Below are 56,378 nucleotides of genomic sequence, written 5' to 3' on the forward strand. Positions count from 1 at the left end.
AGCACGAGGTCGTTCCCCGCCTCGCTGATCCCGAACGCGAAGACCTCGCCGGCCGCCGCGCCCTCCTGCACGAACCTCAGCGCGTCGATCCCGCGGTCGGCGAGCACCTTCGCGACGCCCGTCCACACCAGGTGCATGTTGATCGCGAGGGCCGTCGCCGGGGCCGCGCCCGCGAGGCGCTGCTGGAGGACGGATGCCTCGGCCAGCCCCAGCCCGGATCCGCCGAGCTCTTCCGGCACGAGGATCGCGAGGTACCCGGCGGCTTTGAGCTCGGCCAGATCGTCGTCGGGGAAGGTGTTCTCGCGATCGTGCACGGCAGCCCGCGCGCGGAAACGCTCCAGTAACTCGTCGTTCAGGATCTCGCTCGGTTCGAAGGACGCCACCACGCCATTCTTACGCGATGATGTGCGCATGGCGACGCTCTCGGAGATGCTCCAGGCGCTCATCCCGCCGACGCAGCGGCAGACCGCGGCCGAAGTGACCGAGGCGCTCGACCTCGGCTCCGGCGATCGCGCCGGCAAACGCAGCGGGTTCCTCATCATGCTGACCCTCGCCGGCATCATCGCGATCGCCGGCGTGCTGACCGACTCCACCGCGACGGTCATCGGCGCGATGATCATCGCGCCGCTCGGCACACCGATCCTCGCGATCGGGCTCGGCATCGTCACCGGGCACCTCAGCCTGGTCGTGCGGTCGATCATGTGGGTGCTGCTCGGGCTCGTCATCGTGATCGTGCTGGGCCTGGCGTTCTCGCTGTTCGTCGCGACGCCGGAGAGCCTCGAGACCAACTCGCAGGTGCTCGGGCGCACCTCGCCCAGCTTCATGGACCTCGTGGCGGCGCTCGCCACCGGCTTCGCGGGCGGCTTCGCGATGTGCCGGAAGGATCTGAGCGCCATCCTTCCCGGTGTGGCGATCGCGATCTCGCTCGTGCCGCCGCTGGGTGTCGTGGGCGTCTGTGCGGGGCAGGGCCTCTGGGCCGACGCGCTCGGCGCGCTGTGGCTGTTCCTCTCCAACGTCGTCGCCCTCGTGATCGCGGGCAGCATCGTCTTCACCCTGGCCGGATACGCGCGCGATCCGGGATCGTCGCCGGTCGCGAACCGGCGCCGCGCCTACGTCATCGTCACGGTGCTCGCCGTGGTCATCGCAATACCGCTCGCGGTGAACTCCGCCGTGTCGGTGGCACTGGCGCGATGGTCGGTCGCGATCCAGGACGCGGCGACGGAGTGGCTCAGCGCCGACGACGGCGCTCGGGTGTACGGCCTGGACTGGTCGGGCGCGACCGCCACCATCGCGATCACGACCGACGACGGTCAGACCCCGCCGGTCGACGACCTGCGCGAAGAGCTCGCGAGCGTGCTGCCGTCCTTCGTAGGCGTTGTGCTCGACGTCGGCCAGGGCGTCGAGATCACGGTGCAGTAGGCCTGCCCACCCGGGATTCAGCCGAGGGCGGCGAAGAGCGCCTCGATCGTCGACTCCGGCTGATCGCGGTGCGGGGAGTGCCCGGCGTCGGCGACGACCGACACCGTGAAGTTCGGGTTGGGCGCCACGGCGGCCTCCGCCGGCTTGCCACGGAAGATCGAGTACACGCCCGGGTCGGACGCGATCACGTGGGTCGGCACCGCGATGCGAAGCGCAGCTTCCGTCACGTCCCACTCCGCGTTCTGAGCGCTCGTCTCCTCCACCGCCCATCGGCTCGCCTGCTGCGCCGACAGCGCCTTCAGCTCGATGTCGTGCGGGTGCCAGTGCGGGTGCTCCGCCCGCACGGCCGCCTGCGACGGATCGTCGAACGAGCGGGTCTGGCTGTCGCGCACGATGTCGCGGTCGTGGTCGGTGAGCAGGAGCGCGGGGTCGACGAGGACGAGACGGCGCGTCCACGACGGGTCGGCTGCGGTGGCGAGAACGGATGCTGCGCCCCCGAGCGAGTGGCCGATCACGAGGTCCCACGGGCGGGCGTCGACCGGACGGGTCTCCGCGACGTCCGCGGCATAGGCCGCCAGCGTGTAGTCGAGCGTGCGCGGGGCCGTGCCGTGCCCGCGGAGGTCCACAGCATCCGTCCGCCATCCGGCGTCCGCGAGAGCCGAGCCGTAGCGCCACATCAGGGCGCCGTTGGACCCGAGGCCGTGGATGAGGAGGGCGCGACGATCGGCCGAGGCCGAGCCCCACGACAGGCGGGGGAGGGTGACGGGGGCGGGCATGCGCTCAGCCTACGGGCGCGGCGAAACCCCTCCTCGCCGCGCGGCAGGATGGCGGCGGAGGTTGGCGTGATCGCTGCGGCGTGGCGGCGCGACACGGGGAGGAACGAGCAGGGCCAGAATGGTGGTGTGATCTCGACGGAGCTGGCCCTGGCCTTGCGCGAAGCGGGCCTGGTGTGGCACCCGCACTCGGGCGACCGCTTCCAGCTCGACGAGCCGGAGTTCGAGGCCGACGTCTTCACCGTCAGCGAGATGACCATCGAGCCGCGCGAGTACCCGACCGGGCGCATCCTGGCCTTCAACGGCACGACCGAATGGGCGCTGGATTCCGTCGCCCTCGAGGACGCGCTGTGGCTGCCGTACGAGCACCAGCTGCGCGAGATGCTGCGCGGTGCCTTCCGGTCGCTGCGGCGGATGCCCGACAACCACGAGGTCGAGATCGTGCTCGGCGGCGAGCGGCGGGTGTTCGAGCACCCCGAGCCCGCCGACGCCTACGCGCTCGCCCTGCTGGAGATGCTCCGCCGGCTCGCGTGACCCGGACGCCTACACGCCGATCGTGAGGGCGGCGGTGTAGCCCGCGGTCACCGAGCCCGACATGGTGGCGAGCTGGTGGACGGCGCCGTCGTCCCGGAACACGTTGTCGCTCTGCAGCGACACCTGGGATGCGTTGCGCACGCTCTGCTCGTACCCGCTCGTCGCGTAGACCGCGTCGTTGGTCTCGGGCGGCAGCGCGATCTGGCTCGTCTTCACGATCGGGCCGTTCGAGACGGCGGTCGCGATGTCGTCGTACACCTCGAAGTGGATGTGCGGCCAGCGCCCCGAGTAGCACGCCGGGTAGATCGACGTGAAGGTGACCGTGCCGTTCGAGTCGGTCTCCTGCACCCCGCGCAGGTAGTTCTCGTTCTCGACCCCACGGCTGTACAGCGAATAGTCGCCGCCGCGGTCGCAGTGCCAGAGGTACACCCCACGGCCCGCCAGCGCCGCGCCGGTCGCGGCATCTCTGACCGTCAGCGCGATCGTGAGCGGCACGCCCTCGGCGACCGTCGTCGACGACCCGAAGCTCGAGCGGATGTCGGCCCGCACGATGCCGGAGTCGTCGAGCACGTCGACGCCGTTCGACCCGTCCGCCGGGTAGGGTCCGGCGGTCTCGTCGGGAACCTCATCGAGGGGGACGGATGCCTCGGCCTCGGTGGTCGCCGACGGCGCCGCGCTCGGCGAGCTCGAGCCGGTCGACGACGGTGTGGCCGAGGCATCCGCGTCGTCCGTGGCGCCGCACGCGGCGAGCAGGCTGGTGAGCGCGACGCCGCCGAAGATGCCGAGCGCGCGTCGCCGGTCGACGAGGGTGCGGATGTCGTAGACCAGGCCGCGGTGGTCCTCGTCGATCGGGTTGCCGTCGTCATCGAGCCACTCGCGATCGCGCCGGGCGGTGGAGTCGTCGGGGTTCATGCCTTCGAGTAGAGCGCGCGCGGCTATGCGACGTCTATGACACGGCTATGCGTGTCGGATCGGCTCAGCCGATCGTCGTGACCGGCTCGGTGTCGGGGATCGGGCTCGCACCGCGCACGCGCAAGTCGGGAAGACCCCGAGCGAACACGATCGCGACGAGGAGTCCGAGTGCGCAGAACGCCGCGGCGGACGTGAATGCGGCCGTCACGCCGCCCGGGCCGTCGATGAGGAGGCCGGCGACGGCCGAGCCCGCCGCGGCGCCGATGAGCTGACCCGTGCCGACCCATCCGAACGCCTCGGCCGTGTCGCTGAACTTGACGCTCGCGGTGGTCACGGCCGACAGCACGGCCAGTGCCGGCGCGATGCCGATGCCGGCGAGGAACAGCGTGGCGCCGATCCACCACACGTTGACCCACAGTGCGGTGAGCGCGAGCCCGATGGCCACGACCGTCAGGCGGCGTGCCATGGCCCAGCGGCCCATGGGCAGGTGCCCGAAGGTGAGCCCGCCGGCGAGACTGCCGATCGAGAAGACGGCGAGCACGAGTCCCGCTTCGAGTCCGCCGTGGTCGAAGGTCGCCACGACGCTCGCCTCGACGGCCGCGAACGAGCCGATGAGGAGGAAGCCGATGACGGTCGCCAGCAGGATCGGCGGGCGGGTCAGCACCGTGCCGAAGGAGCGCTTGCTGCGCGGGATGCGCACGCGCCCGACCTCGGGGGAGAGGATGAACCAGGCGCCGCCGGCCACCAGGATCACCACGACCAGCATGAGACCCACGACGGTGCCGGCCTGCGTCGCCACGAAGGTGATGAGCACGGGCGCGAGGATCCAGATGAACTCCTGCAGCGAGGCGTCGAGGGAGTAGAGCGCCGTCAGCTGCGTGGAGTTGACCATCTTGGCGTAGATCGTGCGCACCGCCGCGACGATCGGCGGTGTCGCAGCGCCCGCGATGAAACCGAGGACGATGTACACCGGCACCGGAACGACGAGGAGTGCGATCGCGGTGAGGGATGCCGCGGCCACGACGGTGGTGAGGGTCAGCACGCGGCGCATGCCCCAGCGGCCCATCCAGCGGCTCGTGACCGGACCGGCGAGCGCCTGGCCGATCGACACCGCCGCGAGCACGATGCCGGCGGCGCCGTACGAGCCGGTGATCCCCTCGATGTGCAGGAGGATCACGAGGCTGATCATCCCGTTCGGGAAGCGCGCGGTCAGCTGTGCCGCGATGATGCGGGCCACCCCGGGGGTGCGCAGAAGTTCCCGGTAGCCGGCCACCCGACAACGTTACGGCACGCCCGACGATGTGCCCGTACGGCCGTGTCGGCGGTCTCGACACAGACCTGCGCGCGACACGCCCGCGACACGCCGGGAGCGCTGTCCACAGGCGAATCCGATGTCGGAGGCGCTGGCTAGCGTGCAGCCTGTGGACGGATGCGGCCGTGGCGTTCGAAAGCCCCGTGATCCTGGCCTTTTCCAGACCCTGGCGGCTGTGGATGAATCCGTGGACAACCTGTGTTGTACATGGGGAGAACGGTGGAAAATCACACCGATGTAACTACTAGCCCTTGTGGTGCTATCGAATGTCGGTACCCATATGTAGTATTGGACTCCCGGTGGGGGGACTGCCGGGAAAGAGCACCGGATGCCACCGGGGGAAGCACTGAGGAGACGGAATCGACATGGCGATCACGGTTTACACGAAGCCCGCGTGCGTGCAGTGCACGGCGACGTATCGAGCACTCGACTCCAAGGGGATCGAGTACGAAATCCACGACCTCTCGGAGGACCCCACGGCCCTCGAGCAGGTCAAGGCACTGGGCTACCTCCAGGCGCCGGTCGTCATCACCGATGAGGACCACTGGTCGGGCTTCCGTCCCGACAAGATCGACGAGCTCGCCTCGCGTCTGGCCTGACATGTCGGCGGTCGTGACGCAGCGCGTCGCGACGGACGCGCCACTGCTGGTCTACTTCTCGAGCGTGTCGGGCAACACCGCACGCTTCATCGAGAAACTCGGCGCTCGAGCGGTCCGGATCCCACTTCACTCCACGGATCCGGCGCTCGTGGTCGACGAGCCGTACGTCCTCGTGACACCCACCTATGGCGGAGGCCAGGGCAGGGGAGTCGAGAAGGGCGCTGTTCCGAAGCAGGTCATCCGCTTCCTCAACGACGAGCGCAATCGGAGCCTCATCCGCGGAGTCATCTCCGCGGGGAACACCAACTTCGGCGAGCATTTCTGCGTCGCCGGCGACATCATCAGCCGCAAGTGTCACGTGCCGCACTTGTACCGGCTAGAGGTATTCGGCACGCCTGAAGATGTGGAACGCGTGAGCGCGGGATTGGAACGCTGGTGGGAACTCTGACGGAGACCGACTTCAAGACGCAGGCACGCTTCGAGGGCATGGATTACCACGCCCTCAACGCGATGCTCAACCTGTACGACGCGGACGGCAAGATCCAGTTCGACGCCGACAAGCGCGCTGCGCGGGAGTACTTCCTGCAGCACGTGAACCAGAACACGGTGTTCTTCCACTCCCTCAAAGAGCGGCTCGACTACCTGGTCGAGAAGGAGTACTACGAGCCCGCCGTGCTCGAGAGGTACTCGTTCGCGTTCATCCAGCAGCTCAACGACTTCGCGTACGGCAAGAAGTTCCGCTTCGAGACGTTCCTCGGCGCGTTCAAGTACTACACGAGCTACACGCTCAAGACCTTCGACGGCAAGCGCTACCTCGAGCGCTTCGAGGACCGCGTCGTCATGACCGCGCTCGCCCTCGCCGACGGTGACGAGCTGCTGGCCACCAACCTCGTCGACGAGATCCTCTCCGGACGCTTCCAGCCTGCGACGCCGACGTTCCTCAACGCCGGCAAGGCGCAGCGCGGCGAGCTCGTCTCGTGCTTCCTGCTGCGCATCGAAGACAACATGGAGTCGATCTCGCGCGGCATCAACTCGTCGCTGCAGCTGTCCAAGCGCGGCGGCGGCGTGGCGCTGCTGCTGTCGAACATCCGCGAGGCGGGTGCGCCGATCAAGCAGATCGAGAACCAGTCCTCGGGCATCATCCCCGTGATGAAGCTCCTCGAAGACTCCTTCTCGTACGCCAACCAGCTCGGCGCGCGTCAGGGTGCGGGTGCGGTGTACCTCAACGCCCACCACCCCGACATCATGAAGTTCCTCGACACCAAGCGCGAGAACGCCGACGAGAAGATCCGCATCAAGACGCTGTCGCTGGGCGTCGTCGTCCCCGACATCACGTTCGAGCTCGCCAAGAACGGCGAGGACATGTACCTGTTCTCCCCGTACGACGTCGAGCGCGTCTACGGCGTGCCGTTCGGCGACATCTCGGTGAGCGAGAAGTACCGCGAGATGGTCGACGACCCGCGCATCAAGAAGACGAAGATCAACGCGCGCGAGTTCTTCCAGACCCTCGCCGAGATCCAGTTCGAGTCGGGCTACCCGTACATCATGTTCGAGGACACGGTGAACAAGGCCAACCCGATCAAGGGCCGGATCAACATGTCCAACCTGTGCTCCGAGATCCTGCAGGTCAACACGCCCACGACGTACAACGAGGACCTGTCCTACGCCCAGATCGGCAAGGACATCTCGTGCAACCTGGGCTCGCTCAACATCGCCCTGGCGATGGACGGCGGCGACCTCGCGAAGACCGTGGACACCAGCATCCGTGCGCTCACGGCCGTCAGCCAGCAGAGCCACATCGCCTCGGTCCGCTCGATCGAGGACGGCAACGACCGGTCGCACGCGATCGGCCTCGGCCAGATGAACCTGCACGGCTACCTCGCCCGCGAGCACGTCTACTACGGGTCGGAAGAGGGTGTCGACTTCACGAACATCTACTTCTACTCGGTGCTGTTCCACGCGCTGACCGCGTCGAACAAGATCGCGATCGAGCGCGGCGAGACCTTCGACGGGTTCGAGGACTCGACGTACGCATCGGGCGAGTTCTTCGACAAGTACATCGAGCAGGAGTGGGTCCCCGCGACGGCCAAGGTCGCCGAGATGTTCGCCGGCCACCACATCCCCACGCAGGACGACTGGCGCGCGCTCAAGGCGTCGATCCAGCAGCACGGCATCTACAACCAGAACCTGCAGGCGGTGCCGCCGACCGGCTCGATCTCGTACATCAACAACTCAACGTCGTCGATCCACCCGATCGCGGCGAAGATCGAGATCCGCAAGGAAGGCAAGCTCGGCCGCGTCTACTACCCGGCGGCGTTCATGACGAACGACAACCTGGAGTACTACCAGGACGCGTACGAGATCGGCTACGAGAAGGTCATCGACACGTACGCCGCTGCCACGCAGCACGTCGACCAGGGTCTGTCGCTCACGCTGTTCTTCAAGGACACCGCGACCACGCGCGACATCAACAAGGCCCAGATCTACGCCTGGCGCAAGGGCATCAAGACGATCTACTACATCCGCCTCCGCCAGATGGCGCTGGAGGGGACCGACATGAGCGAGTGCGTCAGCTGCACGCTCTGACGGTCTGATCAGGATTCCGAGAGAAGAAGGACGATGAGCGAGAAGCTCCAGCTCCTGGACCATGTCCAGGCCATCAACTGGAACCGCATCCAGGACGACAAGGACCTCGAGGTGTGGAACCGCCTCGTGAACAACTTCTGGCTGCCCGAGAAGGTGCCGCTGTCCAACGACATCCAGTCGTGGAACACGCTCACCCCCGAGGAGCAGACCCTCACGATGCGCGTGTTCACGGGGCTCACGCTCCTCGACACGATCCAGGGGACGGTGGGCGCGGTGTCGCTCATCCCCGACGCCATTACTCCGCACGAGGAGGCCGTCTACACGAACATCGCGTTCATGGAGTCGGTGCACGCCAAATCGTACTCGTCGATCTTCTCGACGCTGTGCTCGACGAAGGAGATCGACGAGGCGTTCCGCTGGTCGGTCGAGAATGAGAACCTTCAGAAGAAGGCTCAGATCGTCATGGAGTACTACCGCGGTGACGAGCCCCTCAAGCGCAAGGTCGCCTCGACCCTGCTCGAGTCGTTCCTCTTCTACTCGGGGTTCTACCTGCCGATGCACTGGTCTTCGCGAGCGAAGCTCACCAACACGGCCGACCTGATCCGCCTCATCATCCGTGACGAGGCCGTGCACGGGTACTACATCGGCTACAAGTTCCAGCGGGGGCTCGAGACGGTCGACCAGGCCAAGCGCGACGAGATCAAGGACTACACGTTCTCGCTGCTCTACGAGCTCTACGACAACGAGGTGCAGTACACGCAGGACCTCTACGACGGCGTCGGCCTCACCGAGGACGTCAAGAAGTTCCTGCACTACAACGCCAACAAGGCCCTCATGAACCTGGGCTACGAGGCGATGTTCCCCTCGACGGTCACGAACGTGAACCCGGCGATCCTGTCGGCCCTGTCGCCGAACGCCGACGAGAACCACGACTTCTTCTCGGGGTCGGGATCGTCGTACGTGATCGGCAAGGCCGAGGCGACGGAAGACGAGGACTGGGACTTCTAGACCCGAACCATCGAAAGCCCGCGGTTTCCGCGGGCTTTCGATGGTTCGCCGCCTCCGTCCCTGCGCTACCGGACCTGATCGGTCGGCCGGATCAGGATGCTGTTCACCGAGACATGATCGGGCTGGCGGAGCGCGTACAGGACGGCCTCGGCGATGTCGGCGGCTTCGAGCGTGCGCATCGACCCCGCGATCTCGGACGCGGCCTGGCGCATCGTCGCATCGGTGATGTGGCTGGTCAGCTCGGTGGCGACGAACCCGGGCTCGATCAGCGTGACCCGCACGCCGCGCGTCGTCACCTCCTGCCGGAGCGACTCGGTGAACGCGCTCACTCCGAACTTCGTCGCCGCGTACACGCCGCTTCCGAGGGACGCGATGCGGCCGGACGTCGAAGAGACCTGAACGATGTGCCCCTTCGTCTCGATGAGATGAGGCAGTGCAGCGTGCACGGCGTACATCGATCCGAGCAGGTTCGTGTCGACCATGCGTTCCCATTCGCGGACGTCGGCCCCGAGGATCATGCCGCTCTGCATGAGGCCGGCGTTGTTGATCAGCGCGTCCAGGCGCCCGAACCTCTCGACGACCTCAGAGATCGCCCGTGCGACGGAGTCGTAGCTCGTCACATCGAGGGGGAGGCTCAGCACCTCTCCCGGGGCGGACTCCTCCAGCGATGTCAGGCGGTCGGTGCGGCGTGCTCCGACGGCCACCCGCAGTCCGGCCTCGGACAGCGCGAGCGCCGTGGCACGCCCGATCCCCGATGACGCGCCGGTGACGAGCGCCACCTTTCCCTGCAGGTCTGGATCTGTCTTCGGGGGGATGCTCGCCATGGTTCGCCTTTCGTGGTCCGTCGCCGGTGTCGTGGTGCGCCTGCAAACACTGACCGTGCAGCGTTCCGATGTGTGACGCCCGCATCCCAGGAACGCTGATCGCCGTGCGGGTGTCACAACTGCGTGCTCTGCCCGGTCCTTGTGTTCAAGCCGGTGAATGCCGGCAGATCCGACGAACCGATCACCACACACAGAGGGGCCTTCGACATGACCGAACACATCCTGCAGCCGGAAGCACGCGCGTTCGCAGAGGCGGCTGCGGTTCCGCCCACGCTCGTCGAACGCGGCGTCGACGGGGCGCGAAAGCTGCTCGACGACGTGCAGTCGGGACCCGTCGACCTTCCCGATGTCGAGGACGAGTGGATCACCGTGCCGGCAGCCGTCGGCGACGTCAGAGTCCGCATCGTCAAGCCGGTCGGCACGACGGGGTCGCTTCCCGTGGTGCTCTACGTCCACGGCGGCGGCTGGGTTCTGGGCAACGCGGGCACCCACGACCGCCTGGTGCGCGACCTGGCCACGGGCGCCCGCGCTGCGATCGTGTTCGTCGAGTACACGCGTTCGCCTGAGGCGCAGCATCCCGTCGCCATCGAACAGGCGTACGCGACCGCCCGGTGGATCATCGACAACGGTGCGGAGAAGGGACTGGATGCTGCGCGCCTGGCCGTCGCGGGAGATTCGGTCGGCGGCAACATGGCCGCGGTGCTCGCGATCCTCGCCCAGAAGCGCGGGGATGTTCGGTTCATCCACCAGTCGCTGTACTACCCGGTCACCGACGCGCGGCAGGACACCGCCAGCTATCGCGAGTTCGCGGAGGGCTTCCACCTGCGTGCCGACGCGATGGCGTGGTTCTGGGACAACTACCTCCCCGACGTGCACAAGCGCAGCGACGTGACGGCGTCACCGCTTCAGGCGCCCGTCGATGAGCTCAAGGGGCTGCCCGAGACGCTGCTGATCGTCGACGAGAACGACGTGCTGCGCGACGAGGGCGAAGCCTACGGTCGCAAGCTCATCGAAGCGGGTGTGCCGACGACGCTCGTGCGCTACGACGCCACCATCCACGACTTCATGATGCTCAACCCGCTGCGCCCGTCGGCCGCGACGACCGCAGCGATCGACCAGGCGGTCCACTCGCTCCGCAAGGCGTTCGCCATCGACTGACCCGCCTGAACCGACCACCTTCAAGGAGTCCTCATGATCGATGCGAACGTGCAGATCCGCCATATCCCCGCCGGTGTCCTCGATGTCGCGTACTACGACCTCGGGCCCGCCGGCGGCGAGCCCGTCGTGCTGCTGCACGGATTCCCGTACGACGTCCACAGCTATGCGGAGGTGGCTCCGCTGCTCGTCGAGGCGGGCTTCCGCGTCCTCGTGCCCTACCTTCGCGGACACGGTCCGACGCGCTTCCTGAGCGCGGACACACCCCGAAGCGGACAGCAAGGGGCGCTCGGAGCCGACGTGCTCGCGTTCCTCGACGCTCTCGGACTCCACGAGCCGATCCTCGCGGGGTACGACTGGGGTGGACGGGCCGCCGCCGTGGTGGCCGCCCTGCACCCAGATCGGATCGGCGGGCTCGTCTCGGTCAACGGCTATCTCATCCAGGACATCGCCTCCGCCGGCGCACCCATCGATCCGGACCGCGAAGCCGGCTTCTGGTACTTCTGGTACTTCGCGACCGACCGCGGCCGGGCGGGCCTGGAGCACAACCGACGCGAGATCGCCCGCGTGATCTGGCGACGCAACTCGCCCGAGTGGGACTTCAGCGAAGGGCAGCTGGTCCGTGCGGCGCGTGCGTTCGACAACCCCGATTACGTCGACGTCGTGATCCACTCCTACCGGCATCGACTCGGCCTCGCCGAGGGCGCCGATGCCTATGCGGACGTCGAGGCGCAGCTCGCCGCGCTTCCGCCGATCAGCGTGCCGACGATCACCCTCGACGGCACCGCGGACGGCAACTTCCCGGCATCCGACGGCAGCCACGATGCCCACCACTTCACGGGTTGGCGCGAGCACCGCAAGGTTCCGCACGCCGGTCATCACCTGCCCGCCGAGGCACCCCGGGCGTTCGCCGATGCGATCCTCGCCGTCGCCGAGACCCCCGGTGACGGTGCGGGAACGCCCTGACCGACACGGACCGGGAGGACGGATGCCGCGGGCCGCGGCATCCGTCCTCCCGTTGCCGTCGAAATCGGCCCGGATCAGCCATTCACTTAAGGCGCGCCGTTGTGCCGGTGAACTCGTTCCGGAAAGCCGCCGGAAACTCGCGTAATAGATTCCCTAGGGCGTTGTCTCTTCAGTGGGGGATAGCGCCGGAGCCCCGGTCCGGCACCCCGGCCGTGGGTCCCGAGCTCGCGGCTACCGGGGGCGCCGGCATTCTCGCGTCGGCCCCCCGGTCAACCCCCGCGTCAAGCGCCCGGGTCACGCAGCGCCTTGAGGGCCGTGAGCCACTCCTTGCTCGCATCGTGCAGCTCGGACCGCGCCTGCTCGGCGGCCGTGTCCTGGCGATCCAGCTCCGCACGGGCTGACTCGATGCTCGTGCCGAGTTCGGGCACGCGTCGCGCCGCCGCCCTGAGCTCACGGGAGCTGAGCAGTCCGCGGGCCGACTCGGCGCGAGCGCGGCGGGCCTCCTCGCCGCGTTCGAGGACTTCGGGCAACGCCGCGACGCCGTCGGTCAGCACGTCGAGCAGGGCGGCCACGGCCGCATCGTCGGCGACGCGATCCTCGCGCGGCGCCTCGTCTGCCTTCGGTCGGCGGCGAGGCTTGGCCGGGGGCTTGGACTTGGAGGTGGGAGTCATGATGCTGCCTCTCTCAGATGCCGATGACGTTGAGGGCGTCCCACGGTGGGGGGACGGGCGCGCCGTTGAGGAACACGATCCCGGTCGAGATGTTGCCGACGACCGACGCCCCCGAGAGGAAGAGGTCGGCCGTGGGCTCTCTGCCGCCCCAGAACCGGTTCTGGGCGACGGCGCCGGTCTCCGCGCGGAGGCGCAGCGCGGTCGTGCCGAACTCCCGGTTGCCGCGGACCTGGTTCGAGGTGACGATCGCATCGCCGCGCAGCCCGATGATCATCGCGGGCGGCGCGTCGCCGGCTCCGCCGGCGACGATGTTCGCGTCGACGGTCACGAGCGGGGCGACGATGCGGGCCGATCCGACCGCCGCCGCAGCGGCGACTCCGAAGACCAACGGGCCGAGTCCGGTCACGATGCCGCCGGCCCTCGTGAGGCCGAAGTCGAGGTCGCGGTCCTCGCCGCTGCCGACGAGCAGCCCGATGAAGCGACCGCCGTCGGGGTCGAAATCGGGGTCCGCGGGGTACCTGCGCGACGCGTTGCCTTCGATCTGAGAGCGGGCGAAGCCACGCACGGCGATGCCGATCTCGCCGCGGCCGCCGTCTACCGGCCCCACGCGCTCCACGGTGTTGCCTGCGACGCGCGACTCCGCGACGGCGACGACGTCGATCCCGATCGATTCGCCGCCCATGCTGCGCGCCGTGCCGACCCCGCGCACGGTGTTCGATTCGACAGAGGCGTGCGCGGCGTTGACGACGCGGATCGCGAAGACCCCCACCGCCTCGTCGGTGTCGCGGGAGCCGATGTCCATCAGGGTGTTCCCCGAGACCGTGGCGATCTCGACCGCAGCCTTCTCGTCGATGACGATGCCGTGCTGGGCGAGCTCCACGCGGTTGCGGGTGACCTCGAGCGTCTGCACCGACGCGTAGTCGACGATGCCGTGGCCGCCCACGCCGCGGACGCGATTGCCGTCGATGCGCACCACGTCGCGCACGAGCTCGCCCGCTGGTGTCGGCACGATGGCGATGCCGTCGGTGCGAGCCGGCTGGTCGGAGCGCGGCGCGCCGATCTGGTTGCCGGTGATCGCGAATCCGCCCTCCGAGACCGAGATCCCGGTGCCGCCGACGATCACCGTGTTGTCCTCGATCGCGAAGGAGCTGCCGGGGATGACCGTGCCGGGATAGACGAAGCCGGTCGCGACGATGCCGCCCTCGCGCGCCCGGATGACGGTGTTGTCGGCGACGCGGTTGGCGAGCAGGAACGCGGTGGTGCCGTCGAGCCGCATCCCGAAGTCGCGGCCGATGACGATGTTGTCGCTTGCCTCGAACTCGGCGACGAGCAGCACACGGCGCCGATCCTCCGCGCCGGCGCCCGCATGGCCGATCCCGGTCGGGCCGGCGACGATGTTGTCGCGCAGGGTGGTGAGCAGCGCGGTCCCGGCGAGCCCGATGGCGGATCGCGACGGGCCCTCCTGTGCGAGGACCAGGGCGGTGACGCGCTCCACCCTTGCCGCGACCGTCGTGTCGAGCACCACGGCGGAGTCGTTCGCGGCGAGGACCGCGAGATCCTCGATCGTGACGAACCTGCTCTTGGTGACGACGAACCCGTCCGAGGCCGACGCCACGACGATGGATCCGGCGCCCTGTCCGCGGATGCGCAGCGATGTCGCACCGTCGACGCGCACCGGCTCACGGAGCGGGTACAGCCCGATCGCGAGGCATACGGTGCCGCCGCCGGCGGCCTTGACCTTGTCGACGGCGTCCTGGATCGTGAGCTCGCCGCTGACGTGCGACACCGGCGTCACGCAGACGGTGCACTCGCAGCCGCACTCGTCGCAGTCGCCTTCACCGGGCGTCGGCCACTTCGGCCGGCAGTCGGTGACACCCCCTGAGGTGAGGATGCCGAGCCGGACGTAGTGGTGATGCATGCCCAGCGGCGGCGCCGCATCGAGCAGCGGGTCCGCACCCGAGACGTCGCCCGAGGCATCCGCCGCTCGTGCGGGCACGATCCAGTGGTCGCCGGTGCGGAACGCTCCGCCGGCGGAGGAGAACCCGACGACGAGCCCGTGCTCGAGCACGATCCGATCGGCCGCCGTCGCCGGAACCGGGATCGCGCCGGTCGCGGCCGCTTGGTCGAGGTCGACGACCGTACCGCCCGCGGTGTTCTTGACGACGCCCACCTGATCCCAGCGGCGCACGCGGAGGTGGCGCTCGGCCGCCTCGTCGATCGTCAGCTGGAGGTCGGCGGGAAGGGCCGCCCCGGCGAAGGCGATCGTCCCCTCGGCGTCGTCGACCTCGATGCGGCGCAGCTCGCCGGGCTCGCCGCGCAGCTCGCGGCGGTCGTCGATGACCTCGACCCAGTCGCCGTCGTGGAAGCCCAGCACGTCGTCTCGGCCCAACGACGCGGGGCGCACCGCGGCGCCGGCGTCCAGGACCTCGACGACGGGGCTCGCCACGGACCCGTTGTCGCGCGACCACTTGAACGACGCGGTTCCCGGTTCACCGGGGTCGTGGATCTCGACCCGGTACGTCTGGTGCTCGAGCCCGCGGTACCCGCCGGTCGGCGGCAGTTCGCACGGGTCGTCGTCGACGACCGAGATCGTCTCCACGGTGAGCCGTGCGCCGGAGGCCGCGGTCGACGCGGTCCACCCCTCGATGTCGTCGTCGGGGGTCCCGCACGTCGTGCCCGCGGGGACGGCGAAGTGCTTCACCTGCCACACCGTCTGCGTGCGCGCCGTCGTGTCGACGCCGATCGCCGGCTCGATCAGGCCCGGCTCCTCGAGGTGGGTGACCTCGCGCGGCCACACGTCGAGGTACACGAGGTGGGTGCCGTCGGCGGGGAGATCCGGTGGGTCGGGCAGGTACGGCTGCGCCGAATAGGTCACGGTGTCGGGCCCCACCGATTCGGCGAGGATCGGGTCGAACGTGTCGTCGGGTTCGGCGCCGTGGTTCTCGGCGACGAGGCCGTCGACGTACAGCCGCCCTCGGCCGATCGCGAGATCCCCGCCCGCGAGCGCCAGCCTGAAGGCGTCGGGCGTCACCTTCGACACCGCGGCCGTGCCCTGGATGCCGGCCTGCGGCCCGGGTCCGTCCAGGTCGGCGACGTTCGCGCGCAGCCGCCGCTCGAGGATGGCGACGAGTTCGTTCCAGTCGCCGTCGAGCAGCAGGCGCCCTTGCTGGAGCACGACGCCGGAGTGATCCTTGCGTGCGTCGAACGGCACGCTGCTCAGGTCAGCACCCATCAGTTCGTCCCCTTCCCGGATTCATGTCGCGAAGATGCGGTCGGCCGCGAGGCCGAATCGCAGGTACTCGTCGAGGCGGACGCGCAGGTTCGCCTCGCGCTGCGGCGCGTAGAGGCGGTGCGTCGCCCCCATCTCGCCCTCGTCGTCGGCGCCGCGACGGATGCGGTCGGGCGTTCCCTCGTGCAGCCGCAGGTAGTCGTGGTCGCCGTACCGCATCGAGCCGAAGCGCGGGCGAGAGGCCCGCTGCACCGCGAGGGGGTCGTCGGGTCGGGGCGCGCAGTGGAAACGACGGCCCGTGCGAGACCCGTCCGGCAGGAACGAATACCGCACGCACCCTTGCTGCTTGCGCTCGGCATGCACGGGGTGCGGCCGAGGGTCGCCCTCGGCCACTGCCGCGAGGAGCAGCGAATTCGAGGCATCCAACCGGATGCAACGGATGCTGCCGACGACCGTGGACGCGATGATGTCGAGGTCTCCGGCGGCCGCGGTGCCGTCGCCCGTCTCCCAGTCGGCGACGGACGTCACGGTGCGCGGCGACGCGCCGTCGCGGCCCGCGATGGCCACGCCGGTCCGCGACGAGGCGTCGACGACGGAGTCGACGATCTCGATCGTCGCGCCTTCGACAGCGATGATCGGGCCGACGACGCTGCGTTCGATCCGCACACACGCGAACGGGTCGAGCACGATCAGGCTCGCCCGGGTGGGCGAGGCCGGCGCCCCGGTGGTCGTTCGCGTGATGCCCGGCACGAGCGTCGTGTCGCGGATGACGAGGGTGCGGCGCTCGCGGTCGGGCGGGTCGATCTCGTCGAGCACGACAGGGGCGCCCGAGACGAGCAGGCCGTCGAGCACCACCGTGCTCTTCGCCGCCATGTCGAGCTTCATCGGCGACGAGAGCTCCAGAGAGGGTCGCGCGCCCGCGTCGGCGGCCAGGCACACCGACGTGTCGTCGCCGGCCGTCGGATCGGGCGCGAGCGCGGTGATGGTGACACTCTGCGCGTAGCGGTCGGAGTCGACGACGAGCACGGTGCCCGCCTCTTGGGAGAGGTCGAGCTCCGCCTGAAGGGATGCGCCGGCCGACACGGTGCGGCGGGGGAAGGGGAGCGGATCGTCGCCGCGGCGGCGACTGCCCGCGCCGACGGGCACCGCCATTCCGATCGAGAAGGTCGCGAGCACCCGTTCTCCGGCGGCGAGGGCGTCCCCGAACCAGACGCGGCCGAGTGAGGGGTCGATGTGCACGTCGCCCGCGGTGGGCTCGTGCGCCCACGCCCCGCCGCCGCCGGGCACATCGGAGAGGTCGGCGAACCTGACCACGGCGAGCGGGATGGCCACAGGTTCGCCGCCACCCGTCTGCCGCTCGAGCAGGATCGACCGGCGCGCGCGCGACATCGTCGGACCGTAGACCGCGGGCGCGTGGTCGGCGGCCCATCGTACGGTGAGAGGCTGCGGCACGTCGGGCGGCTCCGCGAGGTGCGCGATGTCGGTCTCGATCCGCGGCTGGCTGAACAGCCGCACATCGGCGCCGAGCGGGTCGAACCGGAACCTGCGGCCATCGGCGGAAGGGTCGGGGGTGAGCGGCGAACGCTCGACGAGCACCGGCTGCGTGCGCCAGAGGAAGATCGGCACCTTCACGATGCCGTAGCGCCCTCGGCGCTCCCGCCAGGTCGAATCGAGCGGACGGACGTGCGCCGTGTGCGCGAGGTCGTCGAACGCCGCGCCCTGCTGCACGACGTGGTGGAGGGCTTCGTGGTCGCGCAGACCCGCGCTCGCCACCGCGTGCGGACGGGTGTGGTTCAGGTACTGCGTCGTCGCGACGCGCTCGAACGACTCGTACACGCGGGCGGGCCACCCCGTGACATCGCGGGCGAGCTGCTCGATCACCGCGGCGGTCCCTTTGCGACGGCGGTACGCCAACGTGTTCGCGACCTCGGCGCGCGGCGAGACCACCTCGGGCACGACGCCATGGATCGGCCGGTACCCGACGACGCCCCCGACGTACGGCGTCGCCCACGGCGCGGCCGTCTCGACGAACTGGTCGTCGTACAGCTGCGCCAGCTCTTCCGCGAGCACCTCGAGCTGATCGCCGAAGACGTCGAGCAGCTCGGCGAGCACGCCTCCGGCCTCGCCGTCGCGCAGGCGATAGACCGCCGGCAGCAGCTGCCAGAGGTGCGCGGCGGCCGTTCCGGCCTCGGGCTCGGTCATGGCATCTCCTGGAGGGGCGGGAACGGGTCGGGCGAGAGCGCCAGCAGCTCGGCGCCGAGCGGTTCAGGCACCGCGGGAGCAGCGGATGCCGCGACCAGGCGCGGGGCGAGACCCGGTCCGGTGCCGCGGTGGAACTGGTCGAGATCGATTCCGACGACACCGACGACGGATGCGGCGACCGCGACGAGCTCGGAGGCATGGACCGGATCGCCCAGCTCGCGGGCGGCCGCGCCGAACGTGTCGCGCAGGGCACGCTCGAGCGACACGAGCACCTTTCCGCGTTCGCGATCCGGGTCGGTGTCGACCTTGAGCGCGATCCGGAAGTCCACGGGCCGGACGGGCACGACCGCGACCCTCACGAGCGGATCGCCCCAGCGCCGGAGCTCGCGCTCGAGCCGCTCGACGATCTGGGCGGGCGGCGCCGCGCCCGCAGCATCCGTCACGGTGACGACGATGAGCGGTCCGCCGTTCGCGGGCAGGACGTCCGCCCGGGCCTTGCCGATGCCGGCGAACGCGAGCGAGAAGTCGGCGTAGTCGAGGAGCGACACCGTGCGGCCGAGGGTGCGCACGGGGATCGGGATGGCCCGCCGTGCGTCGGCTTCGGTCTCAGGGTCCACTCCGCCGACGGCGGGCGCGGGGTTCGTCACGCCCTTGAGTCCGAGCGGCCGGTCGAGGGCGATGCCCAGCTGGTCCTTGCGGACGTTGCCCGCCGCCCCGACGCCCTTGCGATGGCGGGCCCGCACGTTCGTCGATCCCGACGACGGCCGCGCGCCGTGGACGCCGTCGCCGAACACGACGCTGATGCCGCCGTCCGGGTCGTCCCGGGTCTCGTACACGCGATCGGTCGCGCCGGCGGTGGCCGTCGTCGGAACCTCCGTCCAGCGCACGTCGTCGACGCGTACCTCGAGGGTCGAGGCGGTGCCTCGCGGTGTCTCGGCACGGACGAACGTGAGGGGGGACTGCTGCAGGCGGTACGCGGCGAACGGCACGCGGGCGTCGCCCGAGCCGAGCAGCTGCGTCACGGTCTCGCCGTGCGTCGCGCGCGCGGCGTTGCCGAAGACGACGGCGGAGGAGCGGGTCGGGGAGATCGTCGGCGCGGCGGCCAGGGTCAGGAGCGTGCGGCCGCCCGCGACGGAGTCGGCGGATGCCACCACGACAGGCTCGCTGAGCGCCGCGCCCGCAGCATCCGTCCCCGACAGGATCACGGTGCGTCCCGTGACCATCCCGGTCGCGTCCCCTTCGACGAGGAGCGTCGTGCCCGAGATCGCAGCGGAATCGGGGACCTCGGCCAGCGCGAGCGGCTCCGGGACCGCGAGCACGGTCACATCGCGCGGGGAGAGGGCGACCCCGATGGCCGGACCTGTCAGACCGAGCGCCGTCGTGCGGCCCGAGACGCCCCAGATCGCGAGCGACGCCTCCCGCACGGTCGCGACGCGGAACCGGCCGTTGGTCGCCGCCGCATCGAGCACGAGCCACGACCCGATCGGGATCTCGGGGTGGGCGCCGTCGAGGAACGTGGAGGTCGTGTCGCCGGACGACGTGGTCGCGAGGAAGCCGCTGTCGGTGTCGGGATTGAGGTACGTCGGCGGGTCGGCCTCGGGGTCGGCGAGCACCCACACGGGGGCGTTGTGGGCGAAGACGGCGAACCGTCGGCGGAACACGAACACCCGCGGGTCGGTGATCGGCATCGAGGGCGGCATGGTGGACGCGACGCCGCCGGTCCACGTGACGTGCGTCACGCCGGCCTTCTCGACCACGTCGACGGAGTCGAGGGTGCGCAGGTCCCACTCTGTGCCGAGTTCCGGCCCCGTGAACAGGAGCGCGTCGCCGCGAGCGAGCCCGAGCGTGGTTCCTTCGAACCACGCCTCGGTCGGCGCGGCGACCTGGGGGAAGGGGACAGTCGGCACGACGGGCAGGGCGTTCCACTCGGGGCGCGCCTCGATCTCTTCGACGGTCTCGAACGTCTGCGGCTGCTCGTCCGGCCCCGGCACGCTCTGCACCCGCAGCCCGACGGGCAGCGTGAGTGCGGTGGGCGCCGCCGGTGGCGCGATCCCGGGATCCTTCATCGACTCCGGAAGGGGTGCCGGCGGCTTCTCGAGCGAGAACGCGAGAGCGGTCTCGGCGGCCGCACCGCGACCGAGCCGGTACGCGACGAGGGCGCCGAGCTCCTGCAGCGACGTGCGTTCGGTCGCGGTGCCGAGATACGCCTCGTTCGCGAGGCGCTCCGTGTAGAACGTCAGGATGTCGGCGGTCACGGCGAATGCGTCGAGGAGCGCGATGGTGGCGTCGTCGGCGTCGCGGGTGCGGAGCCCTCGCAGTGCCGGCCGCGCCTCGTGGGGCTGCGGCGGGTCGATGGCGGGAGGGATCGCCTGCGTCGGCGGACTGGTGTCGCGGGAGAGCCCCGCGATCATCGCGGAGAGGAAGTCGCCGTGCGTGCCCGAGCGGTACCGGATGGACCCGAGGCCGGGACGATTGGCGACCGGCAGCGGCGGTGCGGCGGCCGCGCGGCACGCGGCGCAGCCGCAGGCGGAGCGGTGGGCGCTCATGATCCGCCTCCGTAGGTCAGCGCGAGCACGCCGCGTTCGGGGAAGTCGGGATCGTCGTCGAGCCTCGCGATCTCGAGGCGCCCCATCGGGAGGACGCCCGAATCGATGCCGCTCGACCAGGGCTCGTGCTGCCGCTGGAAGCTCAGGACCTCCACGGACGCCACTCCGGGCACCGCATGGGCGGCCGCGAGGATCGTCGAGAGGTAGACGGGACTGCCGAACGTGAAGCGGTCGGGGTGGAACAGCCCCAGCCGCCCGTCGGGCAGAACCGCGTCCGACAGCGCCGCCCGCAGCTCGCGGGCGACCGAGGAACGGTGGTGGCCGTGCTCGACGCACACGAACAGCGAGACGTCGAGAGGCACGAACGCCGGCCCGTCGACCTCGAGGTCGTACCCGGCCATGCGATAGCGCTCGAGCTGCGCGCGCAGCGCCGCCTCGAACCCGGCGTCGACGCCGCGTCCGCCTCGGCGATCCGCCGTGACGAACACCGTGTGCCACGACCCGGTCCAGCGGAAGGTCGCCTCGGCCTTCTCGACCCCGGGATGCAGCTGCGCCTTGGCCGCGTAGTCCGAGGTCGTCACCGCCCGCTCCTGGATCGACAGCGTCGCCGGGGCGTCGCGCCGGATCTCGTCCCCGGTCTCGGCGTCGACGCCGCCGAACGCCGCCAGCGGGTTCACGACGCCGACGAGATCCGTCTCATCGCCCACGAGATACGCGAGGCTCTCGCGCCCGATGTTGCCGGCGACGCCGTTGCCGACGCGGTAGGTCGCACGGAACGCGGTGCCCTCCGGCGGCCGGGCGCCGTGCTCGTCGTCGCCGAACCGCAGCAGCACCGTCCCGTCGTGCTCCTGCTCGACCACGAACGCGCGGTGCTCGCCGTCGCTCGCGATGAGGTCGGGTCTCGGGTGCCAGTCATGTTCGGCACCGCCGGGCTCGTCGCCCGTGAGTGTCACGGCCGGCGCCGCGGAGCGGAGATCGCCGGAGCGGACCGCGGCGGCCGACTCCCACTCCTCGAGCACTTCGAGCGTGTTGTCGGTGACGTTCTCCCGCAGGAGCCAGGCGCGTCCGCCGAAGCTCAGGGAATGCAGCATCCCCGATCCCCGCACGACGGCCTCGTCGCCGATCTGCGCGATGCCCGCGGCGGCGAAGAGCGCCTGCAGTTCGTCCTTCGACGCGGTGCCCTGCAGCTCGGCCTGCAGCGCCGCGGTGAACGGGGCTGTCGCCAGCACCTCGCGATCACGGACCACCGTGCGCGTGAGCGGCGACTGCGTCAGCGAAGGGCGGTACCGGGCGGGAACGCGCTCGCCTTCGTCGTCGCAGTCGGAGGCGGCCCGCACGAGTCGCGAGAGCGGCACGGCCCCGAGCGGCTCGCCGTCGCCGGACTCACCGGCGACGGTCGCCCCGTGGTCTGCGAGCACGATGTTGCCCCACGCGGCCGCGGTCTCGATCCCGTCCACGGCGAGGCACAGCGCTGCGGGAAGGGCGTCCTCCTCGTGCCAGCGGATCTCGGTGACGTCCTCCTCGCCGCCGTCGAAGAGGGTGCCGGAGGGGTCCTTCGACGCCCGCACCTCGACCAGTCGTACGGCGAAACGGCGGCCGGGGTCGGCATCCGCCGCGACACGCGTGGAAGGCGAGACGGTCTCGGCGAGCACGAGCACCTCGCCCGCGCGCAGCGTGGGGTGATCGCCGCGAAGAGTCGCCGATGTCGTCCCCGGCTTCAGGGTCTCGTCGAGGCGTCCCCAGGTCCAGAAGCGCAGCTCGGCGAGGTCGTGGTCGAGGAGTGCGCCGTGCACGGTCTGGAACTCGACAGGCTGCGCGTCGATGACCCGCTCGTAGTCGCGCGTGTCCTCGTCGAGGCGCTGGTCGTCGACTCCGGGAACGCGGGTGAGCAGCCGCGTGCCCGCCGCGAGGGGGACGTCGACGGCGCCCTCGCCGACGAGGACCCGCGCCCATACCCGGGCGCTCGCACCGTCGTGCACGCGGTAGTCCACGAGGCGCGCGTGGCGGCGCAGCGAGACGCGACTGCGGGCGGTGCCGAGGTAGGCCTCGGTCGCCACGGCGTCCTGCCGGTACGACAGCTCGTCGGCGGCGTAGGCGAGCAGCTCCACGAGCATGACGCCGACGTCGGCCGACGACCTCTCGGTCCATCCCGGGGCGAGCAGGGCCATCCGCTCGAGCATGACCCGGCGGAAGCCCTGATAGTCCTTCGCGAGGTAGTCGATCGGCGGCGGGTGGTGCACGCCCGCCGGGCAGGTGCACGGCTGAAGGCAGTCGAGGTCGCTCGGGCACTCCACCTTGAACGAGAACGGCACTGCGGCGAGCAGCGGGTCGAAGCCCGTCGGCGGGTCGGTCGTTCCGGGCGTGCGCACGCGGAGCGTGTAGAGGGAGAAGTCGCCCCACCGCGCCGTGCGTACGACGAGCAGCGTCGCCGGGTCGTCGTACCCATCGATGAGGTCGAGCTCGGCGCCGGTGAGGTCGGTGCCGGCCTTCGCCCACTCCACCGCGATGGGGCGGATGCGCTCACCGCCCTCGAGTGCGATCCACGTGCGGTCGAGACCCGCCGGCACCGGCAGCAGCAGGCGGACGACGAGCGTCCGCTGGCGCAGAGCCGCCACGGATTCCTCATGGTCGCGCACCTCGAGGAACTCGATGCCGTTGAGCAGCCCCGCGAGCTTCACCGCCATGAGGCGGCGCTGATCGCCGCACGTGTAGCAGGTCATGGCGACACCCCCGGTGGGGTGCGGAAGGTCTGCACCTCGTGCGATCCGGTCGCCCGCACGACGTACGCGATCGTGGCGACGAAGGCTGCGTCGTGGGCTTCGACCTCGACCGACTCGATCGCGATGACGTTCGCGAGCTCGCGCTCGAGCGACGCCTGGATCAGGAACTGGGATGCTGCGGCCGCTTCCGGTCCGCCGGGTGCGAAGACCTGCGCGAGCAGGCCCGCGCCGAACTCGGGTCGCATGACGCGCTCGCCAGGGGACGTGAGCAGCACCTGCTCGATGAGGTCGCGCACGTGCTCGTCGCGCCCGGTGGTCGCCGTGCGCCCGGTGCCGTCGACGGCCCACGGGAAGTCGAGGGTGCCGCTCATGACGCCACCACCCTCGGCTGCACGGCGCCCGGAATCAGCGGCGCGCCGGTCGCGATGCTGAGGGACGACCCGGTCGCGATCGCGACGGGGACACCGCCCGCCAGAACCCGGACGGCTCCGGCGACCCATTGCCCGCTGACGTCGAACGGCCCCGACGACGTCGAGAGGGAGCATCCCGCGATCGCGTACTGCGTCGCCAGCGTGACGACGGGCGCGCCCGCCACCAGCACCCGCGGGAAGGGTGACACGGCCGTCGCCACCCCGCCGTGCGAGCACAGCACGGATGAGGCCTGAGTGAGCACGGGTCCCGGCATCCTTCCTCCTACGTCACCGTGAGGGCGCCCGCGTTGATGCTGACGGTCGGACCGACCATCGAGATCACGGCGCCCTTGCCGTTGCTGATCGTGATGCCGACGTCGCTGACCGAGATCATCGCGCCGGTCGTGGTCTTGATGAGGATGCCGCCGGTGGGCCCCGGTGTGTCGCTGATGGTGATCGAGTTGCTCAGCAGCGTCTGGAAGGTGAGACCCGACACCCCGGGCGGCACGATGCGGGCGGCTGCCGGCACATCGGCGGGGGAGTAGAACCCGCCGACCCACACCGGATAGTCGGGATCACCGCCCTCGAACTCCACCCACACGCCCGCCCCGATGGCCGGGACGGTGAAGACGCCGGTCTGGGTGCCGGTGACCGGCAGGCACGGCATGGCCCACGAGCTCGGCGGGATGCCGATCGACGGGACGAGCACCTGGATGCGCCCCATCTGCATCGGATCGATGTTGTTGACGCAGGTTCCCCGGTATTTGCCGAAGAGCTTCTTGGTGGCGACGGCGGTCTCTGTGTCGCTCATACGGGCACCTCCGGGACGGTGGACAGAAGGGCGTTGCGGGCGAGGGTGAACGACTGCGTGTAGCTGCCGCGCGCGATCTTGTGGGTGACGCTGCTCACGTAGTACAGCCCGTTGAACGCGTCGCCGGCCCCGCGCACCCCGACGAGCCCGCGCGATCGGAGCACGCGGCCGTAGCGGGCGACATCGAGCTGACCGGTGCCGGTGACCATGTCGTCGTGCTGCCCCGCGTACGCGATGCCCTTCATGATCGCGGCCGGCGCGCTGAGCTTCGCCGTGCCGGGGAGGAACGTGAGCTTCGGCGGCAGCGGCGGCACGAGCCCCAGCATGGGTCGCAGCGGATTGATGTCGGGGATGGGGATCGGGATCGGCGCCTTGCTCCACGGCTCGTGCACCGTGACGACGGGCAGCTCCTTCGCCTCCTTGTTGAGCGTGAAGTTCAGCGCGCTGACGTTGTCGTGCGGGCCGTCGAGCCCGCCGTCGAGCGCGCGCTGCGGGATGCCGAGACGCACCTCCGGGCCCCAGTACGCCTTGCTCATGCCCGGGACCGGACCGGGGTCGATGTAGAAGACGTACCCCGCCTCGTGCGCGAGGTTCTTGAGGTACGCGTAGTCGCTGCCCTGGTGGCGGGGGATCTTCTCGGTGGGGATCGGCGGGTCCTCGACGAGCGCCGGGATGACCAGGGGGGCGACGCCGAGCGCCGCATACTTGGCAAGGACGGCGAGCGCGCGCACCGCGACCGGCATCGCGGGGTAGGGGATGCCGTCGAGCTCGAAGATGTCCATGACGGCGGTGAGGTCCTTGCCCTTGACGTGAAGGGTCGCGGTCGTCCCGTCGGTCTTGAACTCGTGGTCGGTCATCACGCCGTCGGCGAGGACCTCCGTCGTCCCGCCGATCGTCACGGCGAGGACGATGCGGAAGAGCGGGATCGAGACGCCGCCCGTGAGGAGGAACAGCGTCGAGAGGGGCGACTTCTTGGGCACGTCGAAGACGAGCTCGAACCCGCTCTGGGTATCGCCCGAGCCGTTCTCGATCGTCACTTCGCGGAGCGCCTCGACGAGCGCCTGCGGCGCCGGCACGGCGATCGCGGGTCCCGCGTACAGGTGCAGCCGAACGGGCTGCGGGGGCAGGTCAGCCATCCGCAGCCCCCCTCATGTCGACAGGCAGGGTGATGCGCACGACGTGCCCGGGAGGGCCGGCCATGCCGGCGGGGTCGATGACGCCGTTGGCGTCCGCGAGGCGCCACCACAGCTCGGGGTCGCCGTAGTGCCGTGCCGCGAGGAGGTCGCGCCGGTCGCCCTCGACGCACCGCACTTCGTACAGGGTGCTGAAGCGCTCGGGCTTCGGTACCAGCCGCCGCCGGAGGAACGCGACGGGCACGGGGTCGACGCCGGGCTCCGCCGGCGGCACGTGATGGGCGATGCCGACCTCGGCGTAGCGGCTCGTCGGCGGCAGCGCGTTCTGCGGCACGACGCCGGCGGAGAGCAGCTGCTGGAGCGGATCGACCATGTCAGAGCTCCCTCACGCCCAGCGTGGACAGTGGCGCCGAACCGGCCTTCTTGGCGAGCGCCTCGCGCGAGCGCAGATGCGCCATGAAGAGCTGGCCGCCGCGGTGCTCGAACCCGAGGTCGTCGACGGTGAGCACCCTCATCCCCAACGACACCGTCGCCCGGATCGGGTTGAGCTGGGCGTCGAATGCGTCCTCGGTGATGGAGAGGTCGGTGATGCGCACCGGCACCACGCGGTTCGGTCCCCACACGAAGAGCAGCAGGGGCGTCTCGATGGCGAGCACCTCGAGCGCGCCGCCGCGGGCGATCGAGTCGTTGCCCTGCAGCGCGTCGCTCGTGGGCTGGACGAGCAGCTCGAGCGCGGCCAGCTCGGGATGGATGCCGACCTCGGCCGCCGTCCGGTTCTGATCCGGGTGTTCGAGCCGATCGGTCGCGTCGATCTCGGCCTCGACCTTGATCGTCTCGGCGGCAGCGCCCTTGATGCGCAGCGCCTGGGACTTGTCGCCCCCGGACTCACCCGCCGCCTGCACCTGCATCGTGCGGCTGAGCGAGTCGGGGTTGTACTGCAGAGCGATGGTACGGAGCGTCCGCCCGCTCTTGACGTCGACCTGGACGAGGCCGCCTTTGATGAGCCGGGGTGATGTCATGGGTCGCGTCCTCACTTCGGCAGGTTCTTCTCGAGGAAGTCGGAGGTCGCGGGGCGGAGCGACTTCAGCACGGACGGACTCGTGATGTACAGCGAGTAGGCCTCGGCGAACGCCTCACCCGGAGCGCTTCCGCCGTAGCCGGTGACGGCGGAGCCGTCCTTCGCGACGGCCTGCCCGAACGCAGACTGCTGGAGCTTCGTGGCGGGGGCATCCGTGAAGTTCCCCTTGGACTTGACGACCGAGCCGCCGGTCATGCTCCGCGCCTTGAGCAGACCGGGCTCGGCGTCGGCGGCTGCCTTCTCCTTGGCCCGCACGTCGGCGAGCTCGTCGCCCTGGAGCCCCGAGTAGGTGTAGCCGCCCTTGCCATCGGGATAGCGCCGGATCAGATCCTTGATCCCCTCTTCGGCCTTCGCCTGGCCGAGCTCGGCACCACGGATCGTGACCACGTCGAGCGCGTGGCCGATTTCGTGCACGATGGCGCGGACCGCATCGGTGCTCGCGGCGGCGCCCTCGGTGAAGCGGCCCTGGTTGGAGCCGAAGGCGCTCGCGTCCATCGTGATCGTGTGGCTGAGGCGGTCGTACTTCCCACGTTCGTTCGGATTCGACGCATTCACGGTCCCGACCACGAACGCGAGCCCCGACACCTTCGCGAGGTGTGCGGCGGGGATCTGCGCGACGGCCCCGCGCAGCGCCGCGAGCGGGGCGCCGCTGAAGGAATGGCGCAGCTTCGCGGCGGTCATGGTCTGTGCGACGGGGTCGGGCGGCGGTGGCTGGTCGGGGGCTGTGGCAGCCGGGGCCTGAGTTCCGGTAGGCGGTGTGTCCTTGCCGAGCTGTTCGACGATGACGCGCGCGGCCGCGCCGGCGCCCTGCGGCACGTGCCGTGTGAACCGGTACAGGCCGTCGACGCCGCCGTACGGAGAGAGATCGAGGGCGAGGGTGATCGTGGCGTTCTCGCCGAGCACGACGTCGGCGAGGCCGCCGTGCGTCGTCGTGAGCGTCGCCGCGACGTTGCGCAGACCTGGTTGGTCGACGCTCGCTGCGGACGGGTCGACGCTGAGGTCGGTGTTCGGCGGCATCGGCACCGTCGTCTTCGCGACGCTCTTGCCGAACTTGTCGGCCAGCCCCGGAACGGTCACGAACGCCGTCACGACCTTGATGCGTTTGCGATCCGACTCGGGAAGACCATTCAGTGTCGTCGCAGGCGTGACGGGAGCCTTCGGCTGGCGGCGCACGATCGGAGGATCGCCGACCCGGTGCTGCGCGGCGTGCGCGAGCTCGTGCGAGAGCCTCCGCCGGCCCTCCTCGGTGCCACGCTGTTCACGCCCGGGCGCGAACGCGATGCGACGGCCGACCGTGAGCGCCTCCGCACCCGCGCGTGCGGCGGTGTCGGCGGCCGCGGCATCCGTGTGCACCCGGACGTCCCGCGCATCGAGGTCCGGTGGCGCAGCCAGCCGCTCGGCGGCGTCGAGGGCGCGCCCGTCGCCGTCGAGCCGCACGTCGAGCTCTGCCGATGCCGACGACCCGCGCGTGGGCACCGCCGCGAACGACCAGCCGGTCAGGGGCAGGGCAGGGGCGACGGATGCCTCGGAGAACTGCTCCGCCATGCGCTCGGCGGGCGCGTCCGCATGCCCGACCGCGTGCACGCCGCTCGGGCGATCGACCGCGGGAGCGGCGGAGGGGACGTGGGCGAGGCTCATGGCGCACCCCCTTCCGCGAGACGCAGTTCGGGCACCGGGACGGGGCGCAGCTGCCGGCGGTAGGCCTCGGGCGTCGTCGGCGCGTATCCGCGCACCGCCAGCAGCACTCCGGTCTTCGGATTGACGCAGACCGCGAGGCCGCGCGCGGCGTAGACGCGCTCGCCGCCGGTGATGGTCAGAGGCCCGAAGGCGTGGTCGAGCTCGGCGTCGGGTTCGCCGAGCTCGGGGATGGCGAGGAAGCCTCCCTCGTCGTCTACGGGCATGACGCCCTCGATCAGGACGACGCGACCGTCCCGGACCCACGCGCGCAGGCCGTCGGTGAATCGCCGGGTCGAGAGGGGGACCCACGAGGTCGTCGCGGGGGGATCGCCCAGCAGACCGTCGAACGCCGGCGCGGCGCCGGCCTCGATGCCGAGCGTCTCCGCGGCGTCGACAGGCAGACCGGTCCACCCCGACACGTCGGCGGCGTCGAGGAGCCGTGACAGCGCCCCCGTCATGGCCGCCTCCCGCCCGCCGTGCCGCCGATGCGGTCGACTTTGCCCAGGAAGTAGGCCGTCCACACGTTGTCGGCGCCCACGACGTCGACGAGGCGCTGTGCCTCGGTGATCGAGGTGTACGCGCCCGGTGGGGTCACGGTGATCGGCGGCAGCGCCGCCCAGGACTTGCCCTCGACCAGCTCGCGCGTCGGCCGATGCGCCAGGAGCCGACGGCCGCTCTTCGACCAGACGACATCCGTCAGCAGGCTGTCGACGCCCTCCATGAGGGTGTTCCACTCCCGCTCCGACTTCTCCTTCAGCCTCACGGCGTACCGCCGGTAGTCCGCGTGCGCGAGGGTGTGGCCGTACTCGTGGATGAGGGTCTGGAACATGTCCCACCGCGCCGCGCGGTCCTCGTCGACGTCGCCGGTCTGGAACATGTCGACGTAGATCTGCCCGCCGACCTGTGCTCCGCCCCAGTTGCGGTCGATGTAGATGAGCTTGTCGGCGGTGGTCTGGGGATCGTCCTCCCATTTCTCGCTCACCCCGTCGACCACCGCGGCCTGGGCGACGTCCTCCAGTGCCTGCGCCTCGTCGTTGCGCTTGTCGCCGATCGTCTCGGGCCGCGCGTCGCACTCGGCGTTGATGGCGTCGAACGCGGCGTCCGACCGGAAGTAGTAGCGGATCTGCTGCAGGGCCCACGAGACGCGGTCGGCAGGATCGGCGGACTTGACGGCGGTGGTCTGGCGGTGGTGCCAGGAGAACAGCGTCTGCGGTCTGCCGTCGCCGCCGAACGTCAGTTCCGGCCGCGCGCCGGGGTTGTAGAAGGTGCCGAAGACGCCGTCGGTCGCGTCCTTCGCCGGTTTCGCCATTCGTTCGATCTCGGAGGGCTTCGATGCGGTGCCTGCGGCGCGGGCGCTCTCGTAGGCCTTCTCGACCTTCACTGCCAGCGCCGCTGCGACCAGCGTGCGGTACTTGCCGCCCGGGGCGAACATCGCGTTGCGCTCGGCCTCCTCCTTCGCCTTCGCCTCGGCTTCCGCCTTCCTGCGAGCGGCCTCCTCCTTCCGCTTCGCCGCTGCTTCCTTGCGGCGCTCGGCGGCCGACTTCTTCGGCTTCGCCGACGCCGTCGTCGGCGCGGCCGTCGGCGGGGTCGCCGGGTCGGGTGGTGTGGTGGGCGGCGTCGGCTTCGGCTTCACCGGGCGAGGCGGGGTGAGCGCTTCGCGCGCTGCCTTCGCCGCGTCGCCGGTGACCGGCGAGGTCGCGGCGAGGGCGTCGTCGGCCGAGGCGGGCAGGTCGCGATGAAGCGTGTCGGCGATGAACAGGTCGAGTGAGCGGACTCTGTGACGGAGCTTCCGCTCCTTCTTCGCGAGCCGGCGGCGCTCGGCGGCGTCCGTCGCCGCGACGCGCTCGCGCGTGACGGCCTCGAGCTCGCCCTGCCACCGTGGGCGCGTCGTGTGCAGCACATGGTCCCGCGCCTTCGTGCGGTCGGCGGGGGAGAGCCGGGCGACGACGGCGGCGGGGTCGTCGCCGTAGTAGTCCTCCTCGAACCGGGCGTCGAACCGGGCGCCGTCGAACGCGAACGACGGAGACCCCGCGGGCAGCTCGGGGCCGACCACTTCGACGGTCCCGCGGGAGAGGGCCGTGCCTCCTCCGGCGAAGCGCCGGGCGACGACGTCGTCGAGCCGGTCCTGCTGCGCGCCGTGGAGGTTGTCGTTCAGAGACGCGTAGCGCTTCGCCGGTTCGCGGAAAACCACGAGCAGCTCGTCGGGGGTGGCGAGCTCCACGAGGTCGAGGATCGCGTCCTCGTCGTCGTCGAGTGTGGGTCCGTCGATCATCTCGTCGATGAGCAGCCCCATCTGCTTCCCCGTGAGCTCCCACCCGGGGCTCCCGGCCTTCCATTTGCGCACGACCGCGCGGGCCTTGTTGTCGGCGTCGTACGAGCCGTCGTGCGATCCGGCCTTCGTGATCGCCTTCACGTATGCGAGGAGCTCGGCGTCGCTCCACGAGCCCTCCGCGCCGAAGAAGACCGCGAGCTTCTCCCAGAAGCTCCGTCGCTGCACGCGGGCCGGTGCCCCGGTGGAGCGCGGCGCGGCGCCCCCACGCTGCTGCACGACGTGGGCGAGCTCGTGGGCGATGAGGTGCCGACCCGCCGGGCTCGAGGGGTCGAAGCGGCCCGAGCCGAACACGATGTGCTCACCGACGGTGAACGCCGTGGCGTCGACTCCGGCGGCTGCGCTCGCCGCCTGCGGGTCGTCGTGCAGCCGCACCGACGAGAAGTCGTAGCCGAAGCGCGCCTCCATCGAATGCCTGAGGCTCGGATCCAGCGCCCGGCCGCCGCCTCGGGTCGCGGCATCCACTCCCGTCGTGTCGAAGGCCTCCGCGGGCGCCGTCTCGCTCGTGGTCGCCGGGGCGCGCTGCACCTCTTCGCGCTTCTTCTGGTCCTCCGCCTTGACGGCGTCCTCGGGCTTCTTCTGCTGTTCGGTCCTCGGCGTGGCGAGCGGCGGCACGAGGGGGAAGGGGAGACCCGGCACCTGACCGGCCGGGGCGAACTTCTGACGGGCGACGACGGATGCGATCGCGGCGTCGCTGAGCTCCTTGTCCTGCTGAGCCTGCATGCCCTTGATGATCGGGTCGTTCCTCAGCCGTGCGGTGTCGGCGGCGATCGCCGCCGTCTTCTTGTCGGCCGCGCTCTGTCGCTTCCGGCCTCCTTTGGGCAGCTGTTCCGTGTAGCCGAGCGTGAGTCCGAGCCCGACATCGCCGAGGCCCACGCCGCGGCCGCCGGGGCGCGGATCGCCCGCGAGCAGCCCGGGGACGCCCTCGGCCCTCACGCCGACGCTCAGACCGGGCGGAACGATGTCCTTGACCTTCGGAATCGATCCGAGCGGCAGCGGCACGTCCTTCCCCGAGAGCGCGAGGCCGCTCGCCGCGGCGGCGGACAGCAAGGGGCTGTCCTCGATGACTTCGCGGACCTTCTTGCCGCTGGGCAGCTCGGTCTCGGTCGCAGCCTCCACCGCCTTGCCCGCGCCCTCCTTGTAGGCCTCCGCCTGTGGTCGCGGCTTGTCCTCGAGCTTCTTCGGCTGGTCCTCGTCACGATGGACGGATGCCTCGGCCGGCACGTTCGCGAACGACCAGCCCGTCACGCTCCCGCCGCGGGCGACGATGTCGGCGGCCCGATCGGCCTGGCGCTCAGTCGCGTCGTGGCGATGCGACACGCGCCGCGGAGGTGCGGCGTCCGTGCCCTTCGCCGGGGGAGCCGGAGTCCTGCTCATCGCGACGCCCCCTCCTGGATCCGGCCACGGGCCGTCGCCCACGTGTCGCGCGCCACCTGGGCGGCGAGGCCTTCGCGATCGGTCACCGGCCGCGCGCGGCGCGGTGCGGCGGCCCAGCGCGGCTGTTCGTCGCCACGCCGGTCGGCGGTCGCCAGCTCGCTCAGGCGCTCCGCGACGAGCGGGCCGATGCCCTCGGCGAGCTCGGCCGGAACACCCCGCAGCACGAGGCGCTCGATGTCGATGTCGATGCGCGTCATCTCGCACCGCCTCGGAGCAGCCCGGTCTCGGCGGCGGTGAGTGCGCGCTCGGACTTCGCCGCCTCGCGCGTGGCAGCGAGCAGCAGGTGTTCGGGGCCGATAGCGACGCCCTCGTCGGCGGCGGCGAAGGCCGCCGAGAGGGCGATCTGCCGGATTGCGCCGCCGCTGAGCTGGATGCGGGCGAGCGCCGCAGGATCGACGTCCGCAAGCGGCGTCGCCGCCGGGAACACGCGCCGCCAGATCTCGGCGCGCGACGCCTCGTCGGGGAAGGGGAACTGCACGACGAACCGGATGCGGCGCAGGAACGCCCGGTCGACGTTGCCCCGCAGGTTCGTGGTGAGGATCGCCAGGCCCCGATAGGACTCCATGCGCTGCAACAGGTACGCGACCTCGAGGTTCGCGTAGCGATCGTGGCTGTCCTTGACATCGCTGCGCTTGCCGAACAGCGCATCGGCCTCGTCGAAGAGCAGCACGGCACCGGACGCCTCGGCAGCGTCGAAGACGGTCGACAGGTGCTTCTCGGTCTCGCCGATGTACTTGCTCACCAGCGCGGAGAGATCGATGCGGTAGAGGTCGAGGCCCAGGGATCCGGCGAGCACCTCGGCCGCCATCGTCTTGCCGGTGCCGCTCTCGCCCGCGAAGAGCGCGGTGACGCCGAGCCCCCGGTCCGACCGGCTCGCGAACCCCCAGTCGTCGAGCACGGTCGCGCGGTGACGCACGTGCCGCTCGATCTCGCGCAGCAGCTCGCGCTGGCCCTCGGGGAGCACGAGGTCGTCCCACCCCGCGCGCGGCTCGATGCGCTGCGCGAGCGCACCGAAGCCCGTGCGAGAGCGTTCGCGCACGAGACGGCGCAGGGTCGCGACATCGCGGTCGGGGAGGGAGAGCCACTCGGCCGCGACCGCCGCGACGACCCCCGCGGGCAGGCGGAAGTGCTGCGACAGCTCACGCTCCGCGACGACGATCGCCTCCGCGTCACCTGCCGGCTCCAGGGCTGCGCGCCACAGCGCCGCCTCCTCGCCCGCGGTCGGCAGGGGCACCGTCCGTGCGAGCGTGACCCTGCCGGCGATGTCGCCAGGTCCGTCGGTGACGACGACCTCGGCTTCCAGCAGCGCGAGCAGCCGTGCGTCGTCGGTCGCGATCAGGCGCCCGTCGAGGACGGCCTCGCGGTCGAGCACGGCGGCGGTGTCGGCGGGGTCGCGCTCGGCGGCCGCCGCATCCCGCACGGAGAGCACCCCGCCCCCGAGGGCCGCGGCCACGCGGGCGACCACGCCCGCGCGGGTGTCGGCATCGGCGCCGTCGAGCCGTACGAGCACGCGGCCGTCGACCGCGCGCACCGCGGCGGCGAGCTCGTCGGCCAGTGCCGTCTGCGCGGCGGTGAGGCCGCCCGCGAGCGGGTCGGCGATGAGCCCGTCGAGGTGGCCCGGCCCGAGGCCGGTGAGCCGATGCAGCACGGCCTCGTCGATGCGGAGGGGCCGGAGCGCGAGGATGTCGCCCGCTCCGAGCCTCACGAGCCGCCGACGTCGCAGGGGCCGGTCCGGCGAGAGCGCATCCCAGTGCGCCGCGGGCAGCACCGAGAGGGCGAGCCCGAAGGTCGGCGACGGGGTCCCTCCCTGTGCCGCCGCAACATCCGCCGCCACCTGCGCGTCCAGCTCCACGGCGGCGGTGAGCATGAGAACGTCGCACTCGAACGCGGAGAGCCCGAGCCGGTGGCCGAGATCCGCGAGCGGCGAGCCGTCGCCCTTCGGCCGGGGCGCGTCGTCGCCGCGCAGCAGCGCCGCGATGCGCGCGAGCTCCGACACGAGCCGGTCGCGCGGCGCGTCGCGCAGCCGGCCCGGCTCGTCGAAGGCGGCGGTGGTGCTCATGGGACCGTGATCCTCTGCACCGGATCGAACGCGGGCGGGTCGGGCGGGGTCTTCGGGCTCAGGAGGATGAGCCGACTCTCGGCTCCGTCGACGGCGAGGCGCACCCACTGCGGTCCGCCGGGGACGTCGCCGTACTCGAAGACCAGGGTGTCGGTCACCGTTCCGTGGGGCTCCGCCTGTGCCACATCTCCGCCGAGCGCGAGGGTCGCCCGCTGGCCGGGCCGGACCTCGGGCGAGACCTCGATCGTCGCGGTGACGTCGCCGGTGCCTCCGTCGCGGACCGCGCCGGTCGCCCCGCCGAACCGGATGACGGGGGCGAGGAGCATCGCCGCGGTGTTCGTCTCGCGGGGGATCGTCTCGGTCGGCGGCGTCAGCGAGACCCGCACCGTCCACACGCCCGCGGGCCATGCGGCGTCCGCGCCGGGGCTCGCCGGGAGGGGAACGTCGACGACGTCGCGGCGGGTGTTGGCGCCGATCGGCACCACGATCGGAGCGGTGAGCGAAGGGTGGGCGAAGCGCACCTCGACACCGGTCCCGTCGAGGTGCGCGCCCTCGATGCGCACGCTCTCGCCGAGGGCCGCAGCCGGCTGGGGCGCCGGCGGGACCACACGGAACACCGTGGGGACGGGTGGCAGCAGATCAGGGTGCACGAAGACGCCCGGCTCCCGCCCGCCGTTCGCCGCCGGATCCCCGCGCGTGAGCACCGGCAGCCCGCTGCGGACCGGCTTGGTCGCCTCGATCAGCACCACTGTGACGAGATAGCCGACGCTCGGGCGGTAGTTCGCCTGGATGGCCGACCACAGCCGCGACATCTCCTCGGAGTCGATCGGCTCGGTGGTCACGGTGATCTCCGCCGCCTGATCGGCGAGGTCCGCGGCCGCCAGCGCCTGGTAGGCGGGCGGGAGGATGCTTCCGCTCACCACCCCGGCCTGCAGCGCCGTCCTGATCGACGCGCGATCGAGCACGGGCTGGTCGTGCAGGATCGACATCGCGTACCCGAGCAGGATCTCGGCCTCGAAGTCCGCGGTGCCGTAGGCGGTGAGGAGATAGTGCAGGTCCAGCGCCAGCGGCGGGTTCGCCGTGCGCGTGCCCGCGGCGTCGAAGCCGGGCAATCCCGCGTTGCGCCAACCGGCGTTGGGACTCACGCGGTAGAGGAAGAGGTTGAGGCTCGGCTCCGTGTCGGGCTCGTTGAGCTTGATCGCGTCGGGGGCGAGCGCGGTCACCTTCACCGTGCCCACGGCTGGCCCCGCCTGCACGATGCCGTTGTCGAGCAGGTTGCGCAGTACGGCGCTGACGCCCCCGATCGCGAGCGGGCCGCTCATCGTGGCCTCCCCGTCAGGTAGTCGTGCAGCGTGCGCTCGGGGTCCCGCGCCGGGCGGGCGCTGCGGGGAGCGGCGGCGGGCGGCGCGACGGTGGCGCGCACGTCGATCCGCCCGATCGTGACGTGCACGACATCCGGCTCCGGAACGGGGGCGGATGCCTCGTCCCTCGTGCTCGCACGCACCGCCGGCGTGGTGGCGGTCGGAGGTTCCGCGCGCCGCGGCGGCGCCGCCTCGACGCGGCGGGTGGCGGGAGGGGGAGCCGGCGCGGCAGCGGCGTCGCTGGGCTCGGCGTCGACGGCAGGGGTTCCGCGCTCGGGCGTGGGCTCCGCGGTGACGACCTCCGGTGCGGTTCCCGCGGCCTCGCCGCGACCGGCCCTGTCCGATGGCGCGGCGATGGCGCGATCGTCCTCGCCGCGCGCCTGTCCGGCGGGCTCGACCCGAACGGGGGCCTCGGACTTCGCCGGCGGACCCGGCAGCTCGGCCCAGGTGGGAGCGTGCGCAGCCGTCGTGATCGGCGGGGGAGTCGCAGCATCCGTCGATCCCTCGCCGCTCATCGGTTCGAAGCGGGAAGGCAGTCGCGGACCCGCCGCGGCGGGAGCGCCGCCCGCTCGGGCGGCGAGACGGGCGAGGTAGCCGCTCATGCTCCCTCCCGCACGATCTCGAGGTACGCGGTGCGGCGCTGCTCAGGGAGCCCGAGCACCTCGGCCTCGGTCCAGCCGTAGGCACGTGCGAGCACATCGACCTCGCGCAGCACCCTCCGGGCGCGCGTCTCGACCTCACGCCACACGAAGGCGATCGGGTCGACATCGGCGTCGAAGAACGCCCCGCACTCCGGGCACTCCAGCCCGACGGTGACCTCGGCGAGCGGGTCGGCGGCGGCGAGCGCGGCCTCGATGCGCTCGACCACCTCGACCGGGGCGAGCGCCGCGTCCTCGCCACCTGGGCCGGTGACATCGCAGCACCGCGCGAGGAGGGCGGTGGCAGCATCCGCTCGTCCGGCGACGTCCGCGAGATCGCCCGCCGTCGGCACCCGCCAGCTCACCCGCCACGCGCCGTCCTCCGTCGACACGGTCAGATCGCCCGAGGCCGCCGCGCCGCCCACCCCGCGCAGGGAGTCGGCGTCGAGAGCGAACTCGACGGCCGACGCGCACGCCGGGCACGTGACGACCGCCTCGAGACGCGGGCCGGCAAGCGCCGTGTGGAAGCCGAGGGCGGCGGCGTGCAAGTGCCCGAGCGGCGCAGTGCGCAGCCCCACCGCGTCTTCGCCGGCTGCTGCCGCGACCCGCAGCGCACGCGCGATCGGCGCCTCGCCCTGCGCCGCGTCGGCGAGGTCGAGGATCGTCTGGGCCCGCACCGGAGAGGCTGCGGCGGCGGCCACCGTCGGCTCCTAGGGTTCGGCGAAGACAGGTTCGGACGGCTCGACGACCGCGTAGTCCCGCTCCCAGCCCTCGTTCTCGAGCTTGAGCGTCTGGATGGCGACGGCGTTCGCGTTGGCGTCGAGGTCGGGGAGCGCCTGGTACTCCGAGACCCACGCGCGGAACACCTTGTACGCGATGACGAGCTGGCCCGCCTCGTTGTAGAGCTCGACGATGAGGTCCTTGCGGAAGTCCTTGAGCGACACCTCCGCCCCGAGTCCCGACCCGAAGTTCCACACTTTGTTCGCCCACTGCTCGAACTCGACGTCGTGCGTGACACCGCGCTCGAGGGTGATCGCCTCGAACTTGACCCGGCCGGGCGACTTGCGCGACGTGGACGGGTCTCCGCCCTCGCGGTGCTCCACAACCTCCGTGGTGCGTTTGAGGCCGCTCACCTTGCTGACACCCGCGACGTACTTGCCGTCCCACTTCACGCGGAACTTGAAGTTCTTGTACGGGTCGAACCTGCTGGCGTTGACGCTGAACTGTGCCATGTCCCGATTCCTTCGGCTCAGACGGCGCTCGCGCCGGCGATCTGCTGCAGTCGGATGACGACGAACTCCGCGGGCTTGAGCGGCGCGAACCCGACGTGGATGTTGACGATGCCCCGATCGATGTCGGACTGCGTCGTCGTCTCCTTGTCGCACTTGACGAAGTACGCGTCGCGCGGGGTGCTGCCCTGGAAGGCGCCCTGCCGGAAGAGGTCGTTCATGAACGTGCCGACGTTGAGGCGGATCTGCGCCCACAACGGCTCGTCATTGGGCTCGAACACCACCCACTGGGTCCCGCGGAAGAGCGACTCCTCGATGAAGAGCGCCGTGCGCCGCACGGGGATGTACTTCCACTCGTTCGCGAGTGAGTCCGCGCCCTTCAGCGTGCGCGCCCCCCACACGACACGGCCGGCGCCGGCGAACGCGCGCAGGCTGTTGATGCCGAGCGGGTTCAGCTGCCCGATCTCGCCGTCGCTCAACGGGACGGAGAGCTCCGGAACGCCGTTGAGGGTGGCCTCCAAACCTGCCGGCGCCTTCCACACGCCACGGGTCGCGTCGGTCCGTGCGAGAACGCCTGCCACCGCGCCCGACGCCCCGAACGTCTCGAGCTGGTTGTCGCGCAGCGGGTTGGTCTGCCGCAGTCGCGGGAAGTACACCGCCGCGTTGGCGCTCACCGTCCCGAGCGACGCGAGGCCGGACTTCGCGTCGCCCACGGAGTCCCAGGTCGGTGGCGCATCGATCACATAGAACGCGCGCCGCGACTCCGCGTACGTCGCCGCCTCGGTGATCACATCGGCGTCGACCTCCCCGCCCGGACCGTCGGGCGAGACCCCCTGATAGGGAGGGATCACGAGGAGGTTGAAGATGTCGGCATCCTCGAGCGCATACATCCCCGACTTGGCGCCGAGCGAGCCCTTCACATCGGCGGCGACGAGATCGTCGCCGTCGTCTCCGCCTGCGAGCCGTTGGCTCGCCTCCTGCGAGGGATCGCCCGGCGTCGGCGTGATGTCGTCCCAGATCGTCTTGCCCGCGGCGGGCGTGCCGGTGTGGACCTTGGGACGACTGCTGTCGGGCACGGTCCCTGCGGTGCGCACGAGGTCCGACTCGTTGTCGAGCACGCGCGACAGCAGCCGGGGATGGTCGGCCGGCGTGAGGACGACGTTGCGGTGCGCCTCGATGACTCCCGTCGCGCTGTCGCGCACGGTGAGGTTGAACAGCGTGTCGGGTTCATCTCCGAACGCGGGGTCTTCGGGACGCGTGTCGTGGTCGATGCGCACGCGCAGGCCGTCGCCCCACAGGCCCACGTCCACGGCCTGGAGCGTGAGGAGATCCGCGCCGGCGTCCAGGGCGAGGTCAACCGAGGAAGATGCCGGGTCGTCGGCGTCCGAGGCCGCATCGTTCACGACCCGGACGATGACGGCCGTACCGCCGCCGTTGAGGAAGAAGTCGCGGACGGAGAAGCCGAGCCGGCTGAGCTTCCACAATCCGCCGAACGTGCGTTCGTACTCACCGAAGTTGGTCACCACGATCGGTCTGTCCACCGGTCCGCGGGGCGCCCGCCCCACGAAGGCGGTGACCGAGGTGGAGACCCCGACGATAGTCCGAACCCCGCTGGCCACCTCCTCGATGTACACGCCGGGATAGGTCAGTTGGGACGGCATGGCTGTCTCCAGAGAGGATGCATCGATCTGGGGGTCCCGCCGGCGGTACCCGAGCCGACGGGAGGGTGGCGACCCCACTATGTGGCGTCGTCGGCGTGGCCTCGACGGCCACGGCGCGAAATGCAAGGACCTCGATTCGAGAGTCAATCCCTCGCGGTGGGGGCTGTCAAGAGCCCGGCGTGCAGGGACGAATTCCCGGCGAACAGGTGACACGGGGCGTCCGCGTTCCTACAGTTGAGTCACGACGCCGAGGCTGTGGGAGTCCGGCGCCGAAGACGCGCGCGGTGGAAGGGGAGATGCCGTGGTCCAGGACGTGCAATCGACCGACGACCCTGCGCCTGCGGCCGCCGCCGCGCATGCCGCACCGCCGGTGACCCGCGGCACACTCGTGTGGTTCGGCCTCGGCTTCGTGCTGCTGTCGTTCTTCGCCGCGTTCCTCGGATCCTGGCTCGCGCGCTCGGTCGACACGGCCACGCCCGCGCCGGCGCCCGAGCCGTCGGCTTCGGCGACGGCGTCGCCGGAGTACGAGGACGTGCTCGCCGAGATCCTCCCGGCCGGGTCGGCGGTTCGCGCCGGTTCCGGCGCGCCGGAGGAGGGCAAGGGCTACGAGGGCGACGTCTACATCGACATCCTCAACGCCGACGTGTACCTCTTCAAGGACGACGCGTGGACGCTCGTCGGCAATCTCCGCGAGGCGGCCGCCGAGAACCTCACGGGTGAGCAGGGGCCCGCCGGCGCACAGGGTGAGCAGGGTGCGCAGGGCGAGCAGGGTGCCTCGGGTGCTCAGGGACCGAGCGGCGCCCCCGGGGCACCGGGAACGCAGGTGATGCTCGGCACGGCGGCGCCCGAGGACGACACCTGCACCGCCGACGGCGACGTGTTCATCGACACGGCAGCCGTCGAGTTCTACGAGTGCAGCGACGGAGCGTGGGTGCTGTTCGGGCCGACGACCGGGCCCGAGCCGACCCCGGACGCCGGCGAGTAGGCGTCAGCGGCGGGTGGACGCCGTCACCGTGAACTTGCTGTTGCGCGCGACCTGCCGGGTCGGGCCGACCGCCCGCTCGAGGGCGGGACGGTAGCGCAGTCCCGAGTTCCACACCGCCCAGAGCTGACCGCCCGGCCGCAGCACGCGGGCGGCCTCGGCGAACATCCGCGGCGCGATCCCTTCGTGCACCGCGGAACCCGAGTGGAACGGCGGGTTCAGCGCGATGAAGCTCGCGCTCGCGTCCGGCTGCGCCCCCAGCATGTCGTCGCGGACCACCTCGACGCGGTCGGCGACGGCGTTCGCCTCCGCGGTCGCCCGCGCGGAGGCGACCGCGGCCGCCGACTGGTCGCACGCGAGGACGTCGAGGGATGGATGCCGCAGCGCCAGCGCCGTCGCGACCACGCCGGTTCCGCAGGCGAGGTCGATGGCCGCCCCGTCGGGGAGCGGGGGCAGGTGCTCCAGCAGGAACCTCGTGCCGATGTCGATCGACGCGCCCGCGAAGGCGCCTCCGAAAGCGCACACGATGATCCCGTCGTGCGTCGCGCGAACCGGCACCGGGTCGCGGCCGCCATGAGGTTCGCGCGCGACGAGCACGCGCGACTTCTGGCGGGCATGCGTGACGTCGAGGCGGGTGAAGCTCTCGCGCAGCACGTCGTTCATGGCGAGCGTCATGTGCTTCACCCGACCGCCGGCGAAGACGACGACGTCGGGTGCCGCGTGCGCGGCGATCAGCCCGGCGATGTCGCGAAGCGCGTCGAGTGAGCGCGGCAGCCGCAGCAGCACGACGCGCGCGTCGCGCACCAGCTCGGGCGAGAGGGGCAGCGACACGAACGCGTCTCCGAGCCCGAAGCGCTCGGCGTTGGCGGCGAGGGCGCGCTCGCCCGTGAGTGGGTCCTGATGAACACGGATGCCGCGACCGCCGTCCGCGGCTGCGCCGAGCGTGAGCGCACCGTAGCCGTCGCCGATCACCACGATCCCGCCGTCGCCGTCGCCGTCGCCGTCGCCGGTTCGGGCGGCGGCGGACTCGTCGAGGAGCAGCCGGTCCGCAGCATCCGTCGCCACGAGGTCGGGAGCCTCCACGTCGGGCCACCGGCGCAGGTCGTCGAGCGAGAAGGTCACCGTCCCACGGTAGCCGGACGGGCCGCGCCCGGTTCCGGGAACTGCGGGCGAATGCGTGCCGTCCCGCGGCAGCGGGACTAGCATTCAACGGTGCCAGACCGTGCGTTCAGTCCCGTCATCTCGCTGCTGACCGTGGCCGCCGTGTGGGACGCGCACCTCGGCGCGCAGCTGCGCGATCTCGGGCTCACCACGCGGAAGTACGGACTGCTCGCCCACATCGAGGCGACGCCGGGCATCTCGTTCAGCGAGCTCGCGCGGCGCTCGCAGATCACCGTGCAGTCGGCGCACACCGCCGTGCAGACCCTTGTCGCCGACGGGCTCGTCGCGGATGCGACGAAGCATGCGGGCGCGGCATCCGATCTGCGCGTGACAGACCGGGGCAGCGAGGTGCTGCAGGCCGCCGAACAGCGGCTGGCGGCTCTCGACGCCGGACTCGCCGCGGGGGCGCCGGCGCTCGCCACGGCGCTCGAGGGGCTGCACGAACAGCCGTTCGGGCTCGCTCCCGAGTAGAACGAGCCGCCCCGCGTACGGCCAACCTTCAGAAAGCCTGAAGCACTTTCAGTTAGGCTGAAGGTGTGTTCCGCAACCCCCACACCCTGTTCCGTGCGCTCGCGATTCTCGAGGCGATCTCGTGGACGCTTCTGATCACCGGTCTCATCCTCCGCGCCACCACCGACTGGGCGCTCGGCGTCACGATCGGCGGCGGGATCCACGGCTTCGTCTTCCTGTCGTACGGCGCGACCGTCATCCTCGTCGCCCTCAACAACCGCTGGCGCGTCGGGCCCACTGTGCTCGCGCTCGTGAGCGCCGTCATCCCCTACGCCACGATCCCGGCGGAGCTGTGGCTCCAGCGCAGTGGTCGTCTTGCGGGCGCCTGGCGTCTCGAGGCCACGGACGACCCGCGCGACGCCACCTGGTACGACCGGCTCATGCGGTGGTTCCTGCGGCGCCCCTGGGTGCTCGGCGCCCTGATCGCTCTCGCGGTCGTGCTGCTGTTCGTCGTGCTCCTCATCCTGGGCCCGCCCGGAGGCCGCGACTGACCACGCCCGACTCCGGCCGCCTCACTCCCTCGGGAGTGGGGCGGCCGCATCGCGTCGTGGATCGGGTGATGGACGCCGCGCCTCAGCGCCAGGCGGGCAGCTGCTGCAGCGTCCAGGTGTTGCCGTCGGGGTCGTCGAACTGGACGAACCGGCCCCAGTCCTGCTCGTCGACACCGCGCCCCTCGACGCCGTTCGCCCGCAGGTGGGCGAGCGCCTCGTCGGCGTCCGGCACGACGATCTGAACCGTGTTCTGCTGACCGGGCTCGAGGGCGTTGCCGAGACCGGTGCCGAAGGCGATCGAGCAGGCGGAGCCGGGTGGCGTCGCCTGCACGAAGCGGAGGCCTTCCATGGGCGTCTGATCGTGGTCGATGTTCCAGCCGATCCTCTCGTAGAACTCCTTCGCGCGATCGACGTCCGTCACCGGCACGAAGATGAGCTCGATCTTCCAGTCCATCGTGTTCCCTCTCATCACTGAAACAGGTCCCCGTGGAGGAGACGTTACGCCGGGGGTCCAACATCCGCCGCTGGGGAATACCTGCGGATGGGTGCGGTTGAACTTGACAATGCCTGTGTCAAGTTCAAAACTTGATACTCCTCCACTCAAGTTTCAGGAGAGATGGAATGCCAGAAGACTTCACCCCCCAGGCCGGCGACGACGCGAGCTCGTTCGACGAGTTCCTGTCGCGCTACCTCGCGGGCGAGCGCGCCCGCGCCGAGCGCTCGATCGACCTGAGCCGCTACCTCGGCGCCCGTACCCAGGAGCTGCTCCAGCGCGCCGGCAAGTACGCGCTCGAGCGCGGCCAGCACGAGCTCGACGCCCTGCACGTCCTGCGCATCCTCGTGGCCGAGGCCCCGGCGCGCGACGCCGTGCAGCGCATCGGCGCCGACGCCGACGCGATCGCACGCGCCACCGAGGAGCGCCTTCCCGCCGCAACCGCTGCGGCCGACGTCGACGGGGCCGTCGTGACCTCGTCCGTGCAGCGGGCGCTGTTCCACGCGTTCCAGGTCGCCCGCTCGTCGGGATCGACCTACGTCGACCCCGAGCACCTGTTCTTCGCCCTCGTGCTCGCGCAGGACACGCCCGCCGGCCAGGTGCTGGCCCGTGCCGGCGTGACGGCCGAGGCGCTCATGCAGGGTGCGCGCGAGACCGTGACGCCGGGCGAGAGCGCCCAGGCGGAGGTGCGGCCCGAGGGCGCAGCATCCGACACCCCCATGCTCGACACGTACGGCACCGACCTGACGGCGCGCGCCATCGCCGGCGAACTCGACCCGGTGATCGGGCGCGCCGACGAGATCGAGCAGACGATCGAGATCCTCAGCCGCCGCACCAAGAACAACCCGGTGCTGGTCGGCGAGGCCGGCGTCGGCAAGACCGCGATCGTCGAGGGACTCGCTCAGGCGATCGTCGACGGCTCCGTGCCCGAGCAGCTGCTCGGCAAGCGCGTGATCGCGCTCGACCTGCCCGCCATGCTCGCGGGCACCCGCTACCGCGGCGACTTCGAGGAGCGCCTCACCAAGACGATGGACGAGATCGCCGCCCACAAGGGCGAGCTGATCGTCTTCATCGACGAGGTGCACACGGTGGTGGGAGCGGGCGGCGCCGGCGACGGCGGGATGGACGCGGGCAACATCCTCAAGCCGCGCCTCGCGCGTGGCGAGCTGCACCTCGTGGGCGCGACGACTCTCAAGGAGTACCGCGTGATCGAGAAGGACCCCGCTCTGGAGCGCCGGTTCCAGCCGGTGCGCGTCGGCGAGCCCTCGGTCGAGGACGCGGTGCTGATCCTGCGCGGACTCAAGCCGGCCTACGAGGAGCACCACGGCATCGTCTACACGGACGAGGCACTCCGCGCCGCCGTCGAGCTCAGCGACCGCTACCTGACCGAGAGGGTGCTGCCCGACAAGGCGATCGACCTCATCGACCAGGCGGGTGCGCGACTGCGGCTGCGTCTCGGGTCGAAGGTGGACGTGAGCGGGCTCATCGAGCGCCTCGCGACCCTCGAGGCCGACAAGAACGCCGCGGTGTCGGCGGAGCACTACGAGGAGGCGTCGCAGATCCGCGACCAGATCGCCGAGGTGCAGGATCGCCTCGAACGTGCCACCGCCGCGGGCGCCGCCGTGCGTACCGAGGCGATCGTGGACGAGCCGGAGATCGCCGCGGTGATCAGCCGGGCCACCGGCATCCCGGTGAACCGCCTGACCGAGACCGAGCGCGAGCGCCTGGCGTCCCTCGAGGACGAGCTGCACGACCGCGTGATCGGCCAGGACGACGCCGTGACCGCCGTCGCCAGGGCGGTCCGCCGCAACCGCACCGGCATGGGCGACGCCCGTCGCCCGGTGGGGTCGTTCCTCTTCCTCGGCCCGACCGGCGTGGGCAAGACCGAGCTCGCGAAGGCGCTCGCGGCGTCGCTGTTCGACGACGAGGGTGCGGTCATCCGCTTCGACATGAGCGAGTTCGGCGAGCGGCACACCGTGTCGCGCCTCGTCGGCGCCCCTCCCGGATACGTCGGCTACGACGAGGCCGGACAGCTCACCGAGCGCGTGCGGCGCAACCCGTACTCGATCGTGCTGTTCGACGAGATCGAGAAGGCGCACCCCGACGTGTTCAACCTGCTGCTGCAGGTGCTCGATGACGGGCGCCTCACCGACGGCCAGGGTCGCACGGTCGACTTCCGCAACACGGTGGTCGTCATGACCTCGAACCTCGGCTCGGAGTTCCTCGCGTCGCGCGGCGGTGCGATCGGCTTCCTCGCCGACGGGGGAGGGACGACCGGCTTCGGGTCCGAGAAGGATCTGCGCGACCGGGTCTTCGGCAAGCTGCGCGAGGCGATGCGCCCTGAGTTCCTCAACCGCATCGACGAGATCGTGCTGTTCCGCAAGCTCGAGAAGCCGCAGCTGCAGAGCATCGTGCGACTGCTGCTCGGGGCATCCGATGCGCGCCTGGCCAAGCGCGAGGTGGAGCTGGTCGTGACCGACTCCGCGGTGGCCTGGCTCGCCGACAACGGCTACGAGCCCGAGTACGGCGCACGGCCGCTGCGCCGCCTCATCCAGCGCGAGGTGGACGACCGCATCGCCGACCTGTTCGTCACGGGCGCGCTCGTGGACGGCGGGACGGTGACGGTGGATGCCTCGGCCGAAGCACTCTCCGTGGTCGCCGGTTCACCCTTCGCGGTGGCCGCCTGATCCGAGCATCGACCCGCTCACCTGTCGCGATCTGCCGGCTCCCGGCGTTTCGCGACAGGTGAGCGGGAGAGCGCCGAGCCCGCGGAGGGCCGGCGCTCTTCGCGTGTGTCGGCGCGCCCTGCCAGAGTGGGTTCATGACCCGCATCGGCGCGATCTTCAATCCGTACACCCACACCCCCGACGAGTTCCGCGACGCCGTGCTGGCGTCGGAGTCTGCGGGACTGCCCGAGCTGTGGATCTGGGAGGACTGCTTCAAGCAGTCCGCGTTCGCCACGGTGGGCGCGGCCCTCGCGTGGACCGAGGCGCTGCGCATCGGCATCGGGATCGCGCCCATGCCGCTGAGGAACGTCGCCGCGACGGCGATGGAGATCGCCACGGTCGAGCGGCTGTTCCCCGGCCGGCTGCTTCCCGGCGTCGGCCACGGCGTGCTCGACTGGATGGGGCAGGTCGGGGCGCGCGTCGCCTCGCCGCTGACCCTGATGCGCGAGTACGTGCCGGCGCTTCGCGGCCTGCTCGCCGGTGACCAGATCAGCCTCGACGGTCGCTATGTCACGCTCCGCGACGTGCGCCTGGACTATCCGCCCGTCGCGCCGCCCCTCGTGTACGCGGCGGCTGAAGGGCCGAAGACGCTGCGGCTGAGCGGCGAGGTGGGCGACGGGACCGTGCTGGACAGTGGGCACACCGCGGGGGAGTACGCCGTCGCCACGGCCGCCATCCGCGAGGCGCGTGCTGCGTCGGGTCGCGCCGGTGACCACGACGTGGTGGCCTACGTCGTCACCGCCTTCGGCGCGGATGCCGAGGCCCGGGCGATCGCCGACGTGGGCGACAAGCCCGATCCCGCCGAGCGCGCGCTGTGGGGCGAGCCGGCAGACGTCGCCGCGGGCGCGCAGCGCTTCTTCGACGCCGGGGTAGACGATGTGGTGCTCCTGCCCTCGTCCCGCGGCGACATCACCGAGTTCTACCGGTCTGCCGCCGAAGTGTCGCGCCTCGTCGGCGCGAGCGTCGCATGACGGCGGCGCTGTCGATCGGTATCGCCGCCGCCGCCGGCGCGGACGTCGGTGCGCGCGTCGCGGCGGCCGCCGAGGCTGCGGGACTGCACGCCTTGTGGGTCAACGACACCCCCGGACACGACGCACTCGCCGTGCTCGCGGCCGCTGCGGGTGCCACCGAGCGGCTCGTGCTCGCCACGGGAGTGCTTCCGATCGACCGTCGCACGCCCGACGGCATCCTCGCGAGCGCCGAGGCGCTTCCGGCCGATCGCCTCGTGCTCGGCATCGGCTCGGGCCAGCTGCGCACCGGAGCCGTCGCGAGGGTCACGGATGCTGCCACCGCCCTTCGCGCCCGCACTCGCGCCCGCGTCGTGGTCGGCGCTCTGGGACCGAAGATGCGCCGCGCGGCCGCGGCAGAGTCCGACGGGCTCCTCCTCAGCTGGCTGACCCCGCAGATCGCCGCCACGCAGGCGGCGCAGGCGCGGGAGATCGCACCGGCCACGCACGTCGCGCTCTACGTGCGCGCCGCCGCCGATCCGGCGGCGCTCCGCGCCATCGAGGACGAGACCGCCCGCTACGCCGGGTACCCGGCGTATGCCGCGAACTTCGCGCGGTCGGGCGTCGCCGCCGCGGACACCGTGATCCGTCCGGAGGAGCTGCGCGACCGGATCGCCGCGTACCGCGCGAGCGTCGACGAGGTCGTGCTGCGCGTCATCACGGCCTCGGGAACCGTCGACGACCACCTCCGGTTCATCGACGCGATCGCGGACGCCGTCGCGTGACCCGGACCATCGCCCGCTGGGCGCTGGCGGCACTGCTCGTGGCCGCAGGCGCGTCGCACCTGACCTGGGGGCGCCGCGGCTACCGCATCGTCGTTCCCGACTGGGCGACGCGACTGTTCCGCACCGACAAGGACACGATCGTCGTCGTGTCGGGTGTCGTCGAGCTGATGCTCGGCGGTGCTCTCGTGGCGCTCCCCGGCGAGCGGCGCCGCACCGGATGGGCGGTCGCGGCGTTCTTCGTGGCGGTCTTCCCGGGCAATGTCCATCAATGGCGGACGCGCCGGCCGGCACCCCTGCTGCGCACCGATCGGGCGCGGTTCGTCCGGATGCTGCTGCAGCCGCTGCTCGTCGTGTGGGCGCTGTGGAGCACCGGCGGCACGTCGGGAACCGGCCGGTGAGCCGACCCGTCGCGGTGGTGGCGGGGGCGTCCGGCTTCGTCGGGCAGGCGCTCCTGCGCGCCTTCGCCGAGGACGGCTACGACGCGCGCACCATCGGCCGGGCAGGCGCGGACGCGACGTGGGACGACGGGCGCGGTATCCGTGCTCTCATCGATGGTGCCGCCGTGCTCGTGAACCTCGCGGGGAAGTCGGTGGACTGCCGCTACACCGACGCGAACCGTGACGAGATCCTGCGATCGCGGGTCGAGACGACCACGACGCTGCGCGAGGCGGTGACGGATGCTGCGACCGCGCCTCCGCTGTGGCTCAACGCCAGCACCGCCACGATCTATCGCTACGCGATGGACCGGGCGCAGACCGAGGCCGAAGGCGAGCTCGGGGTGGGATTCTCCGCCGACGTCGCGCGGAACTGGGAGGACGTGTTCTTCGCGGGCGATCTGCCGGCGACGCGTCGCGTCGCGCTGCGGATGGCCATCGTCGTCGGCGACGGCCCGGCGACGAACATGCTCCTGCGCCTCGCGCGGCTCGGTCTCGGCGGCCCGCAGTACGACGGCTGGTGGTGGGCGCACCGTCGGTACCGAGGGATCGGTGCGCATCCGACAGGCAACGGCGGAGCCTCGTGGCACCGGTCGGGCGGGCGGCAGCGCTTCAGCTGGATCCACCTCGACGACGTCGTCGGCGCGGTGCGTTTCGTGCGCGACCGGTCCGAGATCGACGGTCCGGTCAACCTCGCGGCTCCCGAGGCGAGCGACAACCGGACGCTCATGGCGACACTGCGGCGCCTCGTCGGGCAGCCGATCGGTCTTCCCGCCTACCGCTTCATGCTGGAGCCGGCGATGGCGGTGCTGCGCACCGAACCGGAGCTCGTGCTCAAGAGCCGGTGGGCCGCGCCCGAGGTGCTGCTGTCAGCCGGGTACGAGTTCGCGCACCGTGACCTGGATTCCGCGCTGAGGACGGTCACGCGCTAGCCGTCAAGCCGGGGACATGTGTCGGGGGACGATGCCAGAATGCCGGTGTGCTGCTGAACGAGCTGGTGACCGCGACGGGCGAGGTCGCGGCGACCTCATCGCGCTTGGCCAAGATCGCCGTCCTAGCCACCGTGCTGCGCGGGCTTCAGCCCGACGAGATCGCTCCCGCCATCGGATTCCTCACCGCCAACCCGCGGCAGGGGCGGCTCGGCGTCGGGTGGCGGAGTCTCATGGGCCTCGACGTCGTCCATGCCGAGACGCCGACGCTGACGGTGCTCGATGTCGACGCATCCCTCAGCCGACTGGCGGGGGCCGACGGCGCGGGCTCGGTGCTCGCGCGCCGTGGCGAGCTCGATGCGCTCGCCGGCGCCGCCACGGCCGACGAGTGGGACTTCCTGGCGCGCGTCATGATCGGCGAGCTGCGCACCGGGGCGCTGGAGGGTGTGCTCCTCGATGCGATCGCGAAGGGGTCGGAGCGCGAAGCGCCCGTCGTGCGGCGAGCAGCGATGCTGTCCGGCGACCTGGGTGTGACGGCGCGCATCGCGCTCATCGGCGACGCCGACGAGCTCGCGGCGGTCGGTCTCGAGGTGGGGCGCGGCGTGCTGCCGATGCTCGCGGCGACGGCGGGCTCGACGACGGAGGCGCTCGCGACGCTCGGGGCCGCAGCATCCGTCGAATACAAGCTGGACGGGGCGCGCATCCAGGTGCATCGCGACGGCGACGACGTTCGCGTCTTCACCCGGAGCCTCGCCGACATCACCCACCGCGTGCCCGAGCTCGTCGAAGCGGTAAAGGCACTGCCCGCCGAGCGGATGATCCTCGATGGCGAGACGCTGTCGCTCGACGAGGACGGTGGCCCGCGCCCGTTCCAAGACACGATGTCGCGATTCGGATCGATGGGCGACGACGCGGCGGCCACGGTGCTGAGGCCGTGGTTCTTCGACATCCTTCATCTCGACGGCCGCGACCTGATCGACGAGCCGCTGGCGACGCGGCTCGAGCTGCTTGATCGAGCCGTCGGCGACGCCCGCATGCCGGGTGTCGTCACCGACGACCCGGCAGAGGCCGAGGAGTTCTCGCGGCAGGCGCTCGCCGCGGGCCACGAGGGCGTCATGGTCAAGGCGCTCGACGCCCCCTATGCCGCCGGGCGGCGCGGCAAGAGCTGGCTCAAGGTCAAGCCGGTGCTCACCTACGACCTCGTCGTGCTGGCGGTCGAGTGGGGGTCGGGTCGCCGCACCGGAAAGCTGTCGAACCTGCACCTGGGCGCCCGAGACCCGGAGGGGGTCTTCGGCGAACCGGGCGGCTTCGTGATGGTGGGCAAGACGTTCAAGGGCCTGACCGACGCGACGCTGACGTGGCAGACCGAGCACTTCCCCACCATCGAGACCCACCGCTCGGCGTACGCCGTGCACGTGCGGCCCGAGACCGTGGTCGAGATCGCGATCGACGGCGTGCAGCGGTCGACGCGGTACCCCGGCGGAGTCGCCCTGCGCTTCGCCCGTGTGAAGGGCTACCGCCCCGACAAGCGCCCCGACGAGGCCGACACGATCGAGTCGCTCCGGTCGCTCCTGCGAGGGTGACGACGTCGCCCCGTCAGCCGCGGGCGGCGACGTACCGGTGCTCGGGTCTTCCCGTGGTGCCGTAGCGCAGGCGTACTTCGACCTGTCCGCGCGCGGCGAGCGTGGCGAGATGGCGCTGCGCGGTCGCGCGAGAGATGCCCACCCGGTCGGCGACCTCGGCCGCGGAGGCCTCGTCGTCGCCGAGGCCCTCGAGGATCAGCTGCTCCGTCGCGGATCGGGCGACGGTGGCAGGTTCCGCAGAGCCGTGGAGGATCGTCAGGGCGCGGTCGATCTGCTCCTGCTCGAGGGGGCGGTCGGTCGCGAGGAGATTCCGCATGCGCGCGTAGCGGTCGAGGCGCTCCGCCAGCACGCGGGCCTCGAACGGCTTCGTCAGATACGCGAGTGCGCCCGCGCGCAGCGCACGACGCACGGTCGCAGCATCCGTCGCAGCCGACAGCACGAACGCGTCCACGTCGACGCCCGCGACGAACTCGACTCCGTCGCCGTCGGGGAGGAACGCGTCCACGAGCAGCAGGTCGGGAGCGTGGGCGCGCACGGCCTGGCGCGCGGCCCCGAGTGAATGCACGGGGTCCAGCGCGGTGAAGCCGGCGCGGGAGGCCACGACGTCGCGGTGCAGTCCGGCGACGCGGAAGTCGTCGTCGACGACGAGCACACGGATGGGCTGGCTCATGCATTCTCCTCTCGAGGGACAGCGGCATCGGTGCGCAGCGCGCCCGGAAGCCGCGCCCCGAACACGGCACCCGAACCGAGGCCGCCTGCGTCGATGAGCCACACGTCGCCGCCGTGCCGGCGGGCGAGGTCGCGGGACAGCGGCAGACCGAAGCCGTGTCCGTGCACCGCGTCGCCGGGGCCCGAGTCTGCCGAGCGAGAGCCGGCGCGGGCGAACGGATCGCTCCCGACGGGACGGATGCCGCCGCCCGAGTCGGCGACCGTGACCACGAGTTCATCGCCGTCGCCGAGCAGCGCGACCTCGACCCAGCGCGGTTCGTCGCCGGCGACCGCCGCGGTCACCGCGTTGCCGACGAGGTTGCCGAGGATCGCCGCGACGTCCTCCGGCAGTGCGACCTCGCTCAGCAGCAGAGTGTCGTCGGAGACCCGCACGCTCACGCCCCGTTCGCGCGCCGCCGCCCCCGTCGCGCCCAGGAGCGACTGGAGGAATGCGTCGGGAACGCGCTCGAGCCCGGCGACGGCGAAGTCGACGGCTCCGCGTTCGGTGAGGTCGCCGAGGAACGCGCGTGCCTCCTCCACGCGGTCGGCATCGATCAGCCCGGATGCGACATGCAGACGATTGGCGAACTCATGGCGCTGCACGCGGAGCGCCTCGGTCATGGCGCGGACGGTCTCGAGCCGTCCGGCGAGCGCCTCGACATCGGTGCGGTCGCGCACCACGACGATCTCTCCGAGCGCGCGGGCGTCGCGGCGCACCGGACGCGTGTCGAGGTACAGCACGCGGTCGCCCACGACCGCCTCGACGGCGGTCGCGCCCTCGCGCACGGCCCGGAGCACGTCTTCGGGTAACGCCAGCTCGTTGAACCGGCGGCCGACGGGATCGTCGAGTCCCAGCATCCGCTCCGCCGCCTCGTTGCACACGCGGACGACGCCGTCGGGATCCAGGGCGACCACGCCGTCCCCGACGCCCTCGAGCACCGCGGCCTGGTTCTGGACGAGGGCCACGAGCTCCTCGGGCTGGAGTCCGAGGGTCAGCCGTTCGAAGCGCCGCCGCAGGAGCAGCGTCGCCAGCGTCGCCAGCGCGACTCCGCCGAGCGCGGCCACCGCGATCGTCGTGAGGAGCGCGGGGAGGTCGTCGAACACGCTCGCGCGCTCGAAGCCGACGCTGACCTCGCCGGCCGGGGCGCCCCCGGCATCGGCGTAGATCGGCACCTTCGCCCGCGCGGACTCGCCGAGCGTGCCGACCTCCCAGTCGACCACCTCGTTGCCCTCGAGCACCTCGGCGAAGGGCGTCGAGACCACCTGGCCGAGCAGGTCCTGATTCGGGTGGGCGAGACGGATGCCGTGGTCGTCGGTGATCACGACGAACAGCGCGTCGGTGCGGTCCGCGACATCGGTGGCGATCCGCTGCAGCGGACCGTCACGGAGGTCTGCGGCATCCGGAGTTCCCGGGTCCGCCGAGAACTCGGCGACGAGGGACTTCACGTCGGGGTCTTCCGCGACGGTGCGGGCGATGTTGAGGGCGGCAGCCTCGGATTCCGCGCGCAGCTGGCGCACGCCCAGCCATCCGAAGACGAGCGCGCACACGGCGACGACGGCGGCGACCGTCGCCAGTTGCACGAGCAGCAGCCGTGTCGCGAAGCGCATGTCACCTCCCGGGTGTGTGAGCGGACTGCGCCTGAGCAGAATGCGCAGAACACACGCTACGCGCACAACGCGAGGGAATGCGACTTACCGCGCGCCCGTCCGGGGCTCGACCCTAACCTCTCTCAGACGCACCGCGAAACGGTGCGGGAGACCTGACGCACCCCACGACGAAGGAGTCGACATGAACGCGGCAGCACCGTTCCTCCTCCAGGCCGCCGAGGCCGACGAAGGCTACGCGACGGCCTTCGTCCCGCCCGAATGGGTGCTGGTCGCCCTCGGGTTCACCATGGTGCTCGTCTTCATGGCGCTCATCATGACGCGGCGGCTCACGCCGATGGTCGCGCTCATCCTCGTGCCCACGGTGTTCGGCCTGTTCGCCGGCGCGGGGCTCGGCCTCGGCGACATGATCATCGATGCCATCGGCAGCATGGCCCCCACGGCGGCCCTCCTCATGTTCGCGATCATGTACTTCGGCATCATGATCGACGTCGGGCTGTTCGACCCGCTCATCCGCGCGATCACGAGGCTGCTGGGCGATGACCCGGCGAAGGTCGTGCTGGGCACGGCGCTCCTCGCCGGAGCGGTGTCGCTCGACGGCGACGGGTCCACGACGTTCATCATCACGACCTCCGCGATGCTGCCGATCTACCTCCGTCTGGGCATGAGCCCGGTCGTGCTCACGTGCGTGGCGGGCCTCATGAACGGGACGCTCAACATCGTGCCGTGGGGTGGTCCGACCGTGCGCGCAGCGACAGCGCTGGGCCTGCAGCCGACCGACATCTTCGTGCCGATGCTGCCGTCCCTCGCGGCCGGCCTGGTCATCGCGCTGACGTTCTCGTGGTTCCTCGGCCTCTCGGAGCGCAAGCGCATCGGCAGCATCGACGCCTCGCGCCTCGGCGACGGCGGCTCGCTCGCCGGCCCGCGGATCTTCCGCGGCGCCGACACGAAGCCGGGCGCCCGTGCGACGCTGCGCACCGGCAACATCGTCACCCTCGCCGGCGGTCACGGCGGCGTGCCCGCGGCGACCGCGGTGGTGGACCGGGAAGACACCGCGATGGCGGACACCATGCTCGACCCGAACCGCGCGACGCTGCGGCCGAAGCTGATCTGGTTCAACCTGGCGCTCACGCTCGTGGTGATGGTGCTGCTGGTCCTCGACATCTTCCCGCTCGCGTACGTCTTCATGGTCGGCGCCGCGATCGCGCTGGTCGTCAACTTCCGGAAGCTCAAGAGCCAGGCCGACGAGATCGTCGCGAATGCTCCGAGCATCGTCGGCGTGGTCTCGATGGTGCTGGCCGCGGGCGTGCTGGTCGGTGTGCTGAACGGCACGGGCATGGTCGACGCCATGGCCACCTGGATCACCACCGTGATCCCGGCCTCGCTCGGCCCGTTCCTCGCCGTGATCACCGGCATCCTGTCGATCCCGTTCACGTTCTTCATGTCGAACGACGCGTTCTACTACGGCATCCTCCCCGTGCTCGCGCAGAGTGCGGAGCACTTCGGGATCGCGCCGGTCGAGATGGCGCGGGCATCGATCACCGGCCAGCCGGTGCACCTGCAGAGCCCGCTGGTGCCGGCGATCCTCCTCCTGGTCTCGCTGGCGAGCGTGAACCTCGGCGACCACCACAAGAAGGTGCTGTGGCGCGCCACGATCGTGTCGCTCGCGATGCTCGCGGTCGGCGTGCTGGTCGGCGCCATCCCGCTGATGGCCTGAGATCCCGCTCCTCGGCGTGAGACCACGATCGGCCGCCGAGACCCTGGGGACACCCTGCGGTCTCGGCGGCCGAAGGTGGTCTCACGGACTTCGCGTGGCCGAAGCCCACCTCACCGCAAGGGCTCGTAGGATTTCGCCATGACCAAGGGACCCGCGCCCGACGCCTCGTACGAGAACCGCAGCTTCGGGGCACCCGGGGCCGAGCGCACCGTGGTGCTGCTCCGCTCGGGGGTCTCGACCCTGTCGGATCCACGCCCCGATGCCACCGCACGGCGTGACGCGAGGATCGTCGCGGTGGGGCTCACGGTCGACGACATCGACGACCCCGCCGCGTACCGCGGCGCGACCCCTGCAGAAGCGACCGCGAGCGTCATCGCGCGGTTCATCGCCGAGGAGTCGCACGGTCGCCCGGTCGGTCTGGTGGGAGTCGGCGAGGCCGGCGAGCTCGCGATCCTGGTCGCGGCCCATCTCGGCGAGGGCGTCGACAGGCTGGCGCTCGTCGCCGTCCCCCGACCCGAGTCCGAGCTCGGCGCGAGCGAGGTCGCCGGGGTCCTCGACCGCATCGCCGCGAAGACGCTCCTCATGAACGGCCAGGCGGATCCGACCGCCGCGTCGGGCGCGGCGCAGTGGTTCAAGAACCATCTGTCGTCGGCGCGCGTGGAGATGGTGCCGCGGACCGACGACCTCGAGGCGCGGCTCATCCTGGCCGACGTCTGGGAGCGCGTGCTGTCGCACGTCGCGCCCGGCACCGTGCGATGACCCGCATCGTCGTGCTGACCGGCGCCGGCATCTCGGCCGAGAGCGGCGTGCCCACGTTCCGCGGGGCGGACGGGCTCTGGGAGGGGCACGACATCGAGGACGTCGCGACGCCGGGGGGCTTCGAGCGCGACCCCGACCTCGTCCAGGCGTTCTACGACGCGCGACGCCGGGCCGTGGCATCCGTCGCTCCCAACCGAGCGCACCGCGCGCTCGCCCGGCTGGAGGGCGCCATCGGCGACGACCTGCTCGTGGTCACGCAGAACGTCGACGACCTGCACGAACGCGCCGGCACTCGCAACCTCGTCCACATGCACGGCGAGCTGCGCCGCGCGCTCTGCCTCGCGTGCGGATCCCGCCCCGAGTGGGACGACGACCTCCTCGACCGTCCCGCCTGCCCGGTCTGCGGAGAACGGATGCTGCGCCCCGACGTGGTCTGGTTCGGTGAGATGCCGTACGAGCTCGATCGCATCGAGCAGGCCGTCGTCGCGTGCGACGTGTTCGTCTCGATCGGCACGTCGGGGGAGGTGTATCCGGCCGCGGGATACGTCGCGCTGGCGGCCGCGTTCGGGGCGCGGACCGTCGAGCTGAACCTCGAGCCCAGCGACCCGGCCGTGCCGTTCGACGAAGCGCGGGCGGGCCTGGCGAGCGAGCTCGTGCCGGCGTGGGTCGACGAGGTGATCGCGGCGCGCACCTCGGCGTAGACGAAGAGCGCCGGGTGGAAGCATCCACCCGGCGCTCTTCGCATGCCATCGCGACGCTACCGCGCGCCGCCCGACCGCACCCTCGAGAGGGCGTCGACGGTCGCAGCGAGGATCAGCACGCCGCCCGTGACCAGCAGGTTGATGCCGGCCGGGAGGTTGAGCAGGCCGAGGCCGTTGGTGATCGTCGCGATGACGAGGGCGCCGATCGCGGCGTGCATCAGACGGCCCTTGCCGCCGAACAGGCTCACGCCGCCGACGACCGCCGCGGCGACGCCCGACAGGACGATGTCGCGGCCGACTGTCGCGTCGACCGAACCCACGCGCGCGACGCTCAGCAGCGCCGAGAACACGGCGAGGCTGGAGCAGATCACGAACGCCCACCACTTGATCCAGCGCACCTTCACGCCGGAGCGGCGTGCCGCCTCGGCGTTGCCGCCGATGGCGTAGATGTACCGGCCGAACTTGGTGCGGTCGAGCAGGAAGGTGCCGATCCACAGGATCACGAGCACGACGGGCACGACGATCGGCACGCCCGCAACCTCGACCACGGACTGCCCGCGGTTCTGGT

General features: G+C 71.3%; 51 protein-coding genes (2 of these 51 only partly in view). 20 read left to right on the forward strand and 31 right to left on the reverse strand.

Annotation, left to right across the window (positions count from 1 at the left end):
• On the reverse strand, positions 1-383 hold the start of the coding sequence (locus tag ACFVSU_RS17015; protein WP_387145560.1) for an acyl-CoA dehydrogenase family protein. It extends 790 nt beyond the left edge of the window; only the first 383 of its 1,173 coding nucleotides appear in the window; it begins with the start codon at positions 381-383; its stop codon lies off the left edge, out of view.
• A gap of 28 nt (positions 384-411) precedes the next feature.
• On the opposite strand from ACFVSU_RS17015, the gene ACFVSU_RS17020 reads away from it, so the two are divergent.
• Entirely contained in the window at positions 412-1,419 is a 1,008-nt protein-coding gene (locus ACFVSU_RS17020) for a TIGR00341 family protein (RefSeq protein WP_387145563.1), read from the forward strand.
• 17 nt (positions 1,420-1,436) lie between these two features.
• Here ACFVSU_RS17020 and ACFVSU_RS17025 read toward each other — a convergent pair whose 3' ends face one another.
• Entirely contained in the window at positions 1,437-2,195 is a 759-nt protein-coding gene (locus tag ACFVSU_RS17025) for an alpha/beta fold hydrolase (RefSeq protein WP_387145566.1), read from the reverse strand.
• 126 nt (positions 2,196-2,321) lie between these two features.
• On the opposite strand from ACFVSU_RS17025, the gene ACFVSU_RS17030 reads away from it, so the two are divergent.
• Positions 2,322-2,726, forward strand: coding sequence for a pilus assembly protein CpaE (locus ACFVSU_RS17030; RefSeq protein ID WP_387145569.1), 405 nt, complete (start codon positions 2,322-2,324; stop codon positions 2,724-2,726).
• A 9-nt stretch (positions 2,727-2,735) separates the two neighbouring features.
• Here the strand turns inward: ACFVSU_RS17030 and ACFVSU_RS17035 are convergent, their stop codons facing one another.
• Entirely contained in the window at positions 2,736-3,638 is a 903-nt protein-coding gene (locus ACFVSU_RS17035; protein ID WP_387145572.1) for an intradiol ring-cleavage dioxygenase, read from the reverse strand.
• A 64-nt stretch (positions 3,639-3,702) separates the two neighbouring features.
• Positions 3,703-4,911, reverse strand: coding sequence for an MFS transporter (locus tag ACFVSU_RS17040; RefSeq protein ID WP_387145575.1), 1,209 nt, complete (start codon positions 4,909-4,911; stop codon positions 3,703-3,705).
• A 404-nt stretch (positions 4,912-5,315) separates the two neighbouring features.
• Here ACFVSU_RS17040 and nrdH point away from each other — a divergent pair, with 404 nt between their 5' ends.
• Genes nrdH through nrdF form a run of 4 tightly spaced genes read left to right on the forward strand, consistent with a single transcriptional unit; the run spans position 5,316 to position 9,143 of the window.
• Entirely contained in the window at positions 5,316-5,549 is a 234-nt protein-coding gene (gene nrdH / locus ACFVSU_RS17045; protein WP_045299982.1) for a glutaredoxin-like protein NrdH, read from the forward strand.
• A 1-nt stretch (position 5,550) separates the two neighbouring features.
• Positions 5,551-5,997, forward strand: coding sequence for a class Ib ribonucleoside-diphosphate reductase assembly flavoprotein NrdI (nrdI, locus tag ACFVSU_RS17050; RefSeq protein WP_082497045.1), 447 nt, complete (start codon positions 5,551-5,553; stop codon positions 5,995-5,997).
• Positions 5,998-6,035: 38 nt separating this feature from the next.
• On the forward strand, positions 6,036-8,135 hold the full coding sequence (nrdE, locus tag ACFVSU_RS17055; protein ID WP_387146157.1) for a class 1b ribonucleoside-diphosphate reductase subunit alpha: 2,100 nt from the start codon (positions 6,036-6,038) through the stop codon (positions 8,133-8,135).
• A gap of 33 nt (positions 8,136-8,168) precedes the next feature.
• Positions 8,169-9,143, forward strand: a complete 975-nt coding sequence (gene nrdF / locus ACFVSU_RS17060) for a class 1b ribonucleoside-diphosphate reductase subunit beta (protein ID WP_045299980.1) — start codon at positions 8,169-8,171, stop codon at positions 9,141-9,143.
• Between the two features lie 65 nt (positions 9,144-9,208).
• Here the strand turns inward: nrdF and ACFVSU_RS17065 are convergent, their stop codons facing one another.
• Entirely contained in the window at positions 9,209-9,967 is a 759-nt protein-coding gene (locus tag ACFVSU_RS17065) for an SDR family oxidoreductase (protein ID WP_387145580.1), read from the reverse strand.
• 207 nt (positions 9,968-10,174) lie between these two features.
• Between ACFVSU_RS17065 and ACFVSU_RS17070 the strand changes: the two genes are divergently transcribed.
• Positions 10,175-11,125 carry an alpha/beta hydrolase gene (locus ACFVSU_RS17070; protein ID WP_387145583.1) on the forward strand — a complete coding sequence of 317 codons (951 nt, stop codon included), beginning with the start codon at positions 10,175-10,177 and terminating at the stop codon, positions 11,123-11,125.
• Between the two features lie 33 nt (positions 11,126-11,158).
• Positions 11,159-12,088, forward strand: a complete 930-nt coding sequence (locus tag ACFVSU_RS17075) for an alpha/beta fold hydrolase (protein WP_387145586.1) — start codon at positions 11,159-11,161, stop codon at positions 12,086-12,088.
• A 281-nt stretch (positions 12,089-12,369) separates the two neighbouring features.
• Here the strand turns inward: ACFVSU_RS17075 and ACFVSU_RS17080 are convergent, their stop codons facing one another.
• From ACFVSU_RS17080 to ACFVSU_RS17180, 21 genes are read right to left on the reverse strand one after another with little or no spacing between them, the layout of a single operon-like run.
• Complete coding sequence (locus ACFVSU_RS17080) at positions 12,370-12,759, reverse strand: hypothetical protein (protein WP_387145589.1); 390 nt, start codon at positions 12,757-12,759, stop codon at positions 12,370-12,372.
• 13 nt (positions 12,760-12,772) lie between these two features.
• Entirely contained in the window at positions 12,773-15,991 is a 3,219-nt protein-coding gene (locus tag ACFVSU_RS17085) for a DUF6519 domain-containing protein (RefSeq protein WP_387145592.1), read from the reverse strand.
• Between the two features lie 21 nt (positions 15,992-16,012).
• On the reverse strand, positions 16,013-18,190 hold the full coding sequence (locus tag ACFVSU_RS17090) for a hypothetical protein (RefSeq protein WP_387145595.1): 2,178 nt from the start codon (positions 18,188-18,190) through the stop codon (positions 16,013-16,015).
• Positions 18,187-20,736, reverse strand: a complete 2,550-nt coding sequence (locus tag ACFVSU_RS17095) for a baseplate J/gp47 family protein (protein WP_387145598.1) — start codon at positions 20,734-20,736, stop codon at positions 18,187-18,189. Before ACFVSU_RS17095 ends, ACFVSU_RS17090 begins: the two co-directional genes overlap by 4 nt.
• Positions 20,733-23,456, reverse strand: coding sequence for a putative baseplate assembly protein (locus ACFVSU_RS17100; RefSeq protein WP_387145601.1), 2,724 nt, complete (start codon positions 23,454-23,456; stop codon positions 20,733-20,735). Before ACFVSU_RS17100 ends, ACFVSU_RS17095 begins: the two co-directional genes overlap by 4 nt.
• Positions 23,453-23,827, reverse strand: coding sequence for a GPW/gp25 family protein (locus tag ACFVSU_RS17105; RefSeq protein ID WP_387145604.1), 375 nt, complete (start codon positions 23,825-23,827; stop codon positions 23,453-23,455). The genes ACFVSU_RS17100 and ACFVSU_RS17105 overlap by 4 nt, the downstream gene beginning before the upstream one ends.
• The gene (locus ACFVSU_RS17110; protein ID WP_387145607.1) at positions 23,824-24,141 is read right to left on the reverse strand and encodes a hypothetical protein; all 318 of its coding nucleotides are present in this window, start codon (positions 24,139-24,141) and stop codon (positions 23,824-23,826) included. The genes ACFVSU_RS17105 and ACFVSU_RS17110 overlap by 4 nt, the downstream gene beginning before the upstream one ends.
• An 8-nt stretch (positions 24,142-24,149) precedes the next feature.
• Complete coding sequence (locus tag ACFVSU_RS17115; protein ID WP_045299955.1) at positions 24,150-24,677, reverse strand: phage baseplate assembly protein V; 528 nt, start codon at positions 24,675-24,677, stop codon at positions 24,150-24,152.
• Positions 24,674-25,813, reverse strand: coding sequence for a hypothetical protein (locus ACFVSU_RS17120; RefSeq protein WP_387145612.1), 1,140 nt, complete (start codon positions 25,811-25,813; stop codon positions 24,674-24,676). The genes ACFVSU_RS17115 and ACFVSU_RS17120 overlap by 4 nt, the downstream gene beginning before the upstream one ends.
• Positions 25,806-26,183: a hypothetical protein gene (locus tag ACFVSU_RS17125; RefSeq protein ID WP_387145615.1), complete on the reverse strand. Its 378-nt coding sequence runs from the start codon at positions 26,181-26,183 to the stop codon at positions 25,806-25,808. Before ACFVSU_RS17125 ends, ACFVSU_RS17120 begins: the two co-directional genes overlap by 8 nt.
• A gap of 1 nt (position 26,184) precedes the next feature.
• A complete protein-coding gene (locus ACFVSU_RS17130; RefSeq protein WP_387145618.1) occupies positions 26,185-26,829 on the reverse strand; it encodes a hypothetical protein in 645 nt (214 codons plus the stop codon).
• Between the two features lie 11 nt (positions 26,830-26,840).
• Positions 26,841-28,526: a DUF4157 domain-containing protein gene (locus ACFVSU_RS17135; protein ID WP_387145621.1), complete on the reverse strand. Its 1,686-nt coding sequence runs from the start codon at positions 28,524-28,526 to the stop codon at positions 26,841-26,843.
• Entirely contained in the window at positions 28,523-29,023 is a 501-nt protein-coding gene (locus tag ACFVSU_RS17140; protein ID WP_387145624.1) for a hypothetical protein, read from the reverse strand. The genes ACFVSU_RS17135 and ACFVSU_RS17140 overlap by 4 nt, the downstream gene beginning before the upstream one ends.
• Positions 29,020-32,271 carry a DUF4157 domain-containing protein gene (locus ACFVSU_RS17145; RefSeq protein ID WP_387145627.1) on the reverse strand — a complete coding sequence of 1,084 codons (3,252 nt, stop codon included), beginning with the start codon at positions 32,269-32,271 and terminating at the stop codon, positions 29,020-29,022. The genes ACFVSU_RS17140 and ACFVSU_RS17145 overlap by 4 nt, the downstream gene beginning before the upstream one ends.
• Positions 32,268-32,528 carry a hypothetical protein gene (locus ACFVSU_RS17150; protein WP_387145630.1) on the reverse strand — a complete coding sequence of 87 codons (261 nt, stop codon included), beginning with the start codon at positions 32,526-32,528 and terminating at the stop codon, positions 32,268-32,270. The genes ACFVSU_RS17145 and ACFVSU_RS17150 overlap by 4 nt, the downstream gene beginning before the upstream one ends.
• Positions 32,525-34,390 (reverse strand): ATP-binding protein, encoded by a 1,866-nt coding sequence (locus tag ACFVSU_RS17155; protein WP_387145633.1) that lies wholly within the window; start codon positions 34,388-34,390, stop codon positions 32,525-32,527. Before ACFVSU_RS17155 ends, ACFVSU_RS17150 begins: the two co-directional genes overlap by 4 nt.
• The gene (locus ACFVSU_RS17160) at positions 34,387-35,712 is read right to left on the reverse strand and encodes a DUF4255 domain-containing protein (RefSeq protein ID WP_387145636.1); all 1,326 of its coding nucleotides are present in this window, start codon (positions 35,710-35,712) and stop codon (positions 34,387-34,389) included. Before ACFVSU_RS17160 ends, ACFVSU_RS17155 begins: the two co-directional genes overlap by 4 nt.
• Positions 35,709-36,353 (reverse strand): hypothetical protein, encoded by a 645-nt coding sequence (locus ACFVSU_RS17165; RefSeq protein ID WP_387145639.1) that lies wholly within the window; start codon positions 36,351-36,353, stop codon positions 35,709-35,711. The genes ACFVSU_RS17160 and ACFVSU_RS17165 overlap by 4 nt, the downstream gene beginning before the upstream one ends.
• Positions 36,350-37,090 (reverse strand): hypothetical protein, encoded by a 741-nt coding sequence (locus ACFVSU_RS17170; protein ID WP_387145642.1) that lies wholly within the window; start codon positions 37,088-37,090, stop codon positions 36,350-36,352. Before ACFVSU_RS17170 ends, ACFVSU_RS17165 begins: the two co-directional genes overlap by 4 nt.
• 9 nt (positions 37,091-37,099) lie before the next feature.
• The gene (locus tag ACFVSU_RS17175; protein WP_056369810.1) at positions 37,100-37,621 is read right to left on the reverse strand and encodes a phage tail protein; all 522 of its coding nucleotides are present in this window, start codon (positions 37,619-37,621) and stop codon (positions 37,100-37,102) included.
• Between the two features lie 17 nt (positions 37,622-37,638).
• On the reverse strand, positions 37,639-39,144 hold the full coding sequence (locus ACFVSU_RS17180; RefSeq protein ID WP_387145646.1) for a phage tail sheath family protein: 1,506 nt from the start codon (positions 39,142-39,144) through the stop codon (positions 37,639-37,641).
• Positions 39,145-39,580: 436 nt separating this feature from the next.
• On the opposite strand from ACFVSU_RS17180, the gene ACFVSU_RS17185 reads away from it, so the two are divergent.
• On the forward strand, positions 39,581-40,264 hold the full coding sequence (locus tag ACFVSU_RS17185) for a hypothetical protein (protein WP_387145649.1): 684 nt from the start codon (positions 39,581-39,583) through the stop codon (positions 40,262-40,264).
• 3 nt (positions 40,265-40,267) lie between these two features.
• On the opposite strand, the gene ACFVSU_RS17190 is transcribed toward ACFVSU_RS17185, so the two are convergent.
• Positions 40,268-41,383: a class I SAM-dependent methyltransferase gene (locus ACFVSU_RS17190; RefSeq protein WP_387145652.1), complete on the reverse strand. Its 1,116-nt coding sequence runs from the start codon at positions 41,381-41,383 to the stop codon at positions 40,268-40,270.
• A 90-nt stretch (positions 41,384-41,473) separates the two neighbouring features.
• Between ACFVSU_RS17190 and ACFVSU_RS17195 the strand changes: the two genes are divergently transcribed.
• Positions 41,474-41,893 (forward strand): MarR family winged helix-turn-helix transcriptional regulator, encoded by a 420-nt coding sequence (locus tag ACFVSU_RS17195; protein ID WP_082497048.1) that lies wholly within the window; start codon positions 41,474-41,476, stop codon positions 41,891-41,893.
• Between the two features lie 65 nt (positions 41,894-41,958).
• The gene (locus ACFVSU_RS17200) at positions 41,959-42,423 is read left to right on the forward strand and encodes a DUF3817 domain-containing protein (RefSeq protein ID WP_387145655.1); all 465 of its coding nucleotides are present in this window, start codon (positions 41,959-41,961) and stop codon (positions 42,421-42,423) included.
• A gap of 82 nt (positions 42,424-42,505) precedes the next feature.
• Here the strand turns inward: ACFVSU_RS17200 and ACFVSU_RS17205 are convergent, their stop codons facing one another.
• Complete coding sequence (locus ACFVSU_RS17205; protein WP_387145659.1) at positions 42,506-42,877, reverse strand: VOC family protein; 372 nt, start codon at positions 42,875-42,877, stop codon at positions 42,506-42,508.
• A gap of 167 nt (positions 42,878-43,044) precedes the next feature.
• Here ACFVSU_RS17205 and ACFVSU_RS17210 point away from each other — a divergent pair, with 167 nt between their 5' ends.
• The 6 genes from ACFVSU_RS17210 to ACFVSU_RS17235 all read left to right on the forward strand — a co-directional run bounded on the left by ACFVSU_RS17210 (position 43,045) and on the right by ACFVSU_RS17235 (position 50,320).
• Positions 43,045-45,603: an ATP-dependent Clp protease ATP-binding subunit gene (locus ACFVSU_RS17210; RefSeq protein ID WP_387145662.1), complete on the forward strand. Its 2,559-nt coding sequence runs from the start codon at positions 43,045-43,047 to the stop codon at positions 45,601-45,603.
• Positions 45,604-45,737: 134 nt separating this feature from the next.
• Entirely contained in the window at positions 45,738-46,613 is an 876-nt protein-coding gene (locus ACFVSU_RS17215; RefSeq protein WP_387145665.1) for an LLM class flavin-dependent oxidoreductase, read from the forward strand.
• Positions 46,610-47,374, forward strand: coding sequence for an LLM class flavin-dependent oxidoreductase (locus ACFVSU_RS17220; protein ID WP_387145668.1), 765 nt, complete (start codon positions 46,610-46,612; stop codon positions 47,372-47,374). Before ACFVSU_RS17215 ends, ACFVSU_RS17220 begins: the two co-directional genes overlap by 4 nt.
• Positions 47,371-47,772 carry a hypothetical protein gene (locus tag ACFVSU_RS17225; RefSeq protein WP_387145671.1) on the forward strand — a complete coding sequence of 134 codons (402 nt, stop codon included), beginning with the start codon at positions 47,371-47,373 and terminating at the stop codon, positions 47,770-47,772. Before ACFVSU_RS17220 ends, ACFVSU_RS17225 begins: the two co-directional genes overlap by 4 nt.
• Positions 47,769-48,740, forward strand: a complete 972-nt coding sequence (locus tag ACFVSU_RS17230) for an epimerase (RefSeq protein WP_387145674.1) — start codon at positions 47,769-47,771, stop codon at positions 48,738-48,740. Before ACFVSU_RS17225 ends, ACFVSU_RS17230 begins: the two co-directional genes overlap by 4 nt.
• Before the next feature lie 47 nt (positions 48,741-48,787).
• Entirely contained in the window at positions 48,788-50,320 is a 1,533-nt protein-coding gene (locus tag ACFVSU_RS17235) for an ATP-dependent DNA ligase (RefSeq protein ID WP_387145677.1), read from the forward strand.
• Between the two features lie 13 nt (positions 50,321-50,333).
• Here ACFVSU_RS17235 and ACFVSU_RS17240 read toward each other — a convergent pair whose 3' ends face one another.
• On the reverse strand, positions 50,334-50,990 hold the full coding sequence (locus ACFVSU_RS17240) for a response regulator (protein ID WP_375872617.1): 657 nt from the start codon (positions 50,988-50,990) through the stop codon (positions 50,334-50,336).
• Positions 50,987-52,636, reverse strand: a complete 1,650-nt coding sequence (locus ACFVSU_RS17245; RefSeq protein ID WP_387145681.1) for an ATP-binding protein — start codon at positions 52,634-52,636, stop codon at positions 50,987-50,989. The genes ACFVSU_RS17240 and ACFVSU_RS17245 overlap by 4 nt, the downstream gene beginning before the upstream one ends.
• Positions 52,637-52,817: 181 nt before the next feature.
• Between ACFVSU_RS17245 and ACFVSU_RS17250 the strand changes: the two genes are divergently transcribed.
• The 3 genes from ACFVSU_RS17250 to ACFVSU_RS17260 all read left to right on the forward strand — a co-directional run bounded on the left by ACFVSU_RS17250 (position 52,818) and on the right by ACFVSU_RS17260 (position 55,810).
• Positions 52,818-54,350, forward strand: a complete 1,533-nt coding sequence (locus ACFVSU_RS17250) for a CitMHS family transporter (protein WP_387145684.1) — start codon at positions 52,818-52,820, stop codon at positions 54,348-54,350.
• A 138-nt stretch (positions 54,351-54,488) separates the two neighbouring features.
• Positions 54,489-55,109, forward strand: a complete 621-nt coding sequence (locus ACFVSU_RS17255; RefSeq protein ID WP_387145686.1) for a hypothetical protein — start codon at positions 54,489-54,491, stop codon at positions 55,107-55,109.
• Complete coding sequence (locus tag ACFVSU_RS17260) at positions 55,106-55,810, forward strand: NAD-dependent deacylase (RefSeq protein WP_387145689.1); 705 nt, start codon at positions 55,106-55,108, stop codon at positions 55,808-55,810. Before ACFVSU_RS17255 ends, ACFVSU_RS17260 begins: the two co-directional genes overlap by 4 nt.
• Before the next feature lie 56 nt (positions 55,811-55,866).
• On the opposite strand, the gene ACFVSU_RS17265 is transcribed toward ACFVSU_RS17260, so the two are convergent.
• Positions 55,867-56,378, reverse strand: partial view of a sugar ABC transporter permease gene (locus tag ACFVSU_RS17265; protein ID WP_387145692.1) — the final stretch only. The gene runs 757 nt beyond the window's last position; the window shows 512 of its 1,269 coding nt (coding positions 758-1,269); its start codon lies beyond the right edge, outside the window; it ends in the stop codon at positions 55,867-55,869.

It is taken from the genome of Microbacterium sp. NPDC058062 (assembly GCF_042885375.1).
Lineage (GTDB): Bacteria > Actinomycetota > Actinomycetes > Actinomycetales > Microbacteriaceae > Microbacterium > Microbacterium trichothecenolyticum_C.

Coding starts and splice junctions, on each gene's coding strand:
- ACFVSU_RS17020 (WP_387145563.1), top strand. CDS start 412: ATGGCGACGCTCTCGGAGATGCTCCAGGCGCTCATCCCGCCGACGCAG.
- ACFVSU_RS17025 (WP_387145566.1), bottom strand. CDS start 2,195: ATGCCCGCCCCCGTCACCCTCCCCCGCCTGTCGTGGGGCTCGGCCTCG.
- ACFVSU_RS17035 (WP_387145572.1), bottom strand. CDS start 3,638: ATGAACCCCGACGACTCCACCGCCCGGCGCGATCGCGAGTGGCTCGAT.
- nrdH (WP_045299982.1), top strand. CDS start 5,316: ATGGCGATCACGGTTTACACGAAGCCCGCGTGCGTGCAGTGCACGGCG.
- nrdI (WP_082497045.1), top strand. CDS start 5,551: ATGTCGGCGGTCGTGACGCAGCGCGTCGCGACGGACGCGCCACTGCTG.
- nrdE (WP_387146157.1), top strand. CDS start 6,036: ATGGATTACCACGCCCTCAACGCGATGCTCAACCTGTACGACGCGGAC.
- nrdF (WP_045299980.1), top strand. CDS start 8,169: ATGAGCGAGAAGCTCCAGCTCCTGGACCATGTCCAGGCCATCAACTGG.
- ACFVSU_RS17065 (WP_387145580.1), bottom strand. CDS start 9,967: ATGGCGAGCATCCCCCCGAAGACAGATCCAGACCTGCAGGGAAAGGTG.
- ACFVSU_RS17070 (WP_387145583.1), top strand. CDS start 10,175: ATGACCGAACACATCCTGCAGCCGGAAGCACGCGCGTTCGCAGAGGCG.
- ACFVSU_RS17075 (WP_387145586.1), top strand. CDS start 11,159: ATGATCGATGCGAACGTGCAGATCCGCCATATCCCCGCCGGTGTCCTC.
- ACFVSU_RS17080 (WP_387145589.1), bottom strand. CDS start 12,759: ATGACTCCCACCTCCAAGTCCAAGCCCCCGGCCAAGCCTCGCCGCCGA.
- ACFVSU_RS17085 (WP_387145592.1), bottom strand. CDS start 15,991: ATGGGTGCTGACCTGAGCAGCGTGCCGTTCGACGCACGCAAGGATCAC.
- ACFVSU_RS17090 (WP_387145595.1), bottom strand. CDS start 18,190: ATGACCGAGCCCGAGGCCGGAACGGCCGCCGCGCACCTCTGGCAGCTG.
- ACFVSU_RS17095 (WP_387145598.1), bottom strand. CDS start 20,736: ATGAGCGCCCACCGCTCCGCCTGCGGCTGCGCCGCGTGCCGCGCGGCC.
- ACFVSU_RS17100 (WP_387145601.1), bottom strand. CDS start 23,456: ATGACCTGCTACACGTGCGGCGATCAGCGCCGCCTCATGGCGGTGAAG.
- ACFVSU_RS17105 (WP_387145604.1), bottom strand. CDS start 23,827: ATGAGCGGCACCCTCGACTTCCCGTGGGCCGTCGACGGCACCGGGCGC.
- ACFVSU_RS17110 (WP_387145607.1), bottom strand. CDS start 24,141: ATGCCGGGACCCGTGCTCACTCAGGCCTCATCCGTGCTGTGCTCGCAC.
- ACFVSU_RS17115 (WP_045299955.1), bottom strand. CDS start 24,677: ATGAGCGACACAGAGACCGCCGTCGCCACCAAGAAGCTCTTCGGCAAA.
- ACFVSU_RS17120 (WP_387145612.1), bottom strand. CDS start 25,813: ATGGCTGACCTGCCCCCGCAGCCCGTTCGGCTGCACCTGTACGCGGGA.
- ACFVSU_RS17125 (WP_387145615.1), bottom strand. CDS start 26,183: ATGGTCGATCCGCTCCAGCAGCTGCTCTCCGCCGGCGTCGTGCCGCAG.
- ACFVSU_RS17130 (WP_387145618.1), bottom strand. CDS start 26,829: ATGACATCACCCCGGCTCATCAAAGGCGGCCTCGTCCAGGTCGACGTC.
- ACFVSU_RS17135 (WP_387145621.1), bottom strand. CDS start 28,526: ATGAGCCTCGCCCACGTCCCCTCCGCCGCTCCCGCGGTCGATCGCCCG.
- ACFVSU_RS17140 (WP_387145624.1), bottom strand. CDS start 29,023: ATGACGGGGGCGCTGTCACGGCTCCTCGACGCCGCCGACGTGTCGGGG.
- ACFVSU_RS17145 (WP_387145627.1), bottom strand. CDS start 32,271: ATGAGCAGGACTCCGGCTCCCCCGGCGAAGGGCACGGACGCCGCACCT.
- ACFVSU_RS17150 (WP_387145630.1), bottom strand. CDS start 32,528: ATGACGCGCATCGACATCGACATCGAGCGCCTCGTGCTGCGGGGTGTT.
- ACFVSU_RS17155 (WP_387145633.1), bottom strand. CDS start 34,390: ATGAGCACCACCGCCGCCTTCGACGAGCCGGGCCGGCTGCGCGACGCG.
- ACFVSU_RS17160 (WP_387145636.1), bottom strand. CDS start 35,712: ATGAGCGGCCCGCTCGCGATCGGGGGCGTCAGCGCCGTACTGCGCAAC.
- ACFVSU_RS17165 (WP_387145639.1), bottom strand. CDS start 36,353: ATGAGCGGCTACCTCGCCCGTCTCGCCGCCCGAGCGGGCGGCGCTCCC.
- ACFVSU_RS17175 (WP_056369810.1), bottom strand. CDS start 37,621: ATGGCACAGTTCAGCGTCAACGCCAGCAGGTTCGACCCGTACAAGAAC.
- ACFVSU_RS17205 (WP_387145659.1), bottom strand. CDS start 42,877: ATGGACTGGAAGATCGAGCTCATCTTCGTGCCGGTGACGGACGTCGAT.
- ACFVSU_RS17210 (WP_387145662.1), top strand. CDS start 43,045: ATGCCAGAAGACTTCACCCCCCAGGCCGGCGACGACGCGAGCTCGTTC.
- ACFVSU_RS17215 (WP_387145665.1), top strand. CDS start 45,738: ATGACCCGCATCGGCGCGATCTTCAATCCGTACACCCACACCCCCGAC.
- ACFVSU_RS17220 (WP_387145668.1), top strand. CDS start 46,610: ATGACGGCGGCGCTGTCGATCGGTATCGCCGCCGCCGCCGGCGCGGAC.
- ACFVSU_RS17240 (WP_375872617.1), bottom strand. CDS start 50,990: ATGAGCCAGCCCATCCGTGTGCTCGTCGTCGACGACGACTTCCGCGTC.
- ACFVSU_RS17245 (WP_387145681.1), bottom strand. CDS start 52,636: ATGCGCTTCGCGACACGGCTGCTGCTCGTGCAACTGGCGACGGTCGCC.
- ACFVSU_RS17250 (WP_387145684.1), top strand. CDS start 52,818: ATGAACGCGGCAGCACCGTTCCTCCTCCAGGCCGCCGAGGCCGACGAA.
- ACFVSU_RS17255 (WP_387145686.1), top strand. CDS start 54,489: ATGACCAAGGGACCCGCGCCCGACGCCTCGTACGAGAACCGCAGCTTC.
- ACFVSU_RS17260 (WP_387145689.1), top strand. CDS start 55,106: ATGACCCGCATCGTCGTGCTGACCGGCGCCGGCATCTCGGCCGAGAGC.